At 35.3% G+C, this 57,347-nt stretch carries 58 protein-coding genes (2 of these 58 only partly in view); 28 read left to right on the top strand and 30 right to left on the bottom strand.

The window, feature by feature from the left end; all coding sequences use genetic code 11:
* Both EQG63_RS08180 and pafA read left to right on the top strand, forming a co-directional pair.
* Positions 1-316: the 3' portion of a hypothetical protein gene (locus EQG63_RS08180; RefSeq protein WP_129435865.1), read on the top strand. Its footprint begins 86 nt before the window's first position; the window shows 316 of its 402 coding nt (coding positions 87-402); its start codon lies beyond the left edge, outside the window; its stop codon occupies positions 314-316.
* Between the two features lies 1 nt (position 317).
* The gene (gene pafA, locus EQG63_RS08175) at positions 318-1,961 is read left to right on the top strand and encodes an alkaline phosphatase PafA (RefSeq protein ID WP_129435864.1); all 1,644 of its coding nucleotides are present in this window, start codon (positions 318-320) and stop codon (positions 1,959-1,961) included.
* Positions 1,962-1,986: 25 nt separating this feature from the next.
* Here pafA and lysA read toward each other — a convergent pair whose 3' ends face one another.
* A complete protein-coding gene (lysA, locus tag EQG63_RS08170) occupies positions 1,987-3,198 on the bottom strand; it encodes a diaminopimelate decarboxylase (protein ID WP_262707796.1) in 1,212 nt (403 codons plus the stop codon).
* A gap of 214 nt (positions 3,199-3,412) precedes the next feature.
* On the opposite strand from lysA, the gene sucC reads away from it, so the two are divergent.
* Entirely contained in the window at positions 3,413-4,606 is a 1,194-nt protein-coding gene (gene sucC, locus EQG63_RS08165) for an ADP-forming succinate--CoA ligase subunit beta (protein WP_129435862.1), read from the top strand.
* A gap of 318 nt (positions 4,607-4,924) precedes the next feature.
* Complete coding sequence (locus EQG63_RS08160; protein ID WP_129435861.1) at positions 4,925-5,269, top strand: hypothetical protein; 345 nt, start codon at positions 4,925-4,927, stop codon at positions 5,267-5,269.
* 110 nt (positions 5,270-5,379) lie between these two features.
* Here EQG63_RS08160 and EQG63_RS08155 read toward each other — a convergent pair whose 3' ends face one another.
* Positions 5,380-5,820, bottom strand: coding sequence for a DUF1456 family protein (locus EQG63_RS08155; protein WP_129435904.1), 441 nt, complete (start codon positions 5,818-5,820; stop codon positions 5,380-5,382).
* Between the two features lie 90 nt (positions 5,821-5,910).
* Here EQG63_RS08155 and EQG63_RS08150 point away from each other — a divergent pair, with 90 nt between their 5' ends.
* Positions 5,911-6,312, top strand: coding sequence for an excinuclease ABC subunit B (locus EQG63_RS08150; RefSeq protein WP_129435860.1), 402 nt, complete (start codon positions 5,911-5,913; stop codon positions 6,310-6,312).
* Here EQG63_RS08150 and uvrB read toward each other — a convergent pair.
* From uvrB to EQG63_RS08105, 9 genes are all read right to left on the bottom strand, one after another.
* Entirely contained in the window at positions 6,309-8,297 is a 1,989-nt protein-coding gene (gene uvrB / locus EQG63_RS08145) for an excinuclease ABC subunit UvrB (protein WP_129435859.1), read from the bottom strand. The two genes, EQG63_RS08150 and uvrB, sit on opposite strands and share 4 nt — an antisense overlap.
* A 55-nt stretch (positions 8,298-8,352) precedes the next feature.
* Positions 8,353-9,564, bottom strand: coding sequence for a DUF3570 domain-containing protein (locus EQG63_RS08140; RefSeq protein ID WP_129435858.1), 1,212 nt, complete (start codon positions 9,562-9,564; stop codon positions 8,353-8,355).
* Positions 9,565-9,576: 12 nt separating this feature from the next.
* A complete protein-coding gene (locus EQG63_RS08135; RefSeq protein WP_129435857.1) occupies positions 9,577-9,783 on the bottom strand; it encodes a DUF4266 domain-containing protein in 207 nt (68 codons plus the stop codon).
* Positions 9,784-9,794: 11 nt separating this feature from the next.
* The gene (locus EQG63_RS08130) at positions 9,795-10,715 is read right to left on the bottom strand and encodes an FAD:protein FMN transferase (protein WP_317125548.1); all 921 of its coding nucleotides are present in this window, start codon (positions 10,713-10,715) and stop codon (positions 9,795-9,797) included.
* Positions 10,715-11,146, bottom strand: coding sequence for a thioredoxin family protein (locus EQG63_RS08125; protein ID WP_129435855.1), 432 nt, complete (start codon positions 11,144-11,146; stop codon positions 10,715-10,717). The genes EQG63_RS08130 and EQG63_RS08125 overlap by 1 nt, the downstream gene beginning before the upstream one ends.
* 3 nt (positions 11,147-11,149) lie before the next feature.
* Positions 11,150-11,812 carry a thiamine diphosphokinase gene (locus EQG63_RS08120; RefSeq protein WP_129435854.1) on the bottom strand — a complete coding sequence of 221 codons (663 nt, stop codon included), beginning with the start codon at positions 11,810-11,812 and terminating at the stop codon, positions 11,150-11,152.
* Between the two features lie 71 nt (positions 11,813-11,883).
* A complete protein-coding gene (locus EQG63_RS08115) occupies positions 11,884-12,711 on the bottom strand; it encodes a DUF4249 domain-containing protein (protein WP_129435853.1) in 828 nt (275 codons plus the stop codon).
* 4 nt (positions 12,712-12,715) lie between these two features.
* Positions 12,716-15,118: a TonB-dependent receptor gene (locus EQG63_RS08110; RefSeq protein ID WP_129435852.1), complete on the bottom strand. Its 2,403-nt coding sequence runs from the start codon at positions 15,116-15,118 to the stop codon at positions 12,716-12,718.
* Between the two features lie 110 nt (positions 15,119-15,228).
* On the bottom strand, positions 15,229-17,451 hold the full coding sequence (locus EQG63_RS08105) for an NADP-dependent isocitrate dehydrogenase (RefSeq protein WP_129435851.1): 2,223 nt from the start codon (positions 17,449-17,451) through the stop codon (positions 15,229-15,231).
* 156 nt (positions 17,452-17,607) lie between these two features.
* Between EQG63_RS08105 and EQG63_RS08100 the strand changes: the two genes are divergently transcribed.
* A complete protein-coding gene (locus tag EQG63_RS08100; protein ID WP_317125547.1) occupies positions 17,608-18,888 on the top strand; it encodes a Y-family DNA polymerase in 1,281 nt (426 codons plus the stop codon).
* A complete protein-coding gene (locus EQG63_RS08095) occupies positions 18,882-19,316 on the top strand; it encodes a LexA family protein (RefSeq protein WP_129435850.1) in 435 nt (144 codons plus the stop codon). Before EQG63_RS08100 ends, EQG63_RS08095 begins: the two co-directional genes overlap by 7 nt.
* 53 nt (positions 19,317-19,369) lie before the next feature.
* On the opposite strand, the gene rplS is transcribed toward EQG63_RS08095, so the two are convergent.
* The 5 genes from rplS to trmD all read right to left on the bottom strand — a co-directional run bounded on the left by rplS (position 19,370) and on the right by trmD (position 23,991).
* On the bottom strand, positions 19,370-19,720 hold the full coding sequence (gene rplS, locus EQG63_RS08090) for a 50S ribosomal protein L19 (RefSeq protein WP_129435849.1): 351 nt from the start codon (positions 19,718-19,720) through the stop codon (positions 19,370-19,372).
* A 118-nt stretch (positions 19,721-19,838) separates the two neighbouring features.
* Entirely contained in the window at positions 19,839-20,969 is a 1,131-nt protein-coding gene (locus EQG63_RS08085) for an agmatine deiminase family protein (protein ID WP_317125546.1), read from the bottom strand.
* Between the two features lie 30 nt (positions 20,970-20,999).
* Positions 21,000-22,406: an agmatine deiminase family protein gene (locus tag EQG63_RS08080; protein WP_164974482.1), complete on the bottom strand. Its 1,407-nt coding sequence runs from the start codon at positions 22,404-22,406 to the stop codon at positions 21,000-21,002.
* A 73-nt stretch (positions 22,407-22,479) separates the two neighbouring features.
* Positions 22,480-23,301: an AraC family transcriptional regulator gene (locus EQG63_RS08075; RefSeq protein ID WP_129435847.1), complete on the bottom strand. Its 822-nt coding sequence runs from the start codon at positions 23,299-23,301 to the stop codon at positions 22,480-22,482.
* 9 nt (positions 23,302-23,310) lie between these two features.
* On the bottom strand, positions 23,311-23,991 hold the full coding sequence (gene trmD / locus EQG63_RS08070) for a tRNA (guanosine(37)-N1)-methyltransferase TrmD (RefSeq protein ID WP_129435846.1): 681 nt from the start codon (positions 23,989-23,991) through the stop codon (positions 23,311-23,313).
* A gap of 93 nt (positions 23,992-24,084) precedes the next feature.
* Here trmD and EQG63_RS08065 point away from each other — a divergent pair, with 93 nt between their 5' ends.
* Entirely contained in the window at positions 24,085-25,224 is a 1,140-nt protein-coding gene (locus EQG63_RS08065) for a sterol desaturase family protein (protein ID WP_129435845.1), read from the top strand.
* 12 nt (positions 25,225-25,236) lie between these two features.
* On the opposite strand, the gene EQG63_RS08060 is transcribed toward EQG63_RS08065, so the two are convergent.
* Genes EQG63_RS08060 through EQG63_RS08050 form a run of 3 tightly spaced genes read right to left on the bottom strand, consistent with a single transcriptional unit; the run spans position 25,237 to position 26,944 of the window.
* Complete coding sequence (locus EQG63_RS08060; RefSeq protein WP_129435844.1) at positions 25,237-25,683, bottom strand: DUF1569 domain-containing protein; 447 nt, start codon at positions 25,681-25,683, stop codon at positions 25,237-25,239.
* A gap of 3 nt (positions 25,684-25,686) precedes the next feature.
* Positions 25,687-26,484, bottom strand: a complete 798-nt coding sequence (locus tag EQG63_RS08055) for a class I SAM-dependent methyltransferase (protein ID WP_129435843.1) — start codon at positions 26,482-26,484, stop codon at positions 25,687-25,689.
* Between the two features lies 1 nt (position 26,485).
* Entirely contained in the window at positions 26,486-26,944 is a 459-nt protein-coding gene (locus EQG63_RS08050) for a GNAT family N-acetyltransferase (RefSeq protein WP_129435842.1), read from the bottom strand.
* Between the two features lie 48 nt (positions 26,945-26,992).
* Here EQG63_RS08050 and EQG63_RS08045 point away from each other — a divergent pair, with 48 nt between their 5' ends.
* Together EQG63_RS08045 and EQG63_RS08040 are read left to right on the top strand one after the other, a co-directional pair.
* The gene (locus tag EQG63_RS08045) at positions 26,993-27,925 is read left to right on the top strand and encodes a peptidylprolyl isomerase (RefSeq protein WP_129435841.1); all 933 of its coding nucleotides are present in this window, start codon (positions 26,993-26,995) and stop codon (positions 27,923-27,925) included.
* 98 nt (positions 27,926-28,023) lie between these two features.
* Positions 28,024-28,323: a c-type cytochrome gene (locus EQG63_RS08040; RefSeq protein WP_129435840.1), complete on the top strand. Its 300-nt coding sequence runs from the start codon at positions 28,024-28,026 to the stop codon at positions 28,321-28,323.
* 43 nt (positions 28,324-28,366) lie between these two features.
* Here EQG63_RS08040 and EQG63_RS08035 read toward each other — a convergent pair whose 3' ends face one another.
* Positions 28,367-28,822: a 2-dehydro-3-deoxyphosphooctonate aldolase gene (locus tag EQG63_RS08035; RefSeq protein WP_129435839.1), complete on the bottom strand. Its 456-nt coding sequence runs from the start codon at positions 28,820-28,822 to the stop codon at positions 28,367-28,369.
* 295 nt (positions 28,823-29,117) lie between these two features.
* Here EQG63_RS08035 and EQG63_RS08030 point away from each other — a divergent pair, with 295 nt between their 5' ends.
* Positions 29,118-29,675, top strand: a complete 558-nt coding sequence (locus tag EQG63_RS08030) for a YeeE/YedE family protein (protein WP_129435838.1) — start codon at positions 29,118-29,120, stop codon at positions 29,673-29,675.
* A 1-nt stretch (position 29,676) separates the two neighbouring features.
* Positions 29,677-30,090 (top strand): DUF6691 family protein, encoded by a 414-nt coding sequence (locus EQG63_RS08025; protein ID WP_129435837.1) that lies wholly within the window; start codon positions 29,677-29,679, stop codon positions 30,088-30,090.
* A gap of 85 nt (positions 30,091-30,175) precedes the next feature.
* Here EQG63_RS08025 and EQG63_RS08020 read toward each other — a convergent pair whose 3' ends face one another.
* The 6 genes from EQG63_RS08020 to EQG63_RS07995 form a co-directional block, all read right to left on the bottom strand.
* On the bottom strand, positions 30,176-30,847 hold the full coding sequence (locus EQG63_RS08020) for a lysoplasmalogenase (RefSeq protein WP_129435836.1): 672 nt from the start codon (positions 30,845-30,847) through the stop codon (positions 30,176-30,178).
* Between the two features lies 1 nt (position 30,848).
* Positions 30,849-32,120, bottom strand: coding sequence for a sterol desaturase family protein (locus EQG63_RS08015; protein ID WP_129435835.1), 1,272 nt, complete (start codon positions 32,118-32,120; stop codon positions 30,849-30,851).
* 54 nt (positions 32,121-32,174) lie between these two features.
* A complete protein-coding gene (locus EQG63_RS08010; RefSeq protein WP_129435834.1) occupies positions 32,175-32,450 on the bottom strand; it encodes an ATP-dependent Clp protease adaptor ClpS in 276 nt (91 codons plus the stop codon).
* Positions 32,451-32,485: 35 nt separating this feature from the next.
* Positions 32,486-33,322: a 50S ribosomal protein L11 methyltransferase gene (gene prmA / locus EQG63_RS08005; RefSeq protein ID WP_129435833.1), complete on the bottom strand. Its 837-nt coding sequence runs from the start codon at positions 33,320-33,322 to the stop codon at positions 32,486-32,488.
* Between the two features lie 94 nt (positions 33,323-33,416).
* A complete protein-coding gene (locus tag EQG63_RS08000) occupies positions 33,417-35,573 on the bottom strand; it encodes a choice-of-anchor I family protein (protein WP_129435832.1) in 2,157 nt (718 codons plus the stop codon).
* 116 nt (positions 35,574-35,689) lie between these two features.
* Positions 35,690-36,187, bottom strand: a complete 498-nt coding sequence (locus EQG63_RS07995; RefSeq protein WP_129435831.1) for a GNAT family N-acetyltransferase — start codon at positions 36,185-36,187, stop codon at positions 35,690-35,692.
* A gap of 69 nt (positions 36,188-36,256) precedes the next feature.
* Between EQG63_RS07995 and EQG63_RS07990 the strand changes: the two genes are divergently transcribed.
* From EQG63_RS07990 to EQG63_RS07965, 6 genes are all read left to right on the top strand, one after another.
* Positions 36,257-36,922: a hypothetical protein gene (locus EQG63_RS07990; RefSeq protein ID WP_129435830.1), complete on the top strand. Its 666-nt coding sequence runs from the start codon at positions 36,257-36,259 to the stop codon at positions 36,920-36,922.
* 202 nt (positions 36,923-37,124) lie between these two features.
* Complete coding sequence (locus tag EQG63_RS07985; RefSeq protein WP_129435829.1) at positions 37,125-37,805, top strand: hypothetical protein; 681 nt, start codon at positions 37,125-37,127, stop codon at positions 37,803-37,805.
* A 273-nt stretch (positions 37,806-38,078) separates the two neighbouring features.
* Positions 38,079-38,669: a hypothetical protein gene (locus tag EQG63_RS07980; RefSeq protein ID WP_129435828.1), complete on the top strand. Its 591-nt coding sequence runs from the start codon at positions 38,079-38,081 to the stop codon at positions 38,667-38,669.
* 24 nt (positions 38,670-38,693) lie between these two features.
* A complete protein-coding gene (menD, locus tag EQG63_RS07975; protein WP_129435827.1) occupies positions 38,694-40,346 on the top strand; it encodes a 2-succinyl-5-enolpyruvyl-6-hydroxy-3-cyclohexene-1-carboxylic-acid synthase in 1,653 nt (550 codons plus the stop codon).
* A gap of 76 nt (positions 40,347-40,422) precedes the next feature.
* On the top strand, positions 40,423-40,764 hold the full coding sequence (locus EQG63_RS07970; protein ID WP_129435826.1) for a DUF2853 family protein: 342 nt from the start codon (positions 40,423-40,425) through the stop codon (positions 40,762-40,764).
* Between the two features lie 89 nt (positions 40,765-40,853).
* The gene (locus EQG63_RS07965; RefSeq protein ID WP_129435825.1) at positions 40,854-41,711 is read left to right on the top strand and encodes a CvfB family protein; all 858 of its coding nucleotides are present in this window, start codon (positions 40,854-40,856) and stop codon (positions 41,709-41,711) included.
* Positions 41,712-42,076: 365 nt separating this feature from the next.
* On the opposite strand, the gene EQG63_RS07960 is transcribed toward EQG63_RS07965, so the two are convergent.
* The gene (locus EQG63_RS07960; RefSeq protein WP_129435824.1) at positions 42,077-42,265 is read right to left on the bottom strand and encodes a hypothetical protein; all 189 of its coding nucleotides are present in this window, start codon (positions 42,263-42,265) and stop codon (positions 42,077-42,079) included.
* Between the two features lie 212 nt (positions 42,266-42,477).
* Here EQG63_RS07960 and EQG63_RS07955 point away from each other — a divergent pair, with 212 nt between their 5' ends.
* The 5 genes from EQG63_RS07955 (at position 42,478) to EQG63_RS07935 (ending at position 47,385) form a co-directional block, all read left to right on the top strand.
* Positions 42,478-43,317 carry a 1,4-dihydroxy-2-naphthoyl-CoA synthase gene (locus EQG63_RS07955; RefSeq protein WP_129435823.1) on the top strand — a complete coding sequence of 280 codons (840 nt, stop codon included), beginning with the start codon at positions 42,478-42,480 and terminating at the stop codon, positions 43,315-43,317.
* Positions 43,318-43,392: 75 nt separating this feature from the next.
* Positions 43,393-44,322 carry a 1,4-dihydroxy-2-naphthoate octaprenyltransferase gene (gene menA / locus EQG63_RS07950; RefSeq protein WP_129435822.1) on the top strand — a complete coding sequence of 310 codons (930 nt, stop codon included), beginning with the start codon at positions 43,393-43,395 and terminating at the stop codon, positions 44,320-44,322.
* Between the two features lie 37 nt (positions 44,323-44,359).
* Positions 44,360-45,037 (top strand): metal-dependent hydrolase, encoded by a 678-nt coding sequence (locus tag EQG63_RS07945; protein ID WP_129435821.1) that lies wholly within the window; start codon positions 44,360-44,362, stop codon positions 45,035-45,037.
* Between the two features lie 40 nt (positions 45,038-45,077).
* Positions 45,078-46,265, top strand: a complete 1,188-nt coding sequence (locus tag EQG63_RS07940; RefSeq protein ID WP_129435820.1) for a tetratricopeptide repeat protein — start codon at positions 45,078-45,080, stop codon at positions 46,263-46,265.
* 64 nt (positions 46,266-46,329) lie between these two features.
* Positions 46,330-47,385: an o-succinylbenzoate synthase gene (locus tag EQG63_RS07935; RefSeq protein WP_129435819.1), complete on the top strand. Its 1,056-nt coding sequence runs from the start codon at positions 46,330-46,332 to the stop codon at positions 47,383-47,385.
* 94 nt (positions 47,386-47,479) lie between these two features.
* Here EQG63_RS07935 and EQG63_RS07930 read toward each other — a convergent pair whose 3' ends face one another.
* A complete protein-coding gene (locus EQG63_RS07930) occupies positions 47,480-49,549 on the bottom strand; it encodes a M1 family metallopeptidase (protein ID WP_129435818.1) in 2,070 nt (689 codons plus the stop codon).
* A 62-nt stretch (positions 49,550-49,611) separates the two neighbouring features.
* On the opposite strand from EQG63_RS07930, the gene EQG63_RS07925 reads away from it, so the two are divergent.
* Entirely contained in the window at positions 49,612-50,346 is a 735-nt protein-coding gene (locus tag EQG63_RS07925; RefSeq protein WP_129435817.1) for a Dph6-related ATP pyrophosphatase, read from the top strand.
* 6 nt (positions 50,347-50,352) lie between these two features.
* Positions 50,353-52,890 (top strand): DUF559 domain-containing protein, encoded by a 2,538-nt coding sequence (locus EQG63_RS07920; RefSeq protein ID WP_449404001.1) that lies wholly within the window; start codon positions 50,353-50,355, stop codon positions 52,888-52,890.
* 108 nt (positions 52,891-52,998) lie between these two features.
* On the opposite strand, the gene EQG63_RS07915 is transcribed toward EQG63_RS07920, so the two are convergent.
* Complete coding sequence (locus EQG63_RS07915; protein WP_129435815.1) at positions 52,999-53,844, bottom strand: DUF2911 domain-containing protein; 846 nt, start codon at positions 53,842-53,844, stop codon at positions 52,999-53,001.
* A 124-nt stretch (positions 53,845-53,968) separates the two neighbouring features.
* Between EQG63_RS07915 and EQG63_RS07910 the strand changes: the two genes are divergently transcribed.
* Both EQG63_RS07910 and EQG63_RS07905 read left to right on the top strand, forming a co-directional pair.
* The gene (locus tag EQG63_RS07910) at positions 53,969-54,433 is read left to right on the top strand and encodes an SRPBCC family protein (RefSeq protein WP_129435814.1); all 465 of its coding nucleotides are present in this window, start codon (positions 53,969-53,971) and stop codon (positions 54,431-54,433) included.
* A complete protein-coding gene (locus tag EQG63_RS07905) occupies positions 54,423-55,727 on the top strand; it encodes a cryptochrome/photolyase family protein (protein ID WP_129435813.1) in 1,305 nt (434 codons plus the stop codon). Before EQG63_RS07910 ends, EQG63_RS07905 begins: the two co-directional genes overlap by 11 nt.
* Before the next feature lie 95 nt (positions 55,728-55,822).
* On the opposite strand, the gene EQG63_RS07900 is transcribed toward EQG63_RS07905, so the two are convergent.
* A complete protein-coding gene (locus tag EQG63_RS07900; RefSeq protein WP_129435812.1) occupies positions 55,823-56,113 on the bottom strand; it encodes a GIY-YIG nuclease family protein in 291 nt (96 codons plus the stop codon).
* Between the two features lie 900 nt (positions 56,114-57,013).
* Between EQG63_RS07900 and EQG63_RS07890 the strand changes: the two genes are divergently transcribed.
* A protein-coding gene (locus tag EQG63_RS07890) for a hypothetical protein (protein WP_129435810.1) crosses the window boundary here: on the top strand, positions 57,014-57,347 show its start. Its footprint extends 416 nt past the window's final position; the window shows 334 of its 750 coding nt (coding positions 1-334); its start codon is at positions 57,014-57,016; the stop codon falls past the right edge of the window.

Below are 57,347 nucleotides of genomic sequence, written 5' to 3'. Positions count from 1 at the left end.
TGTGAGTTTGAGTGTTAAACAAGGGGGGAATTGGAGTGCATTTACACCTTTTAAAGAAGCTAAAATTGTTGCTACATTTAATCCGGAAAAAAATACGATCGGAGTGTATTCGGAAATTCCTCAATATTTTAAAATTAAAAAATACTACGATAGAAAATCAGAAAATGGAAAAGACATTGATGGTTTTGATTGTATGGATAACAATGGAGAATTTTGTTTTATCGAAATTCATTCGCACCAAAAAGAAAACATGCACCAATTATACATCACGTATTCCGATAGAATAATGGTGTATAATATGAAATATAAAAAATAAAATGAAGAAGGTACTTTTTCTAGGGGTTCTACTAACAATGAGCGTAGTTTCAGCACAAAAGGCATCCAAGCCTGTTGTAGCTGTAGAAACTAAAATGCCAAAATTAGTAGTAGGAATTGTTGTCGATCAAATGAAGATGGAGTACTTGTACCGTTTTTCTGACGATTTTTCAGCTACAGGTTTCAAAAGATTAATGCAAGACGGCTATACATTTCATAACATGCATTATAATTATATGCCGACCTATACAGGTCCAGGGCATGCTTCGATCTACACAGGAACCACTCCGGCGGTACACGGAATTGTAGGTAACGAATGGTTCAATAAAGCCTCTGGGAAAGATGTGTATTGTACTGACGATGCTGGTGTAACAACTGTTGGAGGTGGCACAGAGAATGAAGGAAAAATGTCTCCAAAATTATTACAAGCTTCTACTATTACTGATGAATTGCGTTTGGCTACTAATTTTAAAGGGAAAGTAATTGGAATGAGCCTAAAAGATAGAGGGGCTATTTTGCCTGCTGGTCATTTTGCTAATTGGGCATTTTGGTACAGCAAAACGGGTGCTTTTATTTCAAGTACTTTTTACGGAAAAGCATTACCAGACTGGGTGATGCAGTACAATTATGAAAAGCATTATGAAAAGTATGTACTTCAAGGTTGGAAATTACTAAAACCAGCAGCAACTTATAATGAAAGTTTGCCTGATGATAATCCGTACGAAGGGACGTTGAATAAAAAACAGCCTTTTTTCCCGTATAATATGCTAGAAATGCTACAGGCTGGTGACCCAGGGATATTACGCACAAGTCCGTACGGAAACAGTTTATTGGCTGATTTTGCTATGAGAGCCATTGAAAAAGAGCAATTAGGAAAAGACGAAATTACCGATTTCTTAACCGTGAGTTTTTCTTCAACCGACTATGTGGGACATACATTCGGACCTCGTTCTATGGAATTACAAGATACTTATTTGCGATTAGATCAAACGTTATCGTCATTTTTAAACTATTTAGATACAAATGTTGGAAAAGGGAATTATTTGGTTTTCTTAACCGCCGATCATGCGGGTGCCGAAAATGTCACTCATTTAAAAGATAACAAATACGAAGTAGACAATGTTCGTGAAAAAAATATTGAACAATCCATAGCAGAATTTACAAAAACCTATTTTGGTGACGACTTACTATTGAATTATTCTAATTATAACGTTTTTCTAAACAAACAAAAAATAAAAGAGAAAGCTTTAGAATTGAATAAGGTTAAAGAGGCTGTTAAAGAATTTTTATACACTCAAAAGCAAGTGAAGAGAGTCTATGATGAAAATGAAATTATTGCAGGTTCCTTTGCTGATACTTATTTGAATTTTGTCTCTAAAGGCTACGACCCCACGCAAAATGGGGAATTAATTATTGTTGACAAACCGGCTTACATGCAATATGGTGCTACCGGTACCTCACATGGTTCTCCTTATAGTTATGATACCCATGTACCTTGTTTGTTTTACGGTTGGAACATCAAAAAAGGAGAAAGTTTTGATAAAAAAGAAATCACACAAATCGCTCCAACATTGGCGCAAAAACTCAAAATAACATTTCCAAACGGGACAGAAGCTAAAGTAATGACTGAGGTTCTAGTAAAATAAAAAAAAGCGCCTTTTGGCGCTTTTTTTATAATTCTATAGGTAGTTGATTGTTTAATAAATCCTCAAATACTTCGTGTTGGCGAATTAAATAAGCTTTTTCGTCTTTCCACAATACTTCCGCTGGTTTGTAGCGCGAGTTATAATTGGAAGACATCGAAAAGCAATAGGCACCTGCATTTCTAAATGCCAAAATATCACCTTCTTTTATTTCGGAAATCCTACGGTTGGTTGCAAAGGTGTCTGTTTCGCAAATATAACCTACCACCGAGTAAAAACGCTCTTTCCCTTTGGGATTCGAAATGTTTTCAATATAATGTTCTGATCCATAGAGCATCGGACGAATAAGATGGTTAAATCCCGAATCTATTCCAGCAAAAACCGTGGAAGTAGTTTGTTTGACCACATTCACTTTGGCTAAAAAATAACCTGCTTCACTCACCAAAAATTTACCTGGTTCAAAAACCAAAGTCAACTCTCGTCCGTATTCTTTTTCAAAAGCCAAAAAACGTTTGGTTAGTTTGCGACCCAATTCTTCGACATTGGTTTCAATATCTCCTTTTTTATAAGGCACTTTAAAACCGCTTCCAAAATCGATAAAATCAAGGGTCTTAAAATGTTTGGCCGTCTCGAATAAAATTTCGGAAGCATATAAAAACACCTCGATATCTAAAATATCCGAACCTGTGTGCATGTGAATACCGTTAATATGCATACCTGTATTTTCTACAATTCGTAAAATGTGAGGTAGTTGATGAATAGAAATTCCGAATTTGCTATCGATATGTCCGACCGAAATGTTAGAATTGCCTCCTGCCATGACATGCGGATTGATACGAATGCAAACTGGAGTGTGTGGATGTTTAGCGCCAAATTGTTCTAATATCGATAAATTGTCGATGTTAATTTGAACGCCCAGTGTTGCGACTTCTTCAATTTCACTCATCGAAACGCCATTCGGGGTATACATGATTTTATCTGGTGAAAATCCGGCATGCAGGCCTAATAAGACTTCTTGAATCGAAACCGTGTCCAATCCAGAATTCAGGTTTTTAAACAATTTTAAAATAGAAACGTTCGACAATGCTTTTACCGCATAATTAATCTGAAGTTTTTCTACTTTAGAAAAAGCTTGTGTTAAACGTTGGTATTGAGATTCAATTTTTGCAGCATCATACACATAGACTGGGCTGCCAAATTCGTTTGCGATTTTAAGTAATTGCGGTGCTTCCATTTTAATTTGATTTTTTGCAAAAGTATTTCTAAAGTTATGAAAAATAAAATAATTAAACAAATTGAATAAAAATAAAACAAAATGTTATATTTAAAACAATTAACGTTTTTGTTTTGAATTTCTATTTTAAAAAAGAAAGAGATTTGGGTATATATTGATTTAGAATTTATTATTTTTGTGCACCCAAACAAAGGGAACAAACAAGACAAAAACCTTTATTATGAATTTACACGAGTATCAAGGGAAACAAATATTAGCTAGTTATGGCGTGCGTGTGCAACGTGGTTATGTTGCCAATAATGCAGAAGAAGCAGTAGCAAAAGCAAAACAACTTACGTCAGAAACGGGAACGGGATGGCATGTAATTAAAGCACAAATTCACGCAGGTGGTCGTGGAAAAGGTGGTGGAGTGAAATTGGCTAAAAATTTAGACCAAGTTCATGAAATTGCAGGTCAAATCATCGGAATGGATTTGATTACACCTCAAACGCCGCCAGAAGGAAAAAGAGTGCACAAAGTTTTAGTAGCAGAAGATGTATATTACCCAGGAGAAAGTGAAACAAAAGAGTTTTACATGTCGGTTTTATTAAACCGTGGTGCAGGACGAAATATGATCATGTATTCTACTGAAGGTGGAATGGACATTGAGGAAGTAGCAGAACATACGCCACATTTAATTTTTCACGAAGAAATTGATCCAGCAGTTGGTTTACAAGGTTTCCAAGCGAGAAAAATTGCTTTCAACTTAGGTTTATCTGGTGAAGCATTCAAAGAAATGGTAAAATTCGTTGATGCTTTATACAAAGCATACATCGGTTCTGATTCTTCTATGTTTGAAATCAACCCTGTATTAAAAACATCGGATAATAAAATTATGGCAGTTGATGCTAAAGTATCGTTAGACGATAACGCATTATTCCGTCACGTTGATTTAGCTGAAATGCGCGACATTACTGAAGAGCGTGCAATTGAAGTAGAAGCAAAAGAAGCAGGATTAAACTATGTTGATCTTGACGGTACTGTTGGATGTATGGTGAATGGTGCAGGTTTAGCAATGGCTACTATGGATTTGATTAAATATGCAGGTTTTGAACCAGCAAACTTCCTTGACGTAGGAGGAACGGCTGATGCAAAACGTGTGGAAACGGCTTTCCGTATCATCTTGAAAGATCCAAACGTAAAAGCAATCTTGATTAACATCTTCGGAGGAATCGTACGTTGCGACCGTGTGGCTCAAGGTGTCGTTGATGCTTACAAAAACATGGGGGACGATATTAAAGTGCCTATCATTGTTCGTTTACAAGGAACCAATGCAGAAATTGCAAAAGAATTAATCGACAATTCTGGAATGCCAATTTTATCAGCAGTACAATTCCAAGAAGCAGCGGACCAAGTAAAAGCAGCTTTATCTTAATCGAAAATTAAGTTTTAGATATTTAAAAGCCTGAGCATTGCTCAGGCTTTTTGTTTACTAATGGTTAAGTTAATTTTAATCAAGAGCTAATGTTATAAAATTGTTTAAAATAGCAATTGCAGATATTTCTATTTTTTAACAGAATAATCAAGCTATTTTTCATTGCTAGGGAACAAATAGTAGCTAAGTTGTACTTTTTTCTTCAATGTTTCAAAACGCTTATTTAAGGTGTGTTATGTTTAGTTTAAGCTATTGATTTATGGTATTTTTTAAGTGTAGTTTGAAGTAATTTTGACCAGCAAACTTAAAACACACACAATGAAAAAAGCAATCAAAATTTCAGTTATTGTATTCTTAATGAGTACGAGTATGGTATTCGCGAATGGGTTTTCTCCGGTTGAAGATTTTCCTAGAGCCATGAAAGAAATCAACACCTATCTAAATCAATCAAGACAAGTCGAAGAAGATATTACGGATAATGGCAAAGCCGTAAAAGTAACTTTTACGATTACCTCGGAAAATGAAATTGTAGTTTTAGATATGAGAACTAAAAATGCAGAAATTAAATCCTATATTAAAAGTGCCTTAAACAATAAAGTATTAAATTCAGGTGATCTTATACCAGGGAGACATTATTCGTTTAAAGTGATGTTTAAAAATTAGAGACCACTAACGATAAGAAATGAAAAACCTGAGGGAACTCAGGTTTTTTGTTTTTTAATATTTTCTAACGCTATGTAGGTATATCAACCAGATATTTTTGCTTTCACTGGTTAGTCTTTTTTCTTTTTACCGTTTTTGAAGTTTATTTTTTCAACTACTTGAACTTTTGGAGCCGTTTTTTGAGCGCCAGTCTTTGGTTTAAAAGAGGATTTTGGCTTAAATTCTCCTTTAGGTTTATCTTTTGAAATGGGCTTGCTTGTTTTGTCTTCAGCAACTTTTTTGGTCACTTCTTTTGCATTCGCACTAATAACCTCTTTAGCATTTTTCGGATTTTCTTTGGTACCACGAAGATGAATGACTAATCCGTTAAGAAAATTGCGTAATATTTGGTCGCCACATTCCATGAATTTTGGGTGATCTTCCTGACGGAAAATATTTCCAATTTCGCCTTTTGAAATTCTAAAGTTTACTAATTCTAAAATTTCGACTATTTGATCATCACGAAGTTGAAGTGCAACGCGAAGTTTTTTAAATATTTCGTTATTGTTCATTGATGCTAAAAATTTCTTCAAAGATACATATTTTCGACAGTCGCTTTTTTGATTCCGAATTTTAATTTATTTTAGCCAAAAATCTTAAGAATGGATACAAGGGAAGAAAAGATTAGTTTGTTGTCGGAAATGATTGCTTTTGCAGTTATTGATGGGGAATTACACGATAGAGAATACGATTTTTTGCTAATGGTTTCGCAAGAATTAGATATTGATAAAACTACTTTTTTAGACCTGTTTTCTCATAGAAATGAGTTTTCGGTAATAAAAGACGAATTCCACAGGATTCTTCATTTTTATCGATTGGCCTTATTAATGCATTGCGATGGTGTTTTGCACGAAAGAGAAAAGAAAGCCATTAATGAAATAGGCATCAATATGGGATTGAATCCCTATGCAACCAAAAGAGTTTTAAAATTAATGCAAGAAGCACCCGACCAAATGGTAGATGCCGAAGTATTATTAAGTTCGTTTCAGGAACAATTGAATTAAATTCTCTCCTGTAACATTTTTATTTCATCTCTTAATTTTGCAGCTTGCATAAAATCCAATTCCTTGGCAGCTTTTTCCATGGCTTTGCGTTTGTCGCGAATTTTCTTTTCGATTTCAGGTTTGCTTAAGTATTCACTTTCGGGTTCGGCAGCTTTTAAAGCTTGATTTTCGAAGTATTGTGTAGAAACGGAATTCTTATTTAAGACATTTCCCAAACTTTTATTCAAGGCCTTTGGAGACAAATTATTAGCAGTGTTGTAATTGATTTGTTTTTCTCGACGATAATTGGTTTCATCGATGGTGCGTTGCATACTGTTGGTGATTTTATCTGCATACATTATGGCTTTTCCATTCACATTACGAGCAGCACGACCTACCGTTTGAGTCAAAGAACGATGACTTCGTAAGAAACCCTCTTTGTCTGCATCTAAAATGGCAACTAATGAAACTTCCGGTAAATCCAAGCCTTCACGCAATAAGTTCACACCAATCAACACATCAAAAAGTCCTTTTCGTAAATCTTGCATGATTTCCACACGTTCCAAGGTATCCACATCACTATGAATATAGCGACAACGAATGGACACTTTGGTTAAATATTTGGTCAATTCTTCCGCCATACGTTTGGTTAAAGTGGTAACCAAAACACGTTCGTCCACTTCACATCGTTGTTGAATTTCTTCGATTAAATCGTCAATTTGATTCAAACTCGGACGAATTTCAATAATCGGGTCCAATAAGCCTGTTGGACGAATGACTTGTTCTACATAGATGCCTTCCGATTTCTGTAATTCATAATCGGCAGGAGTTGCTGAAACATATAAGACTTGATTCTGTAAGGCTTCAAATTCTTCAAATTTCAACGGACGATTGTCCATCGCTGCTGGCAATCGGAAACCATATTCTACCAGATTTTCTTTTCTGCTTCGGTCTCCACCATACATGGCATGTACTTGTGAAATGGTTACATGACTTTCATCCACTACCATTAAATAATCATCGGGGAAATAATCCAACAAACAGAAAGGACGCGTACCCGCCTCACGACCATCTAGGTAGCGTGAATAATTCTCAATTCCGGAGCAATAACCCAATTCACGAATCATTTCTAAGTCGAAATTTGTACGTTCTTCCAGTCGTTTGGCTTCCAAATGTTTGCCTATTTCTTTGAAATAATCCACTTGTTTTACCAAATCTTGTTGAATGGCCCAGATGGCATTTTGAAGTACATCGGGAGAAGTCACAAACATGTTGGCTGGATAGATATTTAGTTTGTCGTATTTCTCTAAAACTTGAGAAGATTTGGCATCAAATGCTTCAATTTCTTCAATATCATCGCCAAAAAAGTGAATTCGGAACGGTTCATCCGCATAACTAGGGAAAACTTCTAAAGTATCTCCTTTAATTCGAAAAGTACCTGGAGTGAATTCTCCTTCTGTTCTAGCATACAAACTTTGTACCAATCGATGCAATAGTTTGGTACGAGCAATGACTTGATTTTTTTCGATCGAAACCACATTTTTTTGGAATTCCACAGGATTTCCGATACCATACAAACAGGAAACAGAAGAAACTACAATTATATCTCTTCGCCCAGAAAGAAGGGCAGAAGTTGTGCTTAAACGTAATTTTTCTAATTCTTCATTGATCGATAAATCCTTTTCGATATACGTTCCAGTAACAGGAATAAAAGCTTCCGGTTGGTAATAGTCGTAATACGATACGAAATATTGTACCGAATTATTTGGAAAAAATTGCTTGAACTCGGAATAAAGTTGAGCGGCCAAGGTTTTATTATGAGCTAGCACTAAGGTTGGCTTTTGCACTTCTTGAACCACGTTGGCAACAGTAAATGTCTTCCCAGAACCAGTTACTCCTAATAGCGTTTGGTATTTTTCTCCATTAAGAATGCCTTTGGCTAATTTTTCAATTGCTTGAGGTTGGTCACCCATAGGGCTGTAATCGGATACGACTTGGAATTTCATTGAAGAAGGATGTTTCTATGTTGTAAATATACAAAGTAAAAACATCCTTACCAATTTACTTGAATTTCATGGCCAATGTTAAGATATGTGAATTCAAACCAGTGTCTCTGGTGTAATATCCGTATCGAAGTTCTAAGCTATTTATTCGTTTCATATTGAAAATTCCTTTGTCGGCATCGGTCATTTTATAACTTAAACCCAGCATATTACTGTTGAATTTTGACAAGTCATAATCGCTAGTATACAATTCATCCAAAGCAGTATGTTGCTGATAGGGTTTAAAATACTTCGCTGCTGATTGTACATAAAATCGGTAGGGAATGGATATCGAAGAAAATGCCGATATTTTAAAACTAGGTTCTAAACTAAGCGTGTGCGAATTAATTCCCCAATCATCCCAATAATAACGATAGAAACTTCTCAATACAATATGATCCCCTAAGAAATAATTGGCTCTGATTCCAAACGGAATTTTTGTTCGCGTATCGGGTAATTTTTCCGATTTTACAGTCGTTAAGTCGTTCAAATAGACACGATTAAACTTGGTAGCTAATAATCCTTGTTGGTAGCCTAAATCCAGTAAAAAAGCCATCTGAAACTCTTTTGTCATCACTTGACTTAATGAAAAGCCTAAATTATAAGAAGTTCTGGGTTTACTATCCAAATGTCTGGCTTCATTATCCGAAGGAGCATTCCTCAATTCAACGGGTAAAATGACTTTCCAGGTATCGAAAAATGCCATTCCTTTGACCGAAAATTCTCGATTTTTATCTTTTGAAGATTTAGCAAAACCGGCACTAGCTCCAATTGAAAAATAATCAAACTCAGCTGAACCCGACAAACCAGCACTTATGATATAGTTTTTTTCTTCATTTTGAAAACTGTAGTTTAAGGCAGGATACACACGAACATCTTGATACGATGCTGAGGTAACCGTACTCGGATCAATTTTATCGGAAGAAGCAGAAGTATAAGAATCAACACCTACTTCCAATCCAAAATTATGTTTGTGATTGTTTTTATCGTATTTAGAAACTTTAATATCGAAAGTTGTAGCAATATCCGTTAGTTTTTCGGTTCCGATACCACCGGTTACTGCCGAATTGTTTCCTGTTTGGGTATAATAACTCGAGATGAAATTTACTTCTTCAATTTTAAGTTTTTGTTTTTTGTAAGCCGAACTGTCTTGTGAGATGTTTTCTTGTGCTTTGGTGTTATTTCCAAATAAAAAGGCTAATAACGAGGCTGTAATAATTCTTTTTTTCATGATAGTATTCTATTAGTTACAGCCACAACCACCACCTGTTTTGCCACCATTGGCTCCAGAACTGGCTTCGCGATAGAGTTGAAATGTGTTTTCGAATTTTTCAGAACTTTTTGCCCCTAGTGCCATTTCCGAATCGTTTATTTTGGATTTTTGATATTCTTTTACAGAAGTGCAACTGGCTCCTAGAAAAAGAAGTAAACATAAGATTGGTAGTTTCATTGCAATTTGGGTTAGGTTAAATTTATGTTTTTCGAAAAATATTTATTGTCGGCATCATCAATGATAATACAACCAATATGTTTTAATTGATTGATAAAATCCAAGCCCACTTCAATACCCATTACGGTGACTGGAGTGGCTAACGCATCGGCAATTTCAGCATTTTCGGCAATAATGGTTACACTTTTAATACCAGAAACAGGATAACCGGTTTTGGGATCTATCGTGTGGGAATATTTTTTATTGTTAATCATTACAAACTTTTCGTAGTTACCTGAAGTGGCTACTGCCGTATTTGTGATTTTAAAGGTAGAAAAAATATCGTTACGCAAATTTGGGTTGGCAATGCCAATAGTCCAGGCTTCTCCGTTTTCTTGATAACCCCAAGCGGATAAATCGCCAGAAGCATTTACAATACCACTTTTAACACCATTTTCTTGTAGTTTTCTTTTGGCCATTTCAGCGGCATAACCTTTGCCTATACCGCCAAAACCAATGCGCATTCCTTTGTTTTTTAGAAATACAGTTCTTTTTTGTTCGTCTAAAACAATGTTTTGATAATTGATAAGGGCTACAGATTTTTTTGCTAATTCAGGATCAGGTAGGGTAGTCATTTTTAAATCGAAATTCCAGAATTTTTTATCAATGCCACCATAACTAATATCAAAAGCTCCTTGTGTGATTTTAGATAACATTTGGCAACGTTGAACTAAGGCAAAAACTTCTTCAGTTACTGTTACAGGTTGTATTCCTGCGTTTTCGTTTATTTGGTGCGTAATACTTTCGGTAGAAAAAGTAGTTAGTAATTTTTCTATTCTTTTTATTTCTTCAATAGCCAAATCAATTTTTTCGGCACACCAATTTTCATTTTCACCGATAACGGTAAATTCGAAACGGTTTCCCATCAATTTGTCTACTTTTTTTAAAAGCATTAGGATTTTAATTTAGCAATAAACTCCTCTAGCGTTTCCGATGGCAAATGATCCCATTTTTTGATAATTTTTCCATCCGTATCTAACAACAAAATGAGTGGAAATATTCCAGTATTGTTGTATTTTTCAGCTAATGCTTCGTTTTCTTGAGTGATTTCTTTTGTGAGCTGATTTTTTTTCAATCTGGGAAAATCGGCATTGTACGTAACCAAATTTTCGCTTGAAAAAGCGATGAAAGGATCCGTCAAGATGTATTGTTTTTTAAATTTTACACAAGGAGCACACCAATCAGAACCCGAAAAGTAAAGCAATACTTTTTTATTTTCGGTTTTTGCTTTTTCAATGGATTGATTAAACGTTTGATGTAAGCTTTCTTGTGCCGAAGCGTGTGAGGCAAATAAAATTGCAATGATGTAAATGATTTTTCTCATAATTTAATCCAAACATTCCATTAATAAAAGGTTTCCATTTTCATGGGTAACAATAACCATTCCATCTTCTGCAACATGATTACTACTTCCCGTTCTGAAACCTAGAGTTAAAGTATCATTTTTAAGTGGATAAAACAAATTTTCGGAATGAATTCCTGTTACATCTCCTATTGGAATTAACGAAATGATACTGTCTTTAGTGTACCATTTTTCGAATTTAGGGGGCAATAAAAATATTTTGGAATGATCATCAATGATGACAATTTTCAATTGGTCTTTAAACCGAACAATATTGGTGATGTTGGTTATGGTATGATCGGCACGTTTTCCGGTTGCCCAAATGACATTAACAGCTTTGTGTCCTTTAGTAATTAGATAATCAAATGCTTTTTCTAAATCGGTTTTATTTTGATCGGGAGCATATACAATCTCAAGTGGATATTGTTTTTCACGATAATATTCTGGGTCAAAGCCACGGTCGAAATCGCCCAACAAAACATCAATTTTGATTCCCAACTCTAAAACACGTTCAATTGCAGAATCCAGCACAATGACAAAAGGAGACCATTCTAGTAATTGCCCTAATAATTCCTGCGAACATTCGGCGCCATTAGCAATGATTAAAGCGGGTTCTTGGTCGTCTTTGACGATGTGATGGGAAGACATTTACAAATGTGTAAGTTAAAAGCAATATTTTGTCCTTCAAAAGTAATAATTCTAATGAGTTTTTTGCATTTTTATTGCACCAAATACTCTCGGGTATCAATTTCCGTCAGACTAAAATAACCCAAAGGATAATTTTCTGGATTGGTAGTGTTTAAAACATTACCGCGTAAAGTTGAGGTTGGCGTTGCAAATGGATTTCCAGCATTGGAACTCGACATTGCGATTAATTTATTCATGTAGTTGTAATAGGAATTGGTAATGCCTTGTAACGAAAATTTCAGGGTACTTCCGCGATCTAGTTTCTCATTGGTGTAAAAGCCAAACATTCGGTTACCTTGAAAAAATTCATCCGAAATCACTCCAAATTCTTGAACTTTTAACAAAGGATTTTTGGCTCCGACCAAGTAAAAATTATCTTCCGAACCATTATCTTGAAAAAAGAATTTTATTTGAATGCTGTCTTCCCCATCAATACCAGGCACCGTTTCTTGTTGTATATCGTCTATGGTAGGAGTCGCCATTAACTTATTCGTGGCGGTATAAATCTCACCTTTATAGAGCACCCGAAGGGTGTAATTTTTGTTGACAACAGGAACGAAGTTGTCGCACACATAATTGGGTGAATTGGACATTTGATAAAAATCAAAAACAGTATTATCACTATCGGTTACAGTTACGATAGCTCCAGAAGCAATAGCAATTTCATTGCTATAAAAATCATTGGTTAGACTTAATTTTATAGTCTGATTGTCGCCAATTGTTCCTTTCTGCCACTTAATGTTCGCATCGATGACTAATTTAGGATTCGTATTTTCCAACGGAATATCTACTACATCTTCACAACCATATTGGAAAAAGAGGAAAGTTGCAATTACGATATGTGTTACAATTTTTTTCATGCGATTAAAATTTAAAGTTATAGGAAACCGATGGTACGATACCAAAAATGGAAAGTTTCACGGCTTCATTGACTCCCGTTTCAGCATTTTGTTTAAAACTAATAGAAGCAGCATTTTTTCGGCTATAGACGTTGTAAATGCTAAACACCCATTCGCCTTTCCAATTGCGATTTACATTTTTTCTTGGGGTTAAAGTAGCTGAAATATCCAAATGATGATAAAGTGGTAATCTGTTTTTGTTTCTAGCGGTATAATTAGGAACTACAATTCCTTCGTAAACATATTTGGAAGTTGGAAAACTCACTGGTTGCCCTGATTGAAGTGTGAAATTCGCACCAAAATTCCATTTTTCATTTCTTTTATAACTTCCTGTTACCGCCAAATTATGGGTTTTGTCATAGGCAGATCGGTACCATTCCCCATTGTTAATTCCGACTTCATTTGCAGTTCTTCCTGGTGTTTGTTGTTCCGATTTGGATAGGGTATACGCCACCCATCCGCTTAAATTTCCAGTGTTTTTTCGCAAAAGCAGTTCTAAACCATAGGCTCTCATTCGTCCGTTTAGCACTACTTGTTCGATAGCTTCATTGGCAATTAAATCGGCGCCGTCAATATAATCCATTCGGTTTTGTATGCCTTTGTAGTAGGTTTCTACTTCTAAGGTGTATTTGTCCTCTTTAAAATTATTGAAATAACCAAAAGCAATTTGATCGGCAATTTGAGGTTTGATGTAATTATCACTTGGCGTCCAAACATCTAAAGGGGTAGGAGAGGCTGTGTTGGAAACCAATTGTAAATATTGTACCATTCGATTATAACTCATTTTAACTGATTGATTGGCATTCAATTCATAAGCCATTGCAAAACGTGGTTCTAGATAATCAAAGCTTGCGATTTTCTTGTTTTTTCCAAAATATTGAGTGGATATGGGTTTCGCTTTATCGTAAATTTTCAATTCCGCATCGTACACTACGGGTTGGTTGTTTTCGTAATAATTGACAGTTGAAGTTCCCAATCGGTAAAATTGACTGTAGCGTAATCCGTAAGAAATAGAAACTTTATCGTCTATTTTTTGTTCGGCATCAATGTATAGCGCGGGTTCAAAAGCATATTTTTTGTCCAATTCTCTGTAATTAATAGAGGAATTGGTATTCAAGGGTTCAATGATACCAGGATTGAAGTTGCTGTATACGGCATTTACCCCATAATTCAATTTTAAGGTATTGGATAAATAATGTTTGAAATCGTATTTTATGTTGTAGTTTTTGATGCCCGATTCCCAATTAAAGCCAACAAAATCAAGTACTAACCCGTAATAATAATCACTATAAATCATCGATAGATTTGAAAATAATTTATCGGAAAATAAATGATTCCAACGTAGGTTTAGAGTCGTATTGCCGTAAGTATTGGTAAAACTTTTGTTCAATGAAAAAATATCTCGACCAAAATAGCCGGAAAGGTATAAGTTGTTGTTTTTGTTGATTTTGTAATTCAGTTTGGTATTTAAGTCATAAAAATAAGCTACATTTTTATTGTCGGTAAACTTCAGAAACAAATGTGCATAGGAACCACGTCCTCCAATTAGAAAAGAACCTTTTTCTTTAACAATTGGTCCTTCGGCCAATAATCGACTTGTAATCAAGCCCACTCCGCCATTAACGCTAAATTTATTACTGTTTCCGTCTTTTTGATAGATATCTAAAACAGAGGAAGCCCTTCCACCAAATTTAGCCGGAATGCCACCTTTGTATAATTTCAAATCTTTGATGGCGTCGGGATTAAAAACAGAAAAGAAACCAAACACGTGAGAAGAATTATATACCGTAGCTTCGTCTAACAAGACCAAGTTTTGATCAGCACCTCCACCACGAACGTTAAACCCAGATTGTCCTTCTCCTGCATTGGTCACTCCGGGTAAGAATAATAGGGATTTAATGATATCGACTTCTCCCAAGACCACAGGCATTTGTTTGATGGTTGCGATACTAAGCTTATTCATACTCATTTCCGGTTTACGGATATTGGCTTTGGTTTTCGTATCTGTAACCACAATTTCTTGTAATTCCTGACTGGATTCGGAAAGTTTGAAATTGAGTTTGGTGTTTTCAGTTAAATTGATTTTTTCTTCTTTTGAAGTATAACCCACATAACTTGCTATAAGCGTATAGCTTCCATTGGGTAAAGTAACCGAGTAAAATCCATATTCATTAGTAGAAAGGAATACATTTATTTCTTCGATTTTTACAGTAACTCCAATTAATGTTTCATTAGTTTTTACATCTGAAATGATGCCGCTAATGGTGTGTTTTTGCTTCGAAGGTTCATTGCTGCTTGTCTCTTGAGCAGAAAGTAGTGTTGTAAAAAACAAGATAAAACAGAGTAGAATGGACTTATGTTTAGACATACTATAAATTTAGTACTGCAAATATCGGAATTATCGCACGAAACAATTGTTAAGATTGGGTTAATAAGAAAGGCGACCCATGGCCGCCTTTACATAAGAATTTATTGTTGTTAATTCAATTTTGCTAAAATGCTATTGAATGTTTCACTAGGACGCATTGCTTTTGCAGTAGCGGCATCGGAAGGATGGTAATACCCACCAATCGCTTGTGCTTTTCCTTGTGCTCCGATTAATTCAGCATCAATTTTTGCTTCGTTCGCTGTCATTTCCGCTGCAATTGGAGCAAATTTTGCTTGTAAATCAGCATTTTTGGTTTGATTTGCCAACGCTTGCGCCCAATATAGTGCCAAATAGAAGTGCGATCCTCTGTTGTCTATTTCACCTACTTTACGTGCTGGTGATTTATCAGTAGCTAAGAATTTTGCATTCGCTTCATCCAACGTATCGGCTAAAACTTGTGCTTTCTCATTGTTTTGTGTTTGTGCCAAATGCTCCAAAGAAGCTTGTAAAGCCAAGAATTCACCTAAGGAATCCCAACGCAAATAGCCTTCTTCTACAAATTGTTCTACGTGTTTTGGTGCCGAACCACCTGCTCCTGTTTCAAACAATCCACCACCATTCATTAACGGAACAATAGATAGCATTTTGGCAGAAGTACCTAATTCTAAAATTGGAAATAAATCGGTTAAATAATCACGTAATACGTTACCTGAAACCGAAATAGTATCTTTTCCTTCACGAATTCTTCGTAATGTTTCTGTCATGGCATCTTTTACATCCATGATACGAATATCCAAACCGGTAGTATCGTACTCTTTTAAGTATTGCGCTACTTTTTTGATGATTTCTCTATCGTGCGCTCTGTCTTTATCCAGCCAGAAAATAGCTGGAGTATCCGATAATCGAGCTCTATTTACGGCTAGTTTTACCCAGTCCTGAATAGGAGCGTCTTTGGTTTGACACATTCTGAAAATATCACCCCCTTCTACGTTTTGTGATAATAAAACCGTTCCATTTTCGTCTTCTACTTTTATAATTCCAGCAGCTTCGGCTTGGAAGGTTTTATCATGGGATCCGTATTCTTCTGCTTTTTGCGCCATCAAACCTACGTTAGGAACAGAACCCATTGTTTTTGGATCTAAGGCACCATTTTTAATCATGTCATCAATTACCGCTTGGTAAAAACCAGCGTATGTACGATCTGGAATGATACAAACAGTGTCTTCTTCTTTTCCTGCTGCGTTCCACATTTTACCGCCGCTACGAGCTAATGCCGCCATAGATGCATCGACAATAACATCAGAAGAAACATGGAAATTAGTAATTCCTTTATCCGAATTAACCATAGCCACACGAGGACCATTGGCTAAAGCACTTTCGATGGCTGCTTTTACTTCGCCTTCTTGTGTGTTACTGGCTAATTTTTCGAATAAATCTTGTAAACCATTATTTGGATTTATATCCAATGATTTGAATAGCTCAGCATATTTTGTAAAGACGTCTTTGAAGAACGTTTCCACAATAGCACCGAAAATAATCGGGTCGGAAATTTTCATCATCGTTGCTTTTAAATGCGCAGAAAGTAATACGTTTTTTTCTTTCGCTTCCGCAATGGCAGTAGTGACAAAAGCTTTCAACGTTGCTAAGCTCAATGCCGAACTGTCAATTACTTCTCCTGCTTTTAAGTTTGAAAAATCTTTCAAAACTTTAGTAGTCCCATCGGCTCCAGCGAAAACAATTCTGAATTTACTGTCGTTGGCTACCGTTACCGAGTTTTCTGTTCCGTAAAAATCGCCCGAATTCATATGTGCTACTGAAGTTTTACTATCAGCGGCCCATGTACCCATTTTGTGAGGGTTTTGTTTCGCGTAATTTTTTACCGCTTTTGGTGCACGACGATCTGAATTTCCTTCACGTAACACTGGATTCACGGCAGAACCCAATACTTTTGAATATTTGGCTTTGATGGTTTTCTCTTCTTCATTTGCTGGCTCTTCCGGAAAGTTAGGTATCTCAAACCCTTGTGCCTGTAATTCGGCTATCGCTTCTTTTAATTGAACGGTAGAAGCAGAAATATTAGGTAATTTGATGATGTTGGCTTCAGGTGTAGTAGCTAATTGCCCTAATTCGGCTAAATTATCGGCTACTTTTTGATTGTCTTTTAAATATTCTGGGAAGTTAGATAATATTCTACCAGCCAGAGAAATATCACGTATTTGAATATCAATATTTGCAGGAGCAGTAAACGCTTTTACAATAGGTAAGAACGAATGAGTAGCCAACATAGGCGCTTCATCTGTTAAAGTGTAATGAATCGTTGATTTGTTTGACATTGTGTATTTAAGTTTGAAAAATTGAGTCACAAATATAAGAAATTTGCCCTTAAAAAGATAATGTAAAATGCTTCTGATGCTACGATTTACGGATTTATAAATTTTGCCTATTTGCAATTATGAAATGCAAAATTAGAAGGGCTTAAATTTAATATTTTGTATTTTTGTAGGATGTATGCATTAGTCGATTGTAATAATTTTTATGTTTCTTGTGAGCGTTTTTTTCAGCCACAATATGAAAATAAGCCTGTTGTTGTTTTATCGAACAACGATGGTTGTGTTATTTCAAGAAGTGAAGAGGCTAAAGCATTAAAAATCCCTATGGGAGCGCCTGAATTTCAATTTAGAGAGTTGTTTGCGGTACACAACGTAAAGGTGTTTTCTTCCAATTATGCTTTGTATGGCGATTTGAGTCAACGCGTTATGGAGGTTTTGAAAGATTTTACGCCTGCGATTGAAGTGTACAGTATTGACGAGGCTTTTTTAAAATTTGACGATTTCTATCAAAGGGATTATACAGATTGTGGATTAGAAATTAAAAAGAAAGTACAAAAATGGGTGGGTCTTCCAGTTTGTATTGGTTTTGCGCCTACCAAGGCGCTTTCCAAAATTGCCAATAGAATCGCGAAAAAGTTCAAAGAACGGACAAACGGAGTCTATGTTATTGATTCGGAAGAGAAAAGAGTTAAAGCGTTGAAATGGACGAAGATTGAGGATGTTTGGGGAATTGGTCGCAGACTTTCCAAGAAGTTAACAGCTTTAGGAATCGTAACGGCTCTCGATTTTGTGCAACCGCAACATGAGAAAACTATCAAGCAGTTAATGGGCGTTGTGGGAGATCGTTTGCGACTGGAGTTGTTAGGCATTTCGGTTTTAGAATTGGATTTTTTTTCAGAAGCTAAAAAGAATATCGCCATAACCAGATCGTTTGAACATTCAATTGTTGCTTTTTCAGAACTAAAAGAACGTATTTCCACTTTTGCAACCATTGCATCCGAAAAATTAAGAAAGCAAAAATCATGTTGTTATGGGATTTCGGTTTTTCTATTGAAAAAATGTTCGATAGAAGAAAGAAGAAAATCGTATTTTACGGTATACAAAACAATTCCTTTTGCCACGCAATCGGCCTTAACATTAAGTCAGAAGGCCATTGAAGTTCTTGAAGAGATTTATATTGAAGGCGAATCGTATACGAAGGCGGGAGTCATTTTAACGCTAATCGTGCCACAAAATCAGAAGCAATTTGATTTGTTTGAAGAAGAAAATCCGAAGCACGAAAAATTGATGAAAGTAATGGATGCTATACGCTTAAAAATGGGCGATAGAAAACTTAAAATTGCGAATCAGGATATGAATAGAACCTGGAAAATGAAACAAAATCACTTATCGAATAGATATACAACTCAAATTGATGAAATGCTAATTCTGAAATGTTAAAGTCAAAAAAAATAGAGATTTTTGCTCCAAATACGGATAGTAATTTAGAGATGCCTTTCATTGCTGCGGGAATTAAAGCGGGATTTCCTTCACCTGCTGCCGACTTTGATGAAGTGCGTATCAGTTTGGATCAGATTGTAGTGAAAAATAAATCGGCTACGTTTTATGCGAAAGCGAGTGGTAATTCTATGATAGGGGCAGGTATAGCTGATGGCGATGTCTTAGTAATTGATCGAAGTTTAGAACCTGCTGACAATAAAATTGCAGTTTGCTATATCGATGGGGATTTTACTGTAAAACGCATAAAGATTGAAAAGAACTCCATTTGTCTTGTCCCTGAAAATGAAGCGTTTCAACCCATCAAAATTACAGAAGAGAATGAATTGATTATTTGGGGAATTGTTACTTATGTGCTGAAAAAAATATAAAAAAAAGTCCCGAGAGAATATCGGGACCATTTTTATAAACTTCAGAAAGTGAATTATCTTCTTCTTTCTTTGATTTTTGCTTTTTTACCAGTAAGATCTCTAAAGTAGTAGATACGAGCTCTACGAACTTTACCTCTTTGGTTCAATTCAACTTTTTGTAAAGCTGGCATGTTCACTGGGAAGATACGCTCTACACCAACAGCTCCTGACATTTTACGGATTGTAAAAGTTTCAGTTGCTCCAGTTCCTCTTCTTTGAATTACAACTCCTTTGAAGAACTGAGTTCTTGTTTTTTCACCCTCTTTAATTTCGTAGTATACAGTGATAGTATCACCAGCTCCGAATGCAGGGAAATCTTTTCTTGCAGATAATTCGTTGTTTACGAAATCTAATAAATTTGCCATTTTTATAAATATTATGGTTTAAAATCTAAGCAACATTCACGGTTTTCGCCAGAGGTTGGTCAAATGTGGGGGCAAAAGTACGAATAAAATCTTAAATTCAAACTAATTTTTGTGATTTTTATAATGGCTGTTGTTGTGTAACGCAATGAACCATACCTCCATTTTGATATAAATTTCTTACATCAATACCTACTACAGTTCTTCCTGGGTATAAACCCGCAATAATATTGTTGGCAACAGTGTCGTTAGGATCATTGTAATTTGGAACTAATACCTTGCCATTTGAAATATAGTAATTAATGTAACTTCCTTTGTATGTCAAGGCCACACCAGTTTGAGTGGTAACGTTATTTTGAGTTAATGGCAAAACGACTTTTGTATATGCTGTATTATTTTTATTTGTAGCATTATTTAATTTGTCAATGTCAGATGCAGATAATCCCCAGTTAGCTAAGTCAGAATTGCTCATTGTAACCAATTTATTTCCAGGTGCAAATCGTGCAAAGCCATCAATATGCATATCGGTAACGTCATCAGAGCTGAATCCTCCGTCTAACCAAATGAATTTTGTTACTCCTAAGTACTTTGTAAAGTTTGCTTCGGCTTGTACTTGACTCATACCGGGATTTCTAACAGAGTTTGCGGGACTTTGACTAATTACAGAACTTTTTGTAGCCATTAAAACACCATGGCCATCAATTTCAACAGAACCTCCTTCATTAATCATTATGTTGTTTAAATCGACTTTAGTTTTTCCAGTTTGTTGGGCTATAAATAATGGTATCGCATTGCAATTTGTGTAATCGTATTTGCCTCCCCATCCGTTAAACCCCCAATCTTCAATAACTATGTTACCTTGTTTGTCTTTAACATATATGGGTCCGTTATCTCTTACCCAAACATCATCTGTATGATGAATGGTAAAATCTACATTTAATAAGGGTACACTGGCATTATTTAGTAAGCTAATAATTCTATTTTTCTCGGTTGTATCATATGCTATAATGTGAACTTTTTCAGAGCTTTGAAGCGCATTTGTAATAGCTACCCAAGTTGCATCAAGTTCATTTCTATATGTGATTCCGTGTTGATAATGATGTGGCCATTGTAACCAAGTTCCTTCGTGAGGATCAGACTCTTCAGGCATTTTGTAAAGAACTTCTTGTATGTTGTTTGAATTTTCAGTAATTTCTTCATTACCTCCACAAGAATAAGCCATCATTATAAGAGCTAAAATTTGTAAATGCATTTTTTTCATGTTAGCTGTGTTTTAAAAATACTAATTTTTTACAATAATTTTTTTAGTAGCTTTTAATTTGTTGTCTGCGAATATTTTACAAATGTAAATTCCATTTTGTATATTATCTAAATCAACTTTTACAGTTGAATTTTTAGTATTGACTAAGTGTTCATTTTTGCTTGCTATTTTTTTTCCAATAAAATCATATATTTCAATTTTAATATTTTGATATTCATTTGCTTCAAATTGAATATTAATTAAGTTTTTAGCTGGATTAGGATATAATTCAAAATCAATATTGTCATTAAATTCAGAAGTTGATAAAGTAGCTTGTGGTTGTTGTTGTGTTACACAATGTACCATTCCTCCATTAGCATATAAATTTCTACAATCTATACCTACTACTGTTCTTCCAGGATAAATACCAGCAATTATACTATTAGCAACAGCGTCATTAGGATCGTTATAGTTAGGAACTAATACGCGATTATTTGCAACATAATAGTTTGCATAGCTTCCTTTGTATCCTAAATCTTGACCATTGGTTTTTTTAACATTATTTACAGTAAGAGGGATATATACTTTTTCATATACGACATTGTTGATATTTGAAGCAGCATAAAGTTTATCTATATCCGATTGAGGCACACCCCAATAAAGCAAATCAGCTTGATTCATAGTAACAAGTTTGTTACCTGGAGCAAATTTTGCAAATCCATCTATATGTGCATCAGTGATATCGTCTTGACTATACCATCCGTCTAACCAAATAAATTTTTGGGCACCTATGTATTGAGAAAAAATTGCGTTTGCTTGAGATTCTGTCATTCCTACATTGCGCAATGCTTTGATACCAGTAGGTGTTGTAGGGTTATTTTGACATAAAATTGAGGATTTTGTTGCTAAAAAAGTACCATGACCATCTAATTCCCAAGAACCTCCTTCTACAACCATAATAGAATTTAAGTTTAATGGTGTTAAACCACTTGCAGTACCCATAATTGTTGGAGTTGTATTGTCCTTATCAAAAGCATAGTCACCACCCCAACCATTAAAACCCCAATCTTGTAATACTAATTGACCAGATGCGTTTCGAACAAAAATCCCTGCAATATCACGCATCCAAACATCATTAGTAGTTTTTATCACAAAATTGACATTTGTTAATGGGACATTGGCATTAGTTAGTAATGTTGTTATTCTTGTTCTTTCGGTAGTGTTATATGCGATAATATGCACTTTTTCATTTGCTTGTAATGCATTTGTCATGGCAACCCAAGTAGCATCATTCTCATTACGGAATGCATTTCCATATTCGTATTGATGTGGCCATGCTAACCAAGTGCCTTCATGAGGTTCTGTCTCATCTGGAAAAGTAAACGTTTGTGCATTTATTGTATTAAATGATAAACTTAATAGTAGTAGAATTGTAAATTTAGTTGGCATATCTTGTTGTTTTTTAATGATATGCCAAAAGTATAGTGTGAAAATTAATTGTTATTGTCCAAAATTGACAACCTTACTTTATAGGGATAAGAATGTGAGTTATGTATTTTTCTTCATCAATAACATTTATGGAACCAGTATGGTAATGCTCAATGATTGGTTTTGCATCAATTTCATATTTTTGAAGGAATAACCAATCATTATATATAAATCGATAGGTGTCTAAAATAGTATCATAACTTCCGAAATGAGTATATTTAATATATTTTCCACCATCAATTAATTTTGTTTTAGCTTTTTTAATGTTAGTTTCACTTTTAGTAAAACATGCTTCATATCTGCATTTTGATTTTATAGAAAGTAGAGGTTGGTCAACAATAACACCATAATAATCTATTTGGCAATTATAATTTGCATTCTCATATATTTTATCCCAAAGTTTATTAATTGTTGAATTATCATAATCATTAGTGATTATTAAATCATAATAAACTTCAATTGAATTTAGCTTGACAATTTCAGATTTCACATACTTTGAATCTATATTTGCTATAAAGTCATTAAAGATCAATTCTTTGTTTTCTCTTGCTTTTCTTGGGGTTATGGAATAGTTTTTGTTAAAAGCCTTAGTAAATGCTTGATTGCTTTCGTAACCTATTGAAAATGAAATATCAGAGATTGTTTCATTAGAATAAATTAAACGTTTGAAACCATTTTCTAGACGTATTCTTTTTTGGTATTCTCCGATATTTTCTTTGAATATATTTTTGAAAATGCGTTGAATATTCCGATAAGAATAATTGGAAACATTTTCTAGTTCGGCAGGAGAAATTTGTCTGTTGTAATTTTTCTCAACAAAAATTATTACATTTTTTATTTTTTCAATTTCCTGCATACTTTAAAATTATTCATTCTCCAGTAAATCAGGTCGTCTATTTTTAGTATGCTCATAGGCCATATCCTCACGCCATTTTTCAATTTTGGCAAAATGGCCACTTAATAAAACCTCGGGTACTTTCCATCCTTTATATTCTGCCGGACGCGTATAAATAGGAGGGGAAAGTAAATTGTCTTGAAAACTATCGGTTAAGGCAGAAGTCTCATCACTTAAAACCCCAGGGATTAATCGAATAATTGCATCGGAAAGGACCAAAGCACCTAATTCTCCACCAGAAAGCACATAATCGCCAATGGAAATTTCTTTGGTAATAAAATGATCGCGAACGCGTTGGTCAACGCCTTTGTAATGTCCGCACAAAATGATAATGTTTTCATACATCGACATTTTATTGGCCATTTGTTGGTTTAAGGTTTCGCCATCTGGAGTCATATAAATGACTTCATCATAACTGCGCTCAGCTTTTAATGCCGTAATACAATCATCGATAGGTTGTACACTCATAACCATACCTGCACCTCCGCCAAACTGATAATCGTCTACACTTTTTTGTTTGTTGGTGGTATAATCGCGAAGGTTGTGAAAATGAACTTCTACCAAGCCCTTGTCGATAGCGCGTTTCATGATAGAGGCTTCAAAAGGACTTCGTAACAATTCAGGTAAAACGGTAATAATATCGATGCGCATAAACTATTTTTGAAGGGCAAAGGTACAAACAATATTTTTTGATTAAATAGTTGAAAGTAATTTAATGAGTTTATATATTAGCCAAAAAAAAAGATGGATATTAAAGATGGTGTAAAATTTGGAAACGGAATAATAAGTGGGTATACCTCAATTTTTCTAGGAATTTTAACTTTTTTAGGCGTTTTGTGTTTTAAATATCCTGAAGAACTAACCACACCTGAATTTAGAGAAGTCTATACAGGTGAATCCATGCGGGTTTTTTTAATGTGTTCAATCATTGCTTCTTTTGTCTTTGCTTTGTCTAGTTTTTTAGTGAGTAGCAAACAAAAATTATCGCTAATTGGAATTTTGTTTTGTACTGCAACTATAGTTTTAGGAGGTTTTGATGTTGATGCGAGGGCTGTAGATAAAACAGCATGGCATCTAGGTTTAGATTGGCTTATTCTCGATTTGTTTTTAATGGCTGTAATATTTGTACCCATTGAAATTGTGTTTCCAAAACGAAAAGATCAGCCTACTTTTCATAATGAGTGGCGTACAGACTTGATTTATTTCACGATTAGCCATTTGTTTATTCAGTTTTTTGGAACCATTACACAACAACCGGCAAAACTGTTTTTTGGAGGAATGGGTTTAGAGAGTGTTCAACATTTTATACAATCAATGCCCTTTGCAGTGGAGTTGTTTTTAGCATTTTTTCTAACAGATTTATTCCAATACTGGACGCACCGCTTTTTTCACAGACATAGTTTTATGTGGCGTTTTCATTCCATTCATCATTCTACAGAAAATATGGATTGGCTAGCGGGTTCTCGTACTCATTTTATTGATATTTTTGTTACTCGAAGCATGGCTTTTATTCCATTGTATGTTTTAGGATTTTCTACAATTACGTTTAATGTGTATGTTATCTTTATGGCAATTCACGCCGTTTTAATTCATGCGAATACACGTATAAATTTTGGATTTTTAAGGTATATTATTGCAACGCCACAATACCATCATTGGCATCATTGTAAAAACCCAAAATATTATGGCAAAAACTTTGCTACCATTTTTCCATTCATTGATAAAATGTTTGGAACGTATTATTTACCTAAAAATGTTTGGCCAGAAGATACTGGTTTATTAGAAGCGCATTTCCCAAAAGGATATGTGAAACAAGCCGTTTATCCTTTTACTAAAAGCCCATTTGATAAAGATTTAGAAATGACCGAATATTCGGAAAGATAAAATTAATAAGGTTTACACTCCAAACTGTCTTAAATGATGGTCTAAATGTTTCCATTGTAAATTATTCCAGTCTTCGGCAGAAAGTTTACCCCAAAAAGGGTGTACTTCCAACGTAATAACTTTTGTACCCTCTTGAAATTTTCGAGTTTTTTCAATTAGTTCTTGTTTTGATTTTTCAAAATCATAATGGTTTATTCTAATAAATTCTTTTGCTGTTGGTGTGTTTTTCTTGAATTCTGGAGCATTAAGCCATTTGTTTTTCATCATTCTTCCAAGTATACCCAGTAAAAAAGGCATTTTGATTGTTTGAATACCTAAAGCAACATCAATAGGAGCAATGCAATGTGATAACATTTGATCAACTGTCATTTTTCCCCAAATCGATTGTGATTCTGGAGTAAGTTTTTCTATTCTTGAAATTAATTCTTGATTGTCTCGAGGATTAAATATACTTTTCATAAATTATTTTTTAGTTGCCAATATTGTAAATACCATTGGGATTTTATTTTTCAAATGTTTAATTCTGAATTTATTAAATTCAAATTCTTCGGTTTGATTGAAACAATTGTAAGGAGAATAATCATACTCATTAAAACAATTGATTTCTAATCCGTTGTTGATTAATGCGTTTAAAACTTCAGATGTTGGATGGTTCCAAGTGATTGTTTTGGCTTCTATGTTGGCGTAACGGTCGGCATAAGTGCCCGATTCGTCTTCAATTATTGGGCAAACATTGAAGTAATTGTAAAATACTTCTTTGAAATCATTATCAAACATCCAAACAATCGGATGAAATTCGGCAAACACAAACCTTCCAGTGGGTTTTAAAAATCGTGCAACCACTTTTGCCCATTTGTCTAAATCGGGTAACCAGCCAATAGTGCCGTAACTGGTAAACACTATATCAAATTGTTCGTGTAAATGGTTGGGTAAATCATAAAGGTCACAACAAATAAATCGCGCATCTAATCCTAATTGAGTGTTGAATTCTTTAGCTTTTTCAATGGCTTTGTCAGATAAATCCACACCAGTTGCTTGAGCGCCCATTCGCGAAAAACTCATAGTATCTTGCCCGAAATGACACTGTAAATGCAGTATTTTTTTTCCTGAAATATCGCCAAGAAGTTGTAATTCAATTTCGTTTAAAGTCGATTTTCCTTTTAAAAAACTTTCGTTATCATAAAATTCAGAATTCACATGGACTTCCGTTTTATTGTTCCAGGTTTTTTTATTGATTTCGATGTAGTTGAAGTCTTCCATATTATAGTATTAATTCCATTTGAATATCCGCTCTATCATAATCAGTTGAATCCAGTGGTGTTTCTATGAAGTGGTATTTTCGGTATAAATTTAAAGCCGGAGAAAGTTTGGTATTGGAGACTAAAAATATCTTTTTCGCTTTTCTATGGGTGGCAAAAGCAATACAAGCTTCCATTAGTAAATTACTCAATTTCATTCCTTGAAATTTTTTATCGACAGCCATTTTAGCCAATTCAAAAACAGCATCATTTCCTTTTATCATGGCAACGGTTCCCGCTATTTCATTATTCACCAAACAGAAAAAAATCTCTCCTTCTTTTTCAATAATATCTTTCTCAATGTTTTCAAAGGTTGCAATATCATGAGGTTCCACAAAAAAATATTCTTCGAGCCATGCGGTATTCAATCGAATAAAATCATTTTTGTATTGCGAATCGTACCCAATTATTTTGACGTCCATTTGAATTTATTATCGTAATTTTGCACTTCAAATTTAAATAAATATACTATGCAAGACGGTATTTACGCAAAATTTAATACTTCAAAAGGGTCGATTTTAGTAAAATTAACTCACGATTTAACTCCAGGAACTGTTGGTAACTTCGTTGGTTTAGCAGAAGGAAATCTAGAGAACTCAGTAAAGCCTCAAGGCCAAAAATATTATGACGGATTGAAATTTCACCGTGTCATTCCCGATTTTATGATTCAAGGTGGTTGTCCACTTGGAACAGGAACAGGTGATGGTGGTTATAAGTTTGATGATGAATTTCACCCAACATTAACCCACGACAAACCAGGAGTATTATCGATGGCTAATGCAGGTCCAGGGACTAACGGAACACAATTTTTTATCACGCATGTACCAACACCATGGTTAGACGGAAAACATTCGGTTTTCGGACATGTAGTAGAAGGTCAAGACGTGGTAGATGCAGTAGCTCAAGGTGATGCATTGGAAAGTGTGGAAATTATTAGAGTAGGTGCAGAAGCAGAAAAGTGGAATGCAATTGAAGCGTTTCGTACGTTTGAAGGTTCTCGTTTGAAAAGAATTGAGGAAGCAAAACGTCAAGCGGAAGAAGCTATGGAAAAATTAGCCGCTGGTTTCGAAAAAACAGAAAGCGGATTGCGTTATAAAATCATTCAAAAAGGAAACGGAAAACAAGCAGAAGCAGGTAAAACAGTATCGGTTCATTATACAGGTTCTTTAGAAAACGGAAAAACGTTTGATAGTTCGTATCCAAGAAAAAAACCAATTGAATTTCCATTAGGACGTGGAAATGTAATTGAAGGATGGGATGAAGGTATTGCCTTATTACAAGTAGGCGATAAAGCACGTTTTGTGATTCCAGCTTATTTAGGATACGGTGAGAGAGGTGCTGGAGGAGTTATTCCACCAAATGCCACTTTAGTTTTTGATGTAGAGTTGATGGATGTGAAATAAATCTTGATGTATTTTACTCCTTAAAATTAAAAGCATGATCCCAATAGTTTTCTATTGGGATTTTTTTATTTTTACCCAAACCAAAAAACAGTCAATAAATGAAAACTAAATTATTTGTAGCTGCGCTTTTAAGTGTTGCATTTTTTTCCTGTTCAAAAAAAGTAACCGCACCTGTTGTTAATACTGAAGTTAAAGTCACCGAAGAAGTAAAAACAGAATTACCAACTGCGATAGCTGAAGGCAAAACGTTATATGAAAATAGTTGTGCAAGATGTCATAAATTGTTTCCTGTGACCAAACATGATAAATCAGGTTGGGCGGTAACAGTAGACAGAATGGCTCCAAAAGCAAAATTGACTGCCGAGCAAAAAGATTTAGTTTATAATTATCTTACTTAAGGTATGAAATAAAAAAATCCCATCATTCAGATGGGATTTTTTGTTATTTTCTATTGGTTAAACCAACAGGAATCATTACTTCTCCTCGTTCAAATTTATTGATGTAGAGTAGAATTGGTTTCGATTGTCCTTCGTAATTAATTTCAAAAATATCTAACATTCCTGCTCCCATATCACTTTTTTTAGTAGGAAACGGACAGCAAGTATCGACAAGTTTGTAGGTTATCTTTTCACCTTTAGGTCCTGCTAACGCATTTAAAAAACGTATTTGATTGTTGAGACCGTCTTCCAAAGTGGTGAACCCAACATTTACAGGATAATTTTCATTATAGGCATATTTTTTATTGGTCGCTTTTTTGGTAATGATAAAGCTATTATAGTCTTCGTTTAGGGCAGGCCCAGGAATATTATCATCAATATTTCTAATCGTATTTCTAGTACTGATGCAAGAACTTAACATCAAAACCGTTGAAAGGAGTAAAAGGGGCAATATTTTCATAGGTTTAAATTTTAAACAAATATAATGAGAATATTTAATAACAAAACAGTGAATTTTTGTTATAAAATTTGGATTTATACCGAATTGCGTTGTAGATTTGTACCGAAATTTGGTTTTGAAGGCTTTGCTTTCAAAATTTTGGATACTATTTTTTCATTATATATTGGTTGGGTTAATTTAAAAGTATGTCCAAATTTCAACTTGAGCACTTTCTTCGGGAAGTGCTTTTTGTTTTTTAGAAGGTTATGCTTTGAATATTGCGGTAAACTTCTATTTTTGCATAAAATACTTTTAAATGGAGTTTATTACAAATACATGGCACTGGTCTGTTTCGGGTTTCTTGATTGGAGTAGTAATGTTGTTGTTGACCTATTTTGGTAAAACGTTCGGAATGTCTTCCAATCTGAGAACTATTTGTTCTATGTCGGGTGGAAGTAAGACTGCTTCTTATTTTAATTTTGATTGGAGAGAGCAAAAATGGAATTTAGCAATTGTATTGGGTTCTATTGTTGGAGGATTTATCGCCTATCATTTTTTAGGAAACGCTAGTAATATTGATATTAATCCTAAAACCATTGCACAGTTACAACATATAGGGATCGATGCTCCTAATGGCAAATTCCTTCCGGATGCTCTTTTTAGTATGGAAGCTTTGACAAGTCCTAAAGGGTTTTTGTTACTTTTATTAGGTGGCTTTTTAATTGGTTTCGGGACACCTTATGCTGGTGGATGTACTTCAGGGCATGCTATTTCTGGATTGAGTAATTTTCAACTTCCTTCTTTAATTGCAGTTGTTGGTTTTTTTGTTGGTGGGTTAGTTATGGCTCATTTCTTAATCCCCATTATTTTCTAATATGAAATTATTTCGCTTTTTTGCTGTTGGAATTTTATTCGGAATTGTTTTAACCAAATCTGAAGCCATTTCGTGGTATCGCATTTATGAAATGTTTATGTTTCAGTCTTTCCATATGTATGGAATTATTGGTATTGCTGTAATTACCGGTGTTTGTGGTATTCGATTTATCAAGAAAAAAGAAATTAAAGATTATAAAGGACAACCTATAGAAATCTTAGATAAAGAAAAAAGTATTGCTCGTTACCTTTTTGGAGGTATTATGTTTGGATTAGGGTGGGGACTTGTGGGTTCTTGTCCAGGACCTATTTTTATTCTTTTGGGCACAGGAGTTCCAGCAATCGCTGTAGTGCTTTTTGGTGCTCTTTTAGGGACTTATTTGTACGGTTTGCTTAAAGACAAGTTACCTCATTAAAATATAAAAGACTTTGGTTTAAAACGTCAGAGCCGAATGGAATCCATTCGGCTCTGCTATTTTTTATCATGAAGTGAAAATTGATTTATTCTTTTGCAGCCTGCTCATTCAATTTCAAAACTCCGAATGTAATTAAGTATTGTGCTATCAAATAGGTTGACATAATTAAAAGCGAAGCATTTGGTAGTGCCGTGTAAAATTTATTCATGGCCAAGATACTATCCGAAACTACAAATGATATTGCTCCATTTAAAATCAATAAATTCATTGGATTGCGCCAGGTTAGTCCACCGCGAATTGCCATCACCAGCATTAATGAAATTGTAAAAGCATAGACTGAAACGGGAATTTTTAAATCACCCAAGGTTGGAAATAAAACCGTTAGCATTACAAATAAATAACCTGCGATAAATACTACTCCCAAACCAAATAAGGCTTTATTTGGGGTTTTGTAGGCTTCTTGCTTGATAAACAAGAAAATGAATAAAATATGGGCTATTAAAAACGAAACCAGTCCAAAAATAAAATACAATTCTCCTTTATCAGCAAAAAGTAAAACGACATCTCCAATCCAAGAAAAGACAAGTGCGGATAACAATAATTTTTTGGTTGTAAATTCACTTGATTCATTCACAGCTAATAGCAAACAAGGCAATAAAAGAGGTTTTAAATACCAAGCAATATCTTCTTTTCCAAAAACGATAAAGGCCAAATAAACAATGCTAACAATTACGAAATACTTCAAAAATTTACTCATGTTACGAGTTTAGAATAGGTTGATTAGAAGTTTTAAACTCAGCAGTGACAAAATAAATGCTTACTAGTAATGAAAGGGTTAAATATCCCATTACGATATACGTTCCAAATGGAATAACAGTGTCAATTCCGAACCAACTGCCCAAATACATGACTACGGTTGCGGCATAAACAAAACGGATGGCTTCCCAAATAAAAGAGAATCGGTTTTTATCCATTAATTCGGTATAGCTATATACGGTTAAAAAGACAAATCCACCATATAAAAAGATTCCAGGTATTCCTATTTTGGCAATATTGTCAAAGAAATAAGTGATTAATAAAAGGGTAATTAGTAATTGTGTAATTGACCAACCAATTAAGCTTTTAGAATTTTCGGTTCCGTATTTTTGAAAATGAAACACGTTGTCAATTTTGTGTAATGGATATTTTTGGTCAAATCCTTCTGGACGCCAACCAGTAGGCATAAACCAAATTCTCAATTTATCTTTCCAGTTTTCAGCATGCCAAGCATCACGAATTAGTACACCCAAATGTTGGTAATTGATTTTTATTGGATTCCAAGTTTCTGCTGGACGTGTAATTCCGAAAACAGCAGGAACTTCTGGTAACTCTTCTTGAAATGTACCAAATAATTTGTCCCAAATAATAAAGACCTGAGAATGGTTTTTGTCCATATATTCAGGATTAATCGCATGGTGTACTCTGTGGTGTGAAGGAGTTACAATGATTTTTTCTAAAAAACCCATTTTTCCAATATAACGGGTATGGTACCAAAATTGTACAAAAAACTGAATCGGTAAAGTGATCGCAATTACTTTTTCTGGAACGCCAAGAATGGCCGCCGGAAGTAAAAGAAAAGTAAATAAATTGATAAAACTAGAAACGGTTTGACGTAAGGCACACGATAAATTAAATTCCTCACTACTATGGTGAATGGCGTGTTTGTTCCAAAAGAAATTAATTTGGTGCGCCCAACGGTGTGTCCAATAACCTTGAAAATCAATCGCTATAAAGGCAATCACATAGGCTAAAGCCGATTCTTCAATAGTAAAAATGGCTAATTTAGAAACCAACCAACCATAGGTTAGAATGGAAATACTTAATCCCAATACATCTTTAGTCGCATTGGCAATTCCAGAACTAATACTTGAAACACTATCCATCAAAGGTACGTAATCGACACCTTTATAATACCCATATAGTTTTTCGATAATGATTAGCAATAAGAAACAAGGCATTGCTATGATTAGTATTTTTCCGTAAACTTCCATGTTCGATTTCTTAGAATTGTTAGATTAATTGAATTTGATAGCTAAACAAATATATTAAATTATCTCTGCACTCAAACCTGCTTCTAATAATGAAGAGCATTGTGGTTTTAATTCGTCGAATGAACCTGTTTTTACCGCACATTGTCCTTTGTAATGTACTAAAATAGCACATTGTTCGGCTTGTAATTCATCATGCTCACACACTCGAATCAAAGTGTCAATCACGTGATCAAATGTGTTCACATCGTCATTGTACAAAATGATTTCATGGTTTATGGATACTTGTTCTAAAACCGAAGTTTCTACTTGTGTCTTTTCTATGGTACTCATTATTTAGGTCTGTTTTCTTTATTTTGGATTTTGTCTTACGAATTTACATATTTTAATGATACCCAATTATTTCGCTGTATTTTTTTAACAAAAGTCAATCCTTTTTCGGTGCAAGAAGCATCAATAAATGGGATGTCTTGCTCGTAAAAACCACTAAATAATATAGTTCCTCCTGGATTCAAACAGTCGACATACGTTTGCATATCGTTTAACAAGATGTTTCTGTTAATGTTTGCGATAATCAAGTCGTACTTTTTATCTTTTAATAACGTTGCATCTCCTTCGTATACCGAAATGTGTTGGCAATTATTTCGCTCCGCATTTTCAATCGAATTTAAATAACACCAATTGTCTATATCAATAGCATCAATTGGTTTGGCGCCTTTCATTTCAGCTAAAATCGCTAAAATCGCGGTGCCACAACCCATGTCTAGGGTTTTCATACCGGTAACGTCCATTTCTAATAAATGCTGAATCATCATGTGTGTGGTTTCGTGATGACCGGTACCAAAACTCATTTTAGGTTCAATGACAATGTCAAAGGGAGCATTGGTTTTTTCATGAAAAGGAGCACGAACGTGGCACAATCCATCCACATCAATAGGGTCGAAGTTTTTTTCCCATTCGGCATTCCAATTTACTTGTTCGATTTCTTCAAAAGAGTATGAAATTTTAAATTCCGGGTTTTCCAAAATATAGATATCCGCCAAAATGTTTTCATTCCATAAGTCTTTCAATATATAAGCCGAAAAACCAGATTCCGTTTCGATGAAACTATCAAAAGGTAATTCTCCCAATTCAGCAATTAATATTTCCGACCCTAATTCTTTGGGTTCAACCGTGAAATGATATCCAATGTAAGCGTTTTGCATGATAAAATATTTTTGCAAAGATACGATAGTAGTTTGTTGGTTAAAAAACAAAAGCCAGAATAAATTCCGGCTTTTTACTGTCGTTTGAAAATGATTATTTTACAAGGAGTTTTTTCGTAATTCCTTCCGAAGTTTTCACCAAATAAATTCCTGAAGGTAAGTTAGAAGTGTTTATGGTTAGAGCGTTTTTTTCTTGTTGAATTAATTTTCCGGTGAAATCGTACAATTCGTAAGAGGCCTCACGATTAAAATAAGCCATTCCACTTTCTGATGGATTTGGGAAAATTACAAATGTTTTTGGTTCCATTGTAAACTCATTATTGGATAAATTAGCGGTATTGACTTCAAATAATGATAAGGTTCCACTAATTTCATTGGCGATTACTGCATAATTTTTTGCTGTAGTGGTGTTTTCGGCTTTAATAAACGTAATGCCTTCTGGGCCATTGTCTCCAGCGTATGCAGAAACGTTTCTACTGTTTTTATAATCAACAAACTTCACGTCATTCGGATTGGTTATGTCATACACCATAACGCCGCCCACTCTTTCCAAAGTGATGAAAGCGAAAGTTTGACCGTTTAATTCAGCAAGTGTAACCCCTTCAGGTTCTGGACCTTTGGCGCGGCTTCTCCCTTTTTTTACGTTATCACTATGATCAGCATTAAAAAGGGTATTAATTGAAGGTGTTAGTGCTGTATATCTTTCGAAATCATCTCCACTATCATACACAATAGTTTTGGTATTGGCATTGAATATTGAAAAAGAACGGCTTCCTAATGAATACAATTGTTCGAAAGCGGCATCAGCATCGGTATTTCCGTTAAGGTTGGTCACACGCATTCTTCCGGCATTGTTGTTGTTTTTTAACACCGTACTTTGAGGGTAATTGGTAGCGTCTAATGAAATGGCACCAACTGTGGTTCTTTCATTTAAACCCGAATATTCTTTTTCATCCCCTTCATTTGCTGTTACTAGATAAGTTGTGCCAGCTATATTATAATTGGCAACTCCATCCGGAATGTAAAAAGCTTTGATGGGCCAGTTGGCAATCAATACTTGGTTGTTATTATCTGAAATATCCATTCCGTTTCCAGGTACACTCACGTCTTTGGTTCCTAAAGACCAAACATCAGTGTAAGAATTTGTGGTTAAGTTGATTTCTGCAATAGCATTATTTTCTTGAATTGTTACCCAAGCTTTTTGAGAATCAGGGCTGATGGTGATGTATTCTGGTTCGAAATCTTGAGACAATGTGCTTGTTGCTTTTGTTTTTCTTATTCCTGAAGCTAGTAATGTTGCTTCTTGTGCATTGTAACCCGTAAATAGCAGGGTAGTTACATTCGATTGTGATAGACCAGCAATACCGCCTGAAATATCGATAATAGAAATCGAACCTTCAGGATCGACAGTATAAGCATCGTTGGGTTGTCCTTCGTTGGCAGTTAGAACTTTAGTTCCGTCGGGAGTGAAAGTAATCATATCGGGTAAAGCCCCAACAATTACTTGTTTTTGAAAAGCTCCATTAGTGTCAAAAAATACTACGGAACCATTTAATTGTTCGTTAGCATTAGGCGAAGCTACGGCGACGATCCCGTTTTTAACTGCTACACTTGTAATTCCACCATAAGGTGTCATATCAATAGAGTTGATAACACTCAAACTCGTTGGATTTGCAAAATTGATAATATCTAATTTTTTAGCGACAGCGCTTATCGTGAATAATCTTTGCGAAGCTGGATCGTGTACCACAATTTCACAGGTACTAGTACTAGCACCGGAAGGGTCGAAACTTCCAACATAATCCAATTGAATACCATTATTTGGAATAGGAGCAGTGGTTTCATTATCTTTAATATAAATGGTTGCCATCGTGTTTCCGGAGATAGTCAATCCGGATGGATTTTCTAAACTGACTACTAAATACTCGGCATGTTGCTCTTTTAGGATATCATCAATAATAGGTATTGCAATAGTTTGAGTTGTTGCGCTACCTGAAGTAAAATTCAACGTTTGAGTGGTTAATGTGAAATCATTCGAATCGGCGGTGCTGTAAGGAGCTGTTTTTACAACCAAATTTACAGAGGAAGTAGTTGGACTAGCTAAAGTCAGATTTAAGTTTAAAGTCCCATGATTTTCATTGACAACGATAAATGTAGAAGCAAAAGCTACTGTTTGCCCCCAAGAGTAACTAGTAAGGAGTAATGCAATGACCGTAAAAAAACGAACAGTTGTAAGGTAAAGTTTAGACATAGTGTGTTTATTTGATTTCCACAAAGGTCAAAACTCTGAATTATGTAATCTTTAATTTAAGAACATGAAACGATTAGCAAAAGTTTAAATTTAGGTTATAGAAGTAAATTTTAATGTTATTCCAGCATAAGCTGCATAAAAACAGAATCCAGCCAGCGATCAAATTTGAACCCAGTTTGCTTGATATGACCCGCATTTTCGAAGCCCATTTTTTGATGAAAAGCGATACTTCCATGGTTTTCAGAATCGATTACGCCAATCATCGTGTGCAATTTTTGAATTTTAGCAATTTCTATTAATTCATTGAGCAGGGTAGAACCAATACCATTTCCATGAAAATCTTTGTGTACGTATACCGAATGTTCGACAGTAAATCGGTAACCAATTTTATGTCGAAATGTGCCATAGGTTCCAAAACCGGCAATTTTGCCTTCTTTTTCAGCAACTAGGAAAGGAAAATTCTTACTTTGTTTTTCTTTTAAAATTTCAATTTGTAGTTCTAGAGTTCGAATGTCATAATCCCATATAGCCGTGGTATTCAGGATCTCGTAATTAACGATTTCAAGAACAGCAGGCATGTCGTTTAATGTAGCGGGTCGTAATTTTATAGACATAATTTTAGATTATGATTTTTTAAATGAATAAATTTATATATTGGCAACCAAGTCATGATTAGTTTGTTTATGAAATTACAAAATTTCTCAAAATTTCTGATAATTCTATACTTTATAAATTTACTATTATATAGTTTTATTTCGTTATCAGGATTTAAAAATTATGAAACTGGATTTTGGTTTTTCCGAATTCCAATCTTGATGCTATTGTATTATATCAGTTCAAAGCAAAGGAAGCCTTTTTATTTTATAGGATTACTGCTTTACCAAACGGCTTCGCTTTTGTTTGCAACACAAGATCCTAGCTTGTTTTTATTCGGAACTATTTCATCAGTTTTATTCAAATTTTGCTTGGTTATTTTAATAGTAGATCTGATAAAAATTCAAAATAAACTTGCTATTACTATAGCGGCCATCCCTTTTTTTGTTATTTATCTTTATATCATCGATTTCGTTGGATTTTCACTTGGGGATTCTTATTATATATGGGTGATTAATGCCTTTTTGACTTCTTTTATAGGTGGAGTTGCCATTATTAATCATATCAATAATTCGGATCCCAAAGGTTTTTGGTTGTTAGTAAGTGCTATTTTATTTCTTGTTCAAATTGGTGCTTTTTTTGTCAATAAATTTTATTTGGGAAGTGAAGCGATTTACCAAATGGTTATTTTATTATATGGGGTCTCGCATTTTACTTTTTACAAATTTATGATATTCCAGGAGAAAGAATGCTAATGACTTCGTAAATACAATTCAATATTCTAATTTTTTAAAAACGTCCCTTATAAAGGTTTAGTTTTAAGTGTGTAAAGGTAGTGGTACTATTACATCTTGATAAACTATGTATTATTTGTAGTGGCTTCTTTGTTTTCTGTTTCAAAAATGTAAGGGAGAATGCGAAGTCATGATTTTTGAAAAAAAATAGTATATTTGAGTGATGAGAATACAAAAAATTAGTGTTTTAATAGAAATTCTGTATTTTTTAAATATAGCTTTATATTTATTTGATTCAATTTATCATAAGATTAATATTGATGATTATCTAAGTTTGTTACGAATCCCTTTTCTTTTAGTACTCTATTTATTGACTTCAAAAAAGAAAAATATCATTTATATATTATCATTATTAATGTATCAATTTTCAGCGATACTTTTTACTCAAAATTATACCCAAAGTTTTCAATATGCGACAATGTTCTCTTTGATATTCAAGATTTCATTAACCTATGTATTGATCGATTTATTGAACAAAAATTATAGAAAAGCTGTAGGGTTCACATTGATACCCATTTTTGTTCTCTATCTCTATGTAATTAGCTTTATTTTAGAAGATTTAAGTCAATATTATTTTATTTATTGGATAGTGAATTTTTTAATAACAGCTTTGATAGGAAGTATAGGAGTTATAAGTTTTGTACATGAATTTTCAAGAAAAAATGTTTGGCTTTTATTTGGTACGATGTTATTTGTAATTCAAATTGTATTGTTTTCTCTTAATAAGTACTATTTTAAAAATGATTATGTATATGAGTATAATGTGCTTTTTTATGCATTTGCTCATTTTGCCATTTATCGATTTATAATTTTGCAAGAAAAATCAGAAACAGAAATAGCTTAAATGAAAGGTTTCCCGGAATAATAGCAAAAACGTTGTCCCCTATTCGTATTACGAAAATGATATCATTGTGTTCGTTGAAGAAGTTTTTCTAATGTATCCTTATGTAATTAAACTTCTCCATTATTTAATTATCATCATCATGTGTTTAAAATCGTATTTTTATAATGGAATAGTAGATTTATGGATGTGAAGTACATTTCAAAGCTATTGATAATCGTTTATTTTACTTCTGTATTCTTGTTTATAATAAGTACTTTGTTTGAAATTAATTTAATGCGCGAAGTATCATTTTTAACAAGAATGCCAATTTTTTTTGTATTGTATTATTTGAATTCTGAAAATAAAAAACTCCTTTATTTCTTGACATTGTTTTTGTATCAGTTGTCTTCCGTATTTTATGTGCAAGAAGGGATGCAAATGTTTTTTTATGGCTCAGTGATGTCATTGTTGTTTAAAGCCTCCGTTTTAATCTTGTTGTGTTCTTTTTTTAAAAAAAACAATACACATGCGATTCTGATTGCCTCATTACCATTTTTTGTGATTTACCTGTACATTATCCAATTCGTAATAAGCGCATTAGTGGATAGCTATTTTATTTGGATTATGAATGCCTTAATTACTTCGTTAATAGGAGGTATTGGCATTATTAACTATTTGAATAATTCTTCCCCAAAAACCTTTTGGTTATTAATTAGTGCTATATTGTTGCTGGTTCAAGTTGGAGGATTGTTTATTCATAAATTTTATATGTATAATATGGCCATCTATCAAATTGTTATTTTAGCGTATACTTTCTCTCAATTTACCTTTTACCGATTTATGATATTTAAAGATAATGAAGGATTAAACAATTCAACTTTGTAACTTTGTTTTCTGAATATAGTAAAAATGATTTATCCAAAAATACCTTTAGCCCAATCTGTTATTGAAATTTGTAAAGCTAAAGGAATACAACATATTGTAATTTCTCCCGGATCTCGAAATGCGCCTTTAACTATTGGCTTTACAAATAATCCTTATTTTACCTGTTATAGTATTGCCGATGAGCGTTGTGCGGCCTTTTTTGCACTTGGAATTGCACAACAACTACAGCAGCCTGTAGCGGTGGTTTGTACTTCGGGTTCGGCATTACTCAACTATTATCCTGCAGTGGCCGAAGCTTTTTATAATGAAATTCCATTGGTTGTAATTTCTGCAGACAGACCTCATGATAAAATTGATATTGGTGACGGACAAACGATTCGTCAGGAAAATGTATTTGCAAATCATATTTTGTACAATGCTAATTTAACTGAAGAAGCATCTGAAGAAAATGATTTAAAAATTCAAGAAGCTCTATTTTTATCGATAACTAAAAAAGGACCGGTACACATTAATGCGCCATTTGAAGAGCCTTTATATGAAACAGTTGAAACACTTTCGATAGCGCCAACATTAGTAGAATTGTTTTCGGAAACCAAAGAAAAAACAAAGATAACCGAGTTTACCACGATTTGGAATCGATCCCCAAAAAAATTAGTGCTTTTAGGAGGTAATTATCCCAACGCTATCGAACAGCAGTTTTTAGATACATTAGGAGATGATGAATCGGTAGTGGTGATGACAGAAGTAACTTCTAATGCACATCATCCCAATTTCATCACTAATATCGATACGATTATTACTCCTTTTACAGAAGAAGATTTTTTAGCATTTCAGCCTGAAATCCTTGTTACGATGGGAGGAATGATTGTTTCCAAGCGAATTAAAGCTTTTTTACGTAAGTACAAGCCCAAACATCATTGGCATGTAGATGAATTACGAGCGTACAATACCTTTGGGTGTTTGACCCAACATTTTCAAGTCAAACCCAATGTGTTTTTTAGTGATTTTTTCAAAGAGACTATTGCCATTGAAAGTAATTACCGTCAAAAAGCATTAGAAATTAGAAGTTTTAGAGCCCAAAAGCATCAAGAATATGTGAAGGCAGCTCCTTTTTCCGATTTTAAAGTTTTTGATACCTTGTTGGCAAAATTACCCAAAGACATTCAATTGCAAATTAGCAATAGTTCGCCTATTCGTTATGCGCAATTATTTCCAATCGATAAGAGTATTTCGGTTTTTTGTAATCGCGGTACAAGCGGTATCGATGGAAGTACCACAACGGCAGTTGGAGCTTCTGTAGTCAATAAGAAACCAACTGTTTTTATTACGGGAGACATCAGCTTTTTTTATGACAGTAATGCCCTTTGGAATAATTATATTCTGAGTAATTTTAAAATCATTCTGATTAATAATTCGGGTGGTGGAATATTCAGAATTTTACCAGGTCATCAGGAAAATGAAACTTTTAATACTTATTTTGAAACGTCACACAATCTAACCGCCGAACACATTGCCAAGATGTACCAATTCAAATACGTTCATGCTTCCAATTTAAACGATATTGACACAAATTGGGAGCCATTCCTGACAACGAATCAACCTACTATTTTTGAAATTTTTACTCCTGAAAAACGAAACAATGAGGTTTTATTAGATTATTTTAAAAATTTAAAATAAAGAATAATAAATCATTTTAGAAATCGTTAAAATTGTTTATATTTGAGAGAACATTAACTAACTAAACAATTTTCCTATGAGTAAAAGAGATGATTTGATCGCTAAGTATGCGGCTGATTTAAAAGAAAAATGCGGAGTAACTCCTGATATGGCTTTATTGACTAAAGTGGTGATTGGTTGTGGACCTTCAATTTACAATCCTGATGCAGCAACGGTTTCAGGAACTCAACAATCGGAATTGGATACAGTAAAAAACAACTTTTTAATTAAAAAATTAGGACTTAAAGAGGGTGCTGATTTGGATAAAGGAATTGATGCTGTAATTGAAAAATATGGTCGTTCTAATAAAAATAAATATAGAGCCGTAGTGTATTATTTGTTGGCATTGCATTTCAAAAAAGAAAGCGTTTACAAATAAGATATTTTACCTCAAGTATAGCCCCGATTGTATCGGGGTTTTTTTATTGCCTTTTCTCTTTGTATCTTTGCGCTTTGAAACTTACTCTAATGATTGAAATAGGAAAATACAATACACTAACAATATTACGTGAAACCAAAGTCGGTTTATATTTGGGGCTACCTGAAGAAAATATTGAACAAGATCCTACTAAAGATATATTACTGCCCAATAAATATGTTCCAGCAGACTTTAAAATTGGAAATGAAATAGCTGTTTTTGTGTACTTAGACCATGAAGAAAGACCCGTGGCTACAACATTAGAACCCTATATTTTTCTGAATGAATTTGCGCTTTTACGTGTCAATTATGTGAATCAGGTGGGGGCTTTTATGAATTGGGGTATGGAAAAAGATTTGTTTGTTCCGTTCAAAGAACAAGCACGTCCTATGGAACAAGGGAAGCGCTATTTGGTGTACATGTACATGGACGAAAAAACCAATCGTTTAGTGGGGTCAAGTAAAACCAATCAGTTTTTAGACAACGAAAATATTACGGTTGAAAATGGGGAAGAAGTCGATTTGATAGTTTCGCATATTACGGAAGTAGGAATCAATGTCATCATCAACGAAAAACACAAAGGACTTTTGTATAAAAATGAAGTCTTCGAAGATTTACGAACTGGAGATAGAATTATTGGTTACATCAAAAACATTCGTCCTGATGGGAAAATTGACGTTTCGCGTCAGCCATTCGGAATGGAAAGAGTGGATGCCTCCGGACAAATCATATTAGACGAATTAAAAGCCAGTCGTGGGTTTTTACGATTAAATGACGATTCCCACCCAGAAGATATCAAAACGGTACTTAAAATGAGTAAAAAGACCTTCAAAAAAGCCATTGGTACCCTTTACAAACAAAAATTGATCGAAATAAAAGAAGACGGAATCTATTTGGTTAAAGAATAGTATTGTCATTTAAGAACAGCCTAAAACTCTCGGCTAAATAATCGCAACAAAAAATGCCAATCTTCCTCAGATTGGCATTTCTCTCTAATTATTCCAATTTTCTACTTTCATTATGATTTCATTCGCTGGAATAACCGATAACATACGTAAAGCGATAATAACATCTTTACAAATCAAAAAATTAAATAAACTTTTTATAGAATAATTTCTTTCAATAAAGAGAATCGTTATCATTCTCTTTTCCTTATTCTATGTAATTTTTGTTTTTGTCTTTAAACAACCCGGTGAATTGTCTTCATACAAAACTAATAGTTCGCTTTTTTACCTGTGGATTATTAATAATTTTAAGGATTGAAGCTATTTTTTTATTTTTTGCTAATCGAATCCGTTGGTTCAGCCATAGGTGCTACAGTATCAGTTTGAATACTATCAACAATCTGCGTAGTGGTTTCCTCAATAGGCATTTGTTCTTGAGTAGTTTCTTCTACTTTTTTGTTACAACTTGTAAGCAATGCACTAAATGTAAGAGCGACAATTAAAACAGTTTTTTTCAAAAAATTTCGTTTTAAATTAATAAATCAGTTAAATTAAATCAACTTTTAATTTGTTGATTTTCAATGAAATAAAGATAAATAAAAAAACAATTTAAAGTGCAATTATTTTAAACTTTAACACTTGTTGAAAAATAGTACAAGAATTATTTAGCAGTAGTATTTTTTAAAAACGAAAATGAAGTATTTTTACATAGAATTAATTAAAAATACCTATGAATACAATCAATTGGAAAACTGCCCTAGAGTTTGAAGATATAACCTATAAGAAATGCAATGGTGTAGCGAGAATTGCTTTTAATCGTCCCGATGTTCGCAATGCTTTTCGTCCAAAAACCACCGCCGAATTAATCAAAGCCTTTTACGATGCACAAGAAGATACTTCTATTGGAGTAGTGTTGCTTTCTGCCGAAGGGCCTTCCTCTAAAGATGGCATTTGGTCCTTTTGTAGTGGAGGCGATCAAAAAGCACGCGGTCATCAAGGATATGTAGGAGATGATGGGTACCACCGATTGAATATTTTAGAAGTACAACGTATGATTCGTTTTATGCCTAAAGCGGTTATTTGTGTCGTTCCGGGTTGGGCTGTAGGCGGCGGACATAGTTTGCACGTCGTGTGTGATATGACCTTAGCCAGTAAAGAACACGCCATTTTCAAGCAAACTGATGCGGATGTGACGAGTTTTGATGGCGGTTACGGATCGGCCTATTTAGCCAAAATGGTCGGACAAAAGAAAGCCCGTGAAATTTTCTTCTTAGGACGCAATTATTCGGCACAAGAAGCTTTCGAAATGGGAATGGTGAATGCTGTGGTTCCTCACGAGGAATTAGAAGCCACCGCTTATGAATGGGCACAAGAAGTATTGGCAAAATCGCCAACCTCTATTAAAATGCTAAAATTCGCTATGAATTTAACCGATGATGGCATGGTGGGACAACAAGTTTTTGCGGGTGAAGCTACTCGTCTAGCCTATATGACGGAAGAAGCCAAAGAAGGACGTGATGCTTTCCTTGAAAAACGCAAGCCTAACTTTGAAAAAAAATGGTTACCGTAATACGTGGATTTGACAATTCGTTAATTCGATAAATCAAATAAACAAATAAACAGATAATCAAATAAACATTTGAATATGAAACACTGGATTGAAGCTGCTCGATTACGAACCTTACCACTTTCGGTTTCTGGAATATTGGTAGGAAGTTTGTATGCTTTAAATAACCCGACAAACGATGTCTTAACACCTACGCAGGTTTTCGATTGGAGGATATTTGTATTGTCAATTTTAACGACTGTCGGATTTCAAGTATTGTCCAATTTCGCCAACGATTATGGGGATGGGGTAAAAGGGACCGATAATGACGATCGAGTAGGGCCACAACGTGCGTTACAAAGTGGAGCGATTTCTCCTGAAGCGATGAAACGCGCCATGTACATCACCACATTCTTAACTTTTGTTTGTGCGGTTTTATTAATTTATATCGCTTTTTCAGACAAACATTTGTTGTATTCTTTATTTTTCCTAATCCTTGGAATTTTAGCCATTGCTTCAGCAATTCGTTATACGGTAGGGGATTCGGCCTATGGATATAAAGGGTTTGGCGATGTGTTTGTGTTTGTTTTCTTCGGATTGGTAAGTACTCTTGGAGTGAATTTTCTGTATTCCAAACAATTCGATTGGCAATTGGTACTACCAGCTTGTGCCATCGGAATGCTAAGTACCGGCGTGTTGAATCTAAACAACATGCGCGACGAATTATCGGATAAAAAAGCGGGTAAAAATACATTAGTAGTAAAAATGGGCGGACAAAATGCTAAAATATACCATTATTTCTTAGTGGGCGGTGCAATGTTGTTGGTTCTGATTTTTGCGATAATCTATAACGGAGTAGGATTTAGAATCGATCAATATGCTTTTTTAGTGGCTTATTTTCCATTAATGGGTCATTTGAAAACGGTTTATACTTGTGAGGACAACCGACGATTGGATCCGCAATTAAAAAAACTAGCCATTAGTACGTTTTTACTGTCGCTAATTTTAGCAATGGTCCTTATCTTTTAGCTTTTCCCTTGTCACTTTTGCCTAATACAATAAAAATATGAAAATAACATTCTACGGACACGCCTGTATCGGCATTGAAGTTTCAGGAAAACATATTTTGGTCGACCCGTTTATCACTGGAAATCCAAAAGCAAGTCATATTGATGTCCAATCCATTAAAGCCGATTATATTTTAATCACACACGCTCATTTTGATCATATTCAAGACGTGGAGCTAATTGCTAATCAAAATAACGCAATGGTAGTTTCCAATTGGGAAATTGCCAATCATTTTGGAAATAAAGGACTGAAATTTCATCCGATGAATCACGGCGGAAGTTGGGATTTTGACTTCGGAAATGTAAAATACGTAAATGCGGTACATTCCAGTTCGTTTCCGGATGGAAGTTATGGAGGCCAGCCTGGCGGATTTGTTATCGAAGGCGAACACAAAAACATCTACATTGCTGGGGATACGGCTTTGACAATGGATATGAAATTGATTCCGATGCGAACCAAACTAGATTTGGCGATACTTCCTATTGGGAATTGCTTTACTATGGATGTTGATGATGCTATTATTGCTTCCGATTTTGTAGACTGTGACAAAATTCTAGGTTGTCATTTCGATACGTTCGGCTATATTGAAATCAATCATGAAGAAGCGATCAAAAAGTTCTTCGACGTAGGAAAAGACTTGATGCTTTTGGAAATCGGTCAGAGTGTCGATTTGTAAATTGGCATTGAAATTGAGTATTGTTATTGAAATTTAAAAGATGAAAACCCAAATATTACCATTTCTACTAGTCACTTCCTTTTTAACTTTTGCACAATCACAAGAAGGCTATTGGGACAATCAACGTGTTACCAATAAAGAAATACAGCTTTCAAGAGGCGAGAAAATGATCGTAAAATCGGAAGATTTTCCCATTGGAACGACCGAATTTGCGTACCGTATTACACTTTTGGATGAGAACCAGAAAATGGTATCCGATTTGGCATCCGTGCTAAAGGCAATTCCGGATCCGTATTATATTAGTAAAGGTACTGGTAGTGCTATTTCGCTCTTGTCTAATATTTCAGGAAGCGATAAATGTACCTATGCTATTTTTCCGGACAATACCAAAGCTTCCGATTTTATTGGTTCGGAAAGTGTGGAAAAAGCCTGTTTGTATCAAAAAAATCCGGTAAGTAAAGATGCCAAAGTGGTTTCTTTAGCCAAAAATACTTGTTTGGATGATGAAGCATCTGTAGTTTGGTTTGTTTTTAAGAATGAAAACTGGGTAATGACAGAAAAAATTATCCTAGAGATTGTGCCTTGGGTAGATTATCAAGCTAGAAAAGGTTGGACAACGGCTGCTAAAAACAGCGCTTCGACTTGGGTTTCAAACTATATAAAATCAATCGATTCGAAATACAGAGGGACTTCGGGTAATTTTCTGAAAAGTTTGTACCAGGAGTTCGACGCCGAACAATTTGCAACGTTTACCGAAGAACAAAAGAAAGCACTTTTCGAGAAATACAATGCACAATTCAAATCGAAGCTAGAAACCAATAGAAATTATTACAAAGAGGCTTCCGATTGGGCCAAAAAAGAGAATTATGCCGAAGCTATTTCGGTTTTAGAGGAGAAAATCGCTTCAAAACCACCTTTAGCAGCTCAAGAATCGAATTTATTAGGAGAATTGTATCTGAAGACCAATCAAATCGAAAAAGCCTTTATAACGCTTAAAAACGCTAGTACGTTGTTTCCTGAAAATTTATTCTTGAAATTAAATCTGGCACATGCCTTCATGTTCAAAGACGAAGTGGCTGCGGCAAAGAAGATTCATAAGCAATTCATGAGTCAAAACATTTCCGCAAAGCAAACTTGGAAAAACAAAGCCATTAACGATTTGAATGATTTCAAAAAATCAAACGTACCACAGAAAAACATCGACAAGATTTGGCGATTGTATAATTAATTAGCCAAGACTAAATATTATCCCTTTTCGCTTATCCCTTTTTTCTAATAATTCATAATTCAATTTGAAAGCTACTTATAAAAAACACATACTCGATTTCAAACAACCTTCCGGAACGTCAAGAGGAATTTTAACCCAAAAAGAAACTTGGTTTTTGGTCTTGGAAAAGGATGGAAAAAAGGGGATAGGGGAGTGTGGCATTTTACGTGGACTATCCGCTGACGACCGACCCGATTATGAAGCAAAATTGCAATGGGTTTGTGCCAATATTTTTTTAGGAAAAGACCAACTTTGGGAAGCGCTTTTAGAATTCCCTTCGATTCAATTTGGAGTCGAAATGGCGTTCCTATCTTTGGCTGCTGAAAACCCTTTTTTACTGTTTCCTTCCGAATTCACTTCTGGGCAAAAAACGATACCGATTAATGGTTTGGTTTGGATGGGTGATGAGGTGTTTATGAAGCAACAAATTGAAGATAAAATCGCACAAGGATTTCGTTGCATTAAACTAAAAATTGGCGCCATCGATTTCGAAAAAGAACTGCAATTATTGGCGTATATTCGTCAAAATTTCACTCCAGATCAAATCGAAATCAGGGTGGATGCTAATGGCGCTTTTGAATTAAGTGAAGCTTTACATAAATTAAATCAACTAACTGGTTTTCAAATTCATAGTATAGAGCAGCCGATAGCTAAAAACAATACTGACACGATGACAGTTTTGTGTAAACAGACCCATTTACCTATTGCATTAGACGAAGAGCTAATTGGTGTCTTTACTTTGGAAGAAAAGGAAGCACTACTGCAAAAAATAAAACCACAATACATCATTTTGAAGCCTAGTTTTGTAGGTGGAATTCGCGGTACAGATGAGTGGATTTTACTCGCTGAAAAGTATCAAATCGGTTGGTGGATTACTTCGGCTTTGGAGTCGAATATTGGTTTAAATGCGATTGCACAATATACTTTTTTGAAGCAAAATCCGATGCCACAAGGATTGGGTACCGGAGGTCTTTTTACCAATAATTTTGACTGTCCTTTGGAAGTGCAAAATGGAAATTTAAATTACAATCCAACGAAAAATTGGGACATAAAAAAAGCTAATTTTAATTCCAAAAATTAGCTTAATATGATAAAATTTAAAGGGTAAAAATCACTCCTTCTGCGACGAATTCATGAACTAAAATTGAAAATAATTCGTGTATTCGTGGCTACTATTACTTCATTTCAGTCGTTAAAAAAAGCTGTTCTTTTTCATTTAATTTCGGAGATAATTCTTGAAACGCCGTTTTGAATTTTTCGTTTTTCAACATGGTTCGTATCGTGTTTTTGGCAAAACTTACAAATTGCCATTTGTGATGTGTGGTGGCATTCACAAGTGAACTTAATACTTTTTCATCCGTTGGATTTAGCATTAGCAAACGCTCTAAGGCATTTTTTCGAATGGAACTATCATTACTTGGTTGTGCATAATCAATCAGTTCTTGATAGAATTTAGATTTGTTAGAAGGGTCGTATTTTTCATCCGATATAGCTAAAGCCAACCACGTAATTCGCAAACTTTTATCATTAAAGCCTACCCAGTCTTTCGATTTATCTAATAATGCAATGCGATCCTCTGGAAATTGATTGAATAAGTTTTCCAGTGCAATTTCCCTAGTATCATACGATTGGTCGTCCAATAAGGTTTCGTATTGGTCTTTGAAATCGGCAGGAATTTTGCTTACCGTTTGGGCAACTGCTTGACGAATTTGAGGGTTATTGGTTTGCAAGGCTAATTTCATATAGTCTTTCTTTTCCTCGATTGGAATTTTTTCCAATTGATAGACCACTTCTCTCTTGATTTTATAGCTTATTTTGTCTTTTAGCGTCGATTTAAGCGTGATTTTCTTATCAGCCAAAGGTTTTTTGTTCAATTTCTTAATTTCGAAAAACTGCTTAATGGTTTTGTTTTTTGCCAATATTTCATTCACGGCGCTGAGTGGGAATTCATTTTCAGTTAACCATAGTTTTTTGAAATCGGCGATATCAATTTCCGAAACTTTACTAATCTCGGTAAGGAAATCATTGGTTTCTACCGTTTTAAATTGGTTTTTCTTTAAATAGGACTTCACGGCTTTGGTGAAATTTTTAGCGCCTATTTGAGTGCTTAAATAGTGCAGGGCCCAAGCGCCTTTTTTGTAATAGGTCAACGAGCTGGCTTTATCACTAAGTAACGGAATGGTATCGGTTTTACTGGCATCTTTCAGCTCTTCAGCGTTTTTAAGCAATTCAAAATAGAAATAATCGTTCCCAAAAATTTCGCGTTCAGCCAACATGGCATAATAGGTAGCAAAGCCTTCTTGCAACCAATGGTGCTTTCCTTCTTTGGCAGTCACTAAGTCACCAAACCATTGATGTGCCAGTTCATGAGCATTCACATTGACATAATTTCGATCGTTAAAACCTATGGCATCCACCACCAAATCTTGCGAAAAAACAGTAGCGGAGGTGTTTTCCATACCGGCATATAGAAAATCATCAACAGGTACTTGTTTGTATACTTTCCAAGGATATTTCACGTCGATTTCCTCTTCGAAATAATCAAATATTTGTTTGGAATAGCGATAAGTGGCTTCAAATTTATCTTTATCGGCTGGTTTTAAATAGAATTCTAAGGGAACACCTGAATCCGATTCTTGGGTTTGTTTTTCATATTTTCCAATGGCAATCATCACCAAATACGAACTCATTGGTTTTTCCATTTCAAAGCTCCAAATATTATGACTTCCTTTGTCGTTGACTTTTTTCGACACCAATTTTCCATTAGAAATCACTTCAAAATCATTACGGTATTCGACCGCGATATTAAAGATCACTTTTTCATTCACATCGTCAAAGCTAGGTAACCAATGCGAAGTGTATTTGCCCTGCCCTTGAGTCCATACTTGCCCTGAGCCTGTCGAAGGGTCACCCACAAAATACATGGCTTGCTTAGGCGTTGCCGAATACGTAAAGCTTAATTTATTATTTCCATTTTTATACCCTTCATACAACATCAAATGCTTGCCTGAATTTTTAAATGGAACGGTTTTATTGTTGATTTTTACATCACTAATTTCCATTTTAACGGCATCAATTTTAATGGTATCAATCGAAGCTTTGACATTGAAATCATAGCTAACTTCTCCACTGACCGATTTTTCAATAGCATTGGGTTTGACCAAAGCATTTACGGATATAAAATCTACTTTTTGGGCTTGCTGACCAAAACTAAAAGCCGAAATGAAAAGAAATAAATAGCGCATACTTTAAATTTATTTACTCAAAAATACAATGTTTTTGTAAGTTTACTCTCAAATATACAAAATTGATTACAAAAGTCATATTTAATTGGAGCAGTGGTAAAGATTCCGCATTAGCCTTGTATAAAATTTTGCAAGATCCAAGTATTGAAATTACGGCATTACTGACCAGTGTCAGTCAACAATACCAGCGTATTTCGATGCACGGCGTTCGAACAGAATTATTAGAAGCACAAGCTAAAAGTTTGGGATTACCCTTACACAAAATGGAAATTCCAGAGATGCCTACCATGGAAATGTACGAGCAAATTATGCAGCATACCTTACAGGATTTCAAAGAAAAAGGTGTTACTCACTCCGTTTTTGGAGATATTTTTTTGGAAGATTTGCGCCAATACCGTGAAAACAAATTGGCAGTAATGGGTTTTAAAGGCCTCTTTCCATTATGGAAAAGAGATACCAAAGAACTGATTCAAGAGTTTTTAGATTTAGGATTCAAAACCATTGTCACTTGTGTAAACGAACGACATTTGGATAAAAGTTTTGTGGGACGTATTATTGATGCACAATTTATGGCCGATTTGCCAGAAGGGGTCGATGTTTGTGGTGAAAATGGCGAATTTCATACCTTTACTTTTGATGGACCACTATTTAGCAAACCCATCGAATTTGAAAAAGGCGAAATAGTCTACCGAAAATATGAAAGACCGAAAGAAAAGACTTCGAATACCGCTTGTGATACCGACGATACGGCTTTTGATTATGGTTTTTGGTATTGTGATTTACTACCTGTCAATTAATTGAATATGAATTTACTCGAAACTCCCATAGAATACTTAAAAGGCGTTGGTCCACAACGTGGGGAGTTGTTGCGTAAAGAGCTCAACATTCACAAGTATGGCGATTTAATCAATTTATATCCCAATCGCTATATCGATCGGACCAAGTATTATAAAATCAACCAATTGGTGGATAGCTCGAGTGAAGTGCAAATTGTGGGAAAAATCATCCATATTAAAACGGTTGAATTCGGTAAAGGCAAACAACGTCTAACAGCCACTTTTATTGACGACACGGGCGAAATGGAATTGGTGTGGTTTCAAGGAATCAAATGGATTCGAGAAAGTATCAAAGTGAACGTTCCGTATGTGGTTTTTGGGAAAACAACCTCTTTTAGTGGTCAGTTTAACATGGCGCATCCTGAAATGGAATTGCTTCAGGAGCACAAAGCCAGTCTGAGAAGTGCGATGCAACCCGTGTATCCGTCGACAGAAAAATTGACGAATAAAGGGATTTCCAATAAAGTCATCAATAAAATCATGCAGCAATTGTTTGTAGAAACACAAGCGTTGTTTACAGAAACGTTACCGACCTATCTCATTCAGGAACTGCAACTGATTCCTAAGAATGCGGCACTGTTCAATATTCATTTTCCAAAAAGTCAAGAGTTGTTGTCCAAAGCGCAATTCCGATTGAAATTTGAAGAATTGTTCTTTATTCAGCTGCAATTAATTACCAAGAATCTAATTCGGAAACATAAAATAAAAGGACATCCGTTTGAAAAAGTAGGGGAGTATTTTACCCAGTTTTATAACCATCACTTGCCTTTCGATTTGACCAATGCACAGAAAAAAGTACTGAAGGAAATCCGAAACGATTTGGGCAGTCCTGCACAAATGAACCGTTTGTTGCAAGGGGATGTAGGTTCCGGAAAAACCATTGTGGCGCTCATGTGCATGTTGTTGGCCATCGATAACGGATTTCAAGCCTGTTTAATGGCACCCACCGAAATTCTAGCTACTCAGCATTTTAATGGAATAACAGAACTAGCCCAAGCATTAAATTTAAATATAAAATTGCTGACAGGCTCCACCAAAGTAGCCGATAGAAGAATCATTCACGAAGAGTTGGAAAATGGTAGTCTGCACATCATAATTGGTACCCATGCCTTATTGGAAGACAAAGTCCAATTCAAAAACTTAGGATTAGCCATCATTGACGAGCAACACCGTTTCGGTGTCGAACAACGCAGTAAATTGTGGAGAAAAGCCTCCCCTAACCCCTCCATAGGAGGGGAAACTGAGCGTGTGTTGAGAAAATATCAAACGGCCCGACCATCCACCTACAATCTTTTAAAAGAGTTTAAACATCAAAATAAAAAAAACTGTACCCAGGCAGAAACTATTCTTTGGGAATGTTTACGCAATAAAAACCTTGAATTTAAATTCAGAAGACAGCATATCATCGATATGTTTATTGCTGATTTTATTTGCATAGAGAAAAAACTAATCATTGAGGTCGATGGAGGCTATCATACTACTATTGAGCAAAAAGAAGTCGACGAATTACGAACACAAATTCTGAATGAACTTGGATATAAAGTCATACGATTTACGAATGAAGAAGTGCTAGGTAATATCGACGCTGTGTTAAGAAAAATTAGCGCAACGTTGAGAAGCCTCCCCTCTGGGGAGGTTGGAGGGGCAATCATCCCACCACATGTTTTGGTGATGACAGCGACCCCAATTCCACGAACTTTAGCCATGAGTTTGTATGGCGATTTGGATATCTCGGTGATTGATGAATTACCACCCGGAAGAAAGCCCATTCAAACCGTACATCGTTATGATAGTAACCGATTGAAAGTTTGGCAATTTATTCGGGAAGAAATCGAAAAAGGAAGGCAGATTTACATCGTATATCCGCTAATTCAAGAATCGGAAACGTTAGATTATAAAGATTTGATGGATGGTTATGAAAGTATTTCCAGAGATTTTCAATTGCCAAAATATTCGGTGTCGATTGTACACGGTAAGATGAAGCCAGACGAAAAAGAATCGGAAATGCGACGCTTTTCGGAAGGTAAAACCAACATTATGGTCGCCACTACGGTAATTGAAGTAGGCGTGAATGTGCCCAATGCGTCGGTTATGATTATCGAAAGTGCTGAACGTTTTGGCTTGTCGCAATTGCACCAGTTGCGTGGTCGCGTAGGCCGTGGTGCCGAACAAAGTTATTGCATCTTAATGACCGGTCATAAACTAAGTAACGAGAGCAAAACCCGACTCGAAACCATGTGCAAAACCAACGATGGCTTTGAAATAGCGGAAGTCGATTTGAAATTACGTGGCCCTGGGGACATTATGGGAACGCAACAAAGCGGTGTTTTAAACCTTCGAATTGCCGACTTGGTCAAAGACCGCGACATCTTACAATTGGCCCGTTATCATGCCGTAAAACTACTCAAAGACGACGCTTCCATGCTGAAGCCAGAACATCAAAAACTACGAGAAGTCTTCATCGAACTAGGGAAGAAGAAGAATATTTGGAATTATATTAGTTAAAAAAGGTGGTTGTGGACTTCGAGAGCCTCAGTCACCAACCACCTTTAATTATTTTATTTCTTAATCTCAGTCACTGTACTACACTGGTGGCTGAGGTTCTCGAAGCCACTAATTCTTACTCCACTCTGAAATACTATCCTGATTCATTTTTACATAATCCTGATTGTTGGCCGCTTGAGCAGCAGCTAAGGAGATTTTTGCTGTTTCAATAGCGCCTTTTTTATCGCCTAGTTTGGCTTGAATTTGCGATTTCAAACGAGCATACCAATATGGTTTTTTCTCATGCATGTCATACGCTTTAGTCACATACGTCAATGCCTTGTTCAAATCGCCATTCGAATTGAAATAATATTGTGCGGCAGAAAAATAATCACTTGGAGCAGGACCGGCCAATACTTTGTCGATACTAGCTAGGGCAGTTTTGTTCGTCGGCACTTCAAATTTTAAAGACGCTAATGTTTTTTCCCATGAAAATTCTAAATAAGCCGAATCCATTCCGGTATTGGCAATGCCAATGGTAAACGTTTCTACATTTTTGTTCAGTAATTCGGTTTTAGCACTTGCTTTTAATGCCACTTTTGTATCGTCCCATTTCTCAGGTGTTCCCCAGTTATTGGTATCGGTATAGAAGAAAATGGTCCATTCGTCTGCTTTCGGAGTGATGTACAACGCATATTTCCCTTTTTTCAAAGTAGCCCCATTAATGGTTACATCTTCTGAAAAAGAAATCGTAGTATTTTCATTAGCGCCCGCTCTCCAAACTTCTCCAAAAGGCACCAGATTTCCAAAAACGACTCTTTCTTTGGCGCTCGGACGGTGGTAATCAATTTCGATGTCGGTCAACCCTACAGTTTGTGAGATAAACGATTTCGGACTGGCTTGTGGCACCTTTATTTGGGCCTGCACAGTTAGTGAAATAATAAACGTGGCTATTGCAATAAGTACTCGTATCATTTTCTTTTTTTTAGTTTATAAATTCAAAGTTAGAATTTCAAATCCAATCATTTGTTAATAATTACTTAAATTAAAAATATTTTTGTTTATTATAATTGTATTTTTGTTAAACAAAATTAATGTTATGCTGTATACCTTACATTCGACTCAAAAACTACCGATTTCATTAGAAGACGCTTGGGACTTTTTTAGTGATCCGAAGAACTTAAATACGATTACACCCGATTCGATGCGCTTTAAAACGCTTTCGGGAGATGAACGTAAAATGTTTCAAGGACAAATCATTCATTATAAAATTTCTCCTTTTCCGATGGTGACGATGGAGTGGGTGACTGAGATTTCGCATGTGGAGGATAAAAAGTTTTTTGTAGACGAGCAACGTTTCGGACCTTATGCTTTTTGGCATCATAAGCATTTCTTTACGCCAATAGAAGGCGGGGTGCTTATGGAAGACATTGTGCATTATAAAGTTCCTTTCGGATTTCTGGGGCGATTGTTTCATCCGATACTAGTACGACCAAAACTGGAAGAAATTTTCAACTTCCGAACACAAAAACTACTCACACTTTTTGGGACTTATGACAAATAAAACACTATCGGTATTTTGGTTTCGCAGGGATTTGCGTTTGGAAGATAACGTAGCGCTTTACCATGCTTTACAGTCGGAAGGAGAAGTCCTACCCATTTTTATTTTCGATACGACCATTTTGTCCCAACTGCAAAAAGACGATGCTCGAGTTACTTTTATACATCAGTTATTGACGAAAATCAACACGCAACTGGCTGCTATTGGGAAATCGTTAGCGGTATTTTATGGCACTCCGCAGGAAGTCTTTCAAAAGTTACTTTCAGAAAATACGATTACTACTGTTTTTACCAACCACGATTACGAACCCTACGCCCGTAAACGCGACAAAGAACTCAATTCCTTTTTTAAAGAGAAGGGCATCGATTTCAAAACCTGTAAAGACCAAGTAATTTTCGAAAAGAGTGAGGTGATAAAAGATGATGGAACTCCTTATGTCGTATTTACACCGTATTCCAAAAAATGGAAAGAAAAACTAAAAGGCATAGTCCTTCCATCCTATCCTTCGGAAGCGTCTTTGGATAACATAACCAAACATCCCTATCCTTTTTTATCCTTGTCGGATATTGGTTTTGAAGTGTCTACCATTTCGGTTCCGAACTATACCACTTCTGAAAAGCTTGTTACCCATTACGCCGAAACGCGAAACATTCCTGCGATATCGGGTACTTCGTTGTTGGCGCCGCACTTACGATTTGGTTCGGTTTCCATCCGAAAACTGGTGATGGATGTCCGACAGTATTCCAACGAAACCTTTTTAAACGAACTGATTTGGCGCGAGTTTTTTATGCAAATTCTATGGCATTTTCCACATACCATTCACAAATCCTTTCGAGAGAAATATGACAACATCGTTTGGGAAAACGATGAAGCCAAGTTTCAGCAATGGTGTAAAGGCAAAACCGGTTATCCGTTTGTCGATGCGGGAATGCGGGAACTCAACGCGACAGGACACATGCACAACCGCGTGCGTATGATCGTGGCGAGTTTTTTATGCAAGCATTTGCTTATTGATTGGCGTTGGGGAGAAGCCTATTTTGCCAACAAACTACTCGATTACGAGCAATCTAGCAATGTGGGCAACTGGCAATGGGCCGCAGGTAGTGGGGTAGATGCGGCACCGTACTTTCGAATCTTCAACCCCACCGAACAAGTCAAGAAATTTGACCCCAAATTGCAATACATCAAAAAATGGATTCCCGAACTGGAAACGATGTATTATCCCCAACCCATCGTCGACCATAAGGAGGCAAGGGAGAAGTGTTTGGAGGTGTATAAGAGGGCTTTGGCGGAGTGACTTCGAGAGCCTCAGTCACCGGGTTGCTGTTGCCTGAAGTTCGGTGGCTTCGAGAGCCTCAGCCACCGGGTTTGCTGTTGCCGGAGTTACTATTATTACTTTAAATCCCTATGAGCAATTGCTAATTCAGGTAATAAATTGGGTTCGCCATCAATTAATGTCACTTTCTTTTTCCTGCTCCAACCTTGTACTTGTTTTTCTCGATAAAATGCTTCTTCAATTCGTTGGTATTCTTCATAGTAAAGTAGTTTGACAGGTAAGCGTTTCTTAGTGTGATTGGCTCCCTCACCATTTTGATGTTGCGTGATTCGACGCTCTAAGTCTATGGTGCTGCCTGTGTAGTAGCTCCCATCGGCACATTCTAGTATGTACATGTATCCTTTCATAATTTGTTTTTTTGTGGTGGCTTCGGACTTTGGACTTCGAGAGCACTTCGACAGGCTCAGTGTAACACCTCAGTCCACAGCCTCAGCCACCGGGTTTCGGACTTCGGCTTCGGGAGCACTTCGACAGGCTCAGTGTGACACCTCAGCCACCGACCTCAGTCTCCGTGCTCAGTGTGACACCTCAGGCAACGTTGCCTTCGAGAGCACTTCGACAGGCTCAGTGTGACACCTCAGACAACGGTAAAATGTGGCTTCGAGAGCCTCAGCCACCGACCTCAGTCTCCGTGCTCAGTGTGATACCTCAGTCTTCGTTGCCTTCGAGAGCCTCAGGCAACAGCCAGTCAAAACAAGCCGGTAGCTGAGGCTCTCGAAGCTACCGTATCGTGTGCTGGATGCTGGTGGGTTCGAGGCCCATGTAGTGGCAGAATTCTTGGACGGTGACGGGTTGGTGTTTTTCTTTGTTGTTTGTTTTTTTGATTTCGGCAATGAGGTTGCGGCAGTATCGTTCACTTCTCCCAGTGATGATTTGGATGTCTTTGGTGTAAATGCAAATGCGTTTCATGGCTTTTGGTTTTTAACATTATTCTCTTTTTTACTCTGTTGTCGATTTTGCCTTTTGGTTTGTTCGGCTTTACTCGGCTTTGATACGGCTTTACTATGGAGTAAGCTCGGCTTAGTGTCGACTTCACTACTGGGAATAGCTACTGCCTTGGGAGGCTATTTTGTGTTATGCAATTACTGTGCCTTTTTTCTTACAATTGCTTATTTTCTATTTTTTTGGAGGCAAAAACGGTAAAAATGGTCTTCTTCGGCAAAGTTGGTTGTAAACGGTAGGTGTTTGGTTTTTTGGCTTGGCCTTTGATTTCATGCCAGTATTATTAATCAAAAAATAAATACATTATGGCAAGAGTTAACGGACTTGTAAAAATTGAAGGAACTATTGAAGATTTGACTTTTTATAAAAAAGATGGATCCAATTATGTTCGTCGAAAAGGGGGTGTTTCTAAAGAGCGTATTTCTAATGATCCTAATTTTGTGCGTACACGTGAAAACAATACCGAGTTTGGTCATTGTGGTTCGAGTGGTAAGTTATTGCGAAAAGCTTTGGGCAGTATGGTTTTTAAAGCGAAAGATGGCAAACTATCGAGTCGTTTGGTACAGGTGATGAGTAGGGTTAAAAATGCCGACTTGACCTCGGCTAGGGGTATGCGTAGGGTCTCGGAAGGGATTGCCA

The organism is Flavobacterium amnicola (assembly GCF_004122165.1).
Lineage (GTDB): Bacteria > Bacteroidota > Bacteroidia > Flavobacteriales > Flavobacteriaceae > Flavobacterium > Flavobacterium amnicola.
This window is presented reverse-complemented; position numbering and strand designations above follow the sequence as displayed.

What these genes read in the sequence shown, in the direction of transcription:
- uvrB (WP_129435859.1), bottom strand. Translation starts at nt 8,297, where the DNA reads ATGAAATTCCAAGTCGTATCCGATTACAGCCCTATGGGTGACCAACCT.
- EQG63_RS08080 (WP_164974482.1), bottom strand. Translation starts at nt 22,406, where the DNA reads ATGCCAACTAAATTTACAATTCTACTACTATTAAGTTTATCATTTAAT.
- EQG63_RS07980 (WP_129435828.1), top strand. Translation starts at nt 38,079, where the DNA reads ATGCGCGAAGTATCATTTTTAACAAGAATGCCAATTTTTTTTGTATTG.
- EQG63_RS07900 (WP_129435812.1), bottom strand. Translation starts at nt 56,113, where the DNA reads ATGAAAGGATACATGTACATACTAGAATGTGCCGATGGGAGCTACTAC.
- pafA (WP_129435864.1), top strand. Translation starts at nt 318, where the DNA reads ATGAAGAAGGTACTTTTTCTAGGGGTTCTACTAACAATGAGCGTAGTT.
- EQG63_RS08160 (WP_129435861.1), top strand. Translation starts at nt 4,925, where the DNA reads ATGAAAAAAGCAATCAAAATTTCAGTTATTGTATTCTTAATGAGTACG.
- rplS (WP_129435849.1), bottom strand. Translation starts at nt 19,720, where the DNA reads ATGGCAAATTTATTAGATTTCGTAAACAACGAATTATCTGCAAGAAAA.
- EQG63_RS08040 (WP_129435840.1), top strand. Translation starts at nt 28,024, where the DNA reads ATGAAAACTAAATTATTTGTAGCTGCGCTTTTAAGTGTTGCATTTTTT.
- EQG63_RS08110 (WP_129435852.1), bottom strand. Translation starts at nt 15,118, where the DNA reads ATGTCTAAACATAAGTCCATTCTACTCTGTTTTATCTTGTTTTTTACA.
- EQG63_RS07915 (WP_129435815.1), bottom strand. Translation starts at nt 53,844, where the DNA reads ATGATACGAGTACTTATTGCAATAGCCACGTTTATTATTTCACTAACT.
- EQG63_RS08105 (WP_129435851.1), bottom strand. Translation starts at nt 17,451, where the DNA reads ATGTCAAACAAATCAACGATTCATTACACTTTAACAGATGAAGCGCCT.
- EQG63_RS07910 (WP_129435814.1), top strand. Translation starts at nt 53,969, where the DNA reads ATGCTGTATACCTTACATTCGACTCAAAAACTACCGATTTCATTAGAA.
- trmD (WP_129435846.1), bottom strand. Translation starts at nt 23,991, where the DNA reads ATGCGCATCGATATTATTACCGTTTTACCTGAATTGTTACGAAGTCCT.
- EQG63_RS08045 (WP_129435841.1), top strand. Translation starts at nt 26,993, where the DNA reads ATGCAAGACGGTATTTACGCAAAATTTAATACTTCAAAAGGGTCGATT.
- EQG63_RS08035 (WP_129435839.1), bottom strand. Translation starts at nt 28,822, where the DNA reads ATGAAAATATTGCCCCTTTTACTCCTTTCAACGGTTTTGATGTTAAGT.
- EQG63_RS07930 (WP_129435818.1), bottom strand. Translation starts at nt 49,549, where the DNA reads ATGCGCTATTTATTTCTTTTCATTTCGGCTTTTAGTTTTGGTCAGCAA.
- sucC (WP_129435862.1), top strand. Translation starts at nt 3,413, where the DNA reads ATGAATTTACACGAGTATCAAGGGAAACAAATATTAGCTAGTTATGGC.
- EQG63_RS07940 (WP_129435820.1), top strand. Translation starts at nt 45,078, where the DNA reads ATGAAAACCCAAATATTACCATTTCTACTAGTCACTTCCTTTTTAACT.
- EQG63_RS07970 (WP_129435826.1), top strand. Translation starts at nt 40,423, where the DNA reads ATGAGTAAAAGAGATGATTTGATCGCTAAGTATGCGGCTGATTTAAAA.
- EQG63_RS08130 (WP_317125548.1), bottom strand. Translation starts at nt 10,715, where the DNA reads ATGCTTTTAAAAAAAGTAGACAAATTGATGGGAAACCGTTTCGAATTT.
- EQG63_RS07990 (WP_129435830.1), top strand. Translation starts at nt 36,257, where the DNA reads ATGAAATTACAAAATTTCTCAAAATTTCTGATAATTCTATACTTTATA.
- EQG63_RS08150 (WP_129435860.1), top strand. Translation starts at nt 5,911, where the DNA reads ATGGATACAAGGGAAGAAAAGATTAGTTTGTTGTCGGAAATGATTGCT.
- EQG63_RS08075 (WP_129435847.1), bottom strand. Translation starts at nt 23,301, where the DNA reads ATGCAGGAAATTGAAAAAATAAAAAATGTAATAATTTTTGTTGAGAAA.
- EQG63_RS08050 (WP_129435842.1), bottom strand. Translation starts at nt 26,944, where the DNA reads ATGGACGTCAAAATAATTGGGTACGATTCGCAATACAAAAATGATTTT.
- EQG63_RS08065 (WP_129435845.1), top strand. Translation starts at nt 24,085, where the DNA reads ATGGATATTAAAGATGGTGTAAAATTTGGAAACGGAATAATAAGTGGG.
- EQG63_RS08015 (WP_129435835.1), bottom strand. Translation starts at nt 32,120, where the DNA reads ATGGAAGTTTACGGAAAAATACTAATCATAGCAATGCCTTGTTTCTTA.
- EQG63_RS07945 (WP_129435821.1), top strand. Translation starts at nt 44,360, where the DNA reads ATGAAAATAACATTCTACGGACACGCCTGTATCGGCATTGAAGTTTCA.
- EQG63_RS08135 (WP_129435857.1), bottom strand. Translation starts at nt 9,783, where the DNA reads ATGAAACTACCAATCTTATGTTTACTTCTTTTTCTAGGAGCCAGTTGC.
- EQG63_RS08055 (WP_129435843.1), bottom strand. Translation starts at nt 26,484, where the DNA reads ATGGAAGACTTCAACTACATCGAAATCAATAAAAAAACCTGGAACAAT.
- EQG63_RS07955 (WP_129435823.1), top strand. Translation starts at nt 42,478, where the DNA reads ATGAATACAATCAATTGGAAAACTGCCCTAGAGTTTGAAGATATAACC.
- EQG63_RS08120 (WP_129435854.1), bottom strand. Translation starts at nt 11,812, where the DNA reads ATGTCTTCCCATCACATCGTCAAAGACGACCAAGAACCCGCTTTAATC.
- EQG63_RS07920 (WP_449404001.1), top strand. Translation starts at nt 50,353, where the DNA reads ATGAATTTACTCGAAACTCCCATAGAATACTTAAAAGGCGTTGGTCCA.
- EQG63_RS08020 (WP_129435836.1), bottom strand. Translation starts at nt 30,847, where the DNA reads ATGAGTAAATTTTTGAAGTATTTCGTAATTGTTAGCATTGTTTATTTG.
- EQG63_RS07985 (WP_129435829.1), top strand. Translation starts at nt 37,125, where the DNA reads ATGAGAATACAAAAAATTAGTGTTTTAATAGAAATTCTGTATTTTTTA.
- EQG63_RS07905 (WP_129435813.1), top strand. Translation starts at nt 54,423, where the DNA reads ATGACAAATAAAACACTATCGGTATTTTGGTTTCGCAGGGATTTGCGT.
- EQG63_RS08010 (WP_129435834.1), bottom strand. Translation starts at nt 32,450, where the DNA reads ATGAGTACCATAGAAAAGACACAAGTAGAAACTTCGGTTTTAGAACAA.
- prmA (WP_129435833.1), bottom strand. Translation starts at nt 33,322, where the DNA reads ATGCAAAACGCTTACATTGGATATCATTTCACGGTTGAACCCAAAGAA.
- menA (WP_129435822.1), top strand. Translation starts at nt 43,393, where the DNA reads ATGAAACACTGGATTGAAGCTGCTCGATTACGAACCTTACCACTTTCG.
- EQG63_RS08000 (WP_129435832.1), bottom strand. Translation starts at nt 35,573, where the DNA reads ATGTCTAAACTTTACCTTACAACTGTTCGTTTTTTTACGGTCATTGCA.
- EQG63_RS07995 (WP_129435831.1), bottom strand. Translation starts at nt 36,187, where the DNA reads ATGTCTATAAAATTACGACCCGCTACATTAAACGACATGCCTGCTGTT.
- EQG63_RS08085 (WP_317125546.1), bottom strand. Translation starts at nt 20,969, where the DNA reads ATGCATTTACAAATTTTAGCTCTTATAATGATGGCTTATTCTTGTGGA.
- EQG63_RS08025 (WP_129435837.1), top strand. Translation starts at nt 29,677, where the DNA reads ATGAAATTATTTCGCTTTTTTGCTGTTGGAATTTTATTCGGAATTGTT.
- EQG63_RS08115 (WP_129435853.1), bottom strand. Translation starts at nt 12,711, where the DNA reads ATGAAAAAAATTGTAACACATATCGTAATTGCAACTTTCCTCTTTTTC.
- EQG63_RS07965 (WP_129435825.1), top strand. Translation starts at nt 40,854, where the DNA reads ATGATTGAAATAGGAAAATACAATACACTAACAATATTACGTGAAACC.
- EQG63_RS08155 (WP_129435904.1), bottom strand. Translation starts at nt 5,820, where the DNA reads ATGAACAATAACGAAATATTTAAAAAACTTCGCGTTGCACTTCAACTT.
- EQG63_RS08125 (WP_129435855.1), bottom strand. Translation starts at nt 11,146, where the DNA reads ATGAGAAAAATCATTTACATCATTGCAATTTTATTTGCCTCACACGCT.
- EQG63_RS08140 (WP_129435858.1), bottom strand. Translation starts at nt 9,564, where the DNA reads ATGAAAAAAAGAATTATTACAGCCTCGTTATTAGCCTTTTTATTTGGA.
- EQG63_RS08030 (WP_129435838.1), top strand. Translation starts at nt 29,118, where the DNA reads ATGGAGTTTATTACAAATACATGGCACTGGTCTGTTTCGGGTTTCTTG.
- menD (WP_129435827.1), top strand. Translation starts at nt 38,694, where the DNA reads ATGATTTATCCAAAAATACCTTTAGCCCAATCTGTTATTGAAATTTGT.
- EQG63_RS08095 (WP_129435850.1), top strand. Translation starts at nt 18,882, where the DNA reads ATGTTAAAGTCAAAAAAAATAGAGATTTTTGCTCCAAATACGGATAGT.
- EQG63_RS08060 (WP_129435844.1), bottom strand. Translation starts at nt 25,683, where the DNA reads ATGAAAAGTATATTTAATCCTCGAGACAATCAAGAATTAATTTCAAGA.